The sequence below is a fragment of the Serratia sp. T13T92 genome (assembly GCF_047530105.1).
Taxonomy (GTDB): Bacteria; Pseudomonadota; Gammaproteobacteria; order Enterobacterales; family Enterobacteriaceae; genus Chania; species Chania fonticola.
The window spans coordinates 57672-115342 of the sequence record NZ_JBLJAK010000005.1 but is presented as its reverse complement, the minus strand read 5'-3'; the positions used below and the strand labels follow the sequence as shown (position 1 = coordinate 115342).

Genomic DNA, 57671 nt, shown 5'->3' with positions numbered 1-57671 from the left:
CCTGGCTGGCACTCTCGTCCTGCTTGCGTGCCAATTGCCGGGTACGTTGTGGCGTGCAGCCCAGCATCAGATGCCAAAGGCACAATAAATAGATCCAGGCCATCACGTTCCAACCAACGATCAGCCGTTGCAGCCATGGCAGATGAGCAGGAAGCAGCCCGACACATACAAGCCCAGCACCTACCGAAATCAATAATCTGGGGCGTACTCGCCAATAGTGCTTAAGCGAGGAGGAAATAGCGATCACGATGAACTTTCCTTGTGCCGTAAGGGTGTTTTTATCATAGTTGAAATCGGGTTAACCCGATATTTATTCAGGCTATACCCGTTAAAAGCGGTGGAAAATTTTACCCGTTGTGGTTGGCACTGCGGCAAAATGTTGGTTACCCTTAGCTGTGGTTTGTTTATTGGCCCTGTTTCGCCAGTATATTTTGCTCATTTTCCCCGCACGGGGATGTCAAGTAGGACGTCAGAATGGAAGAACTTAACGTAGTAGAAGGCATTAACAATGCCAGCAGTTGGCTAGTCAATCATCAGGATATGCTGATCCAGTATGCGGTGAATATTGTTGCCGCAATCGTGATTTTCATTATTGGTTCGGTGGTGGCTCGCGTAGTGAGTAATGCGCTCAGCCGTGTGATGAAGCTGCGTGGCATCGATGCCACCGTGGCGGATTTCCTGGCTGCGATGGCACGTTACAGCATCCTGGCGTTTACCTTTATTGCGGTGCTGGGGCGCGTTGGTGTTCAGACTACCTCGGTAATTGCCGTTCTGGGTGCGGCCGGTCTGGCCGTGGGTTTGGCGCTGCAAGGCTCCTTGTCCAACTTTGCGGCTGGCGTGCTGCTGGTGGCCTTCCGTCCGCTGCGGGCCGGGGAGTTTGTCGATCTGGGTGGCGTTTCAGGTACGGTAGATCAGGTGCAGATCTTCTCCACTACGCTGCGTACTTCAGATAACAAAACCATTGTGGTGCCGAACGGTAAAATCATCGCGGGCAATATCATCAACTATTCCCGTGAGCCAAACCGCCGCGTGGATATCGTGGTCGGTGTGGCTTATGACGCTGATATCGATCTGGTGAAGAAAGTGTTGGGTGACGTGATCGCGGCAGATAAGCGCATCATGCACGATAAAGGCGTGACGGTTCGCCTCAATGAGATGGCACCTTCTTCACTGAACTTTGTGACTCGCTCCTGGACCACCAATGCCGAGTACTGGAACGTGTACTTTGATCTGATGGAAAACTTCAAGCGTCAGTTGGATGCCCACCAGATCGGTATTCCATTCCCGCAGATGGACGTGCATGTCCGCCATGTAGCGAAAGCGGCAGAGCAGCCGGAGTAATGATCTGACGTTCCCTCACTTTGTAGTGAGGGAACGGATTTCAATCAAACAAACGGAGCTAACGGATCGGCAGCGGCAAAGGCCGTTTCACGTTCTGCCAGCGGGGGATAGATCAACTCGTTGGTAATGGAGACTTTGATTTTCTTTCCCTCTTCTTTGGTGAATTTCACCACCTGTTCCCAACCTTCGCTGTAGACCGCGCCCCAAGACCCCAGATCCAGACAGGTAACGTAATTCACCTGGCGGTAGGGCAAGGGTTCAATACCGATCAGATCGGCGGCGACGTTATGGCCGACAAAGCGCCCTAACATAATGGCGTGCTGGCAGGTCATCAGGGCGTGATTGCCTTGATCGTCAGTACTGGCAAAGGCGACATCGCCGGTCGCATAAACCGCGTTCTGCCCTATCACTTTTAAGTGCTGATCGACGTGCAGCCTGCCTTGCGGATCGCGCTCACCCGGGATTTGCCGGGTTAACGGGCTGGCCTGTACGCCCACGGTTAAAATCACGGTGCTGGAGGCGATATGTTCGCCGTTTTTCAGCGTCAGCCCGCTCTCGTCAATCGCCTTAATCTCGCTATTCAGCCGCCACTCGACGCCTAGCTCTAGCGAGGCTTGGCTAATCACGTCGCGCAGTTGCTCGCTGTAACGGCCTCCCGCCACCGGGCTGCGATCGACGACAATCACACGAATTGCAGCTGAATCACCGAGGATCGCCCGTAAGCGTGCAGGCATTTCGGTGGCCACCTCAATACCGGTAAAGCCGCCGCCACAAACGATGACGGTATTACGTGCGGCGCTCTCAGGCTGCTCGGCCAACGTAGCAAGATGTCGCTCCAGGCGGGCTGCACTCTCCATTTGATCGACGTCGAAGGCGTGCTGCTGTGCTCCAGGCAAGGCATGAGCGATGTGGCTACCGGTCGCCATGATCAGGCGATCGTAACGTACGGCTGTCAGTTGGTCCTGCTCGTTGTGGTACCAAACCTGCTGGCTGGCGCTATCAATCTCACTGGCAACCCCGGCGATAAATTTTACCCCGGTTACTGCGAATAATGGCAGCAGCGGAGCGGCGTGGTTTTCCACCTCGGACTCATAGAAACGGGGGCGAACACGCAGCTCTGCCTGAGGGGACAGCACGGTGATCTCGATATCGTGACGATCGTGGAGATCGGTTAATCGTGCCGCGCTCAATGCCGCCCACATCCCTGCAAAACCGGCACCCAGGATAAGAATTTGTTGTTTCATGTTGTCACTCCGCTGTTGTTTCAGCTGTAAATTGGCTTAATCGTGTAACTGCGACTATATTGGTCGTAGTTAAGATCATCAAGCCTTTTACCAGTAATCTTGGGGGTGGTTTGTTTAATTGTTTGAATTTTATTGTATTTTAATTTTTCATGGTGTGAATGCATGCTGGCATTGCATCGCTGAAGGGAAGAAATTACTATCTAACTCAGAATTAATCGCGCGGAGATAACATGGCGTTCTACAGTTCCGGGGTGGAGTATGGCATCCATAGCCTGATGTGTATGGTCGATAGCAAAGGCGAAGGGCGTGAGATGAGCGTGCGTGAAATCGCCGAATTGCAGGGCGTGCCTTATGACTACCTGGCCAAGATATTCACCAAGTTTTCCAAGGCTAAGTTGGTTGAAAGCAGCGAGGGTAAGGGCGGTGGCTTTCGGCTGGCCAAACCGGCCGATCAGATCACCGTGCTGGATATCGTGGCGGCTATCGACGGTGAAAAGGCCATCTTCGACTGCAAAGAGATACGCCAACGCTTGGCCGTATTTGATGCACCTGCGCCCGACTGGGCCTGTGAAGGCATCTGCGGCGTGCGCCAGGTGATGAATATTGCCCAGCAACGTATGGAAGAGGCGCTATCGCAACATACCGTGCTGGATCTGGTGCGGCGGATGTTGAGAAAGGCGCCGGATGTCTTCCCGATCCAGATTGAAGAGTGGATCGATCATCGCCGTAATGATTGAGCATTAGTATTACTGATGCCTGATTAGAAATATCCATTTCCCCTAATAATTTTCTCTTCGTATGATGCGCGTGTTGAACAGCACACGCCGCTTTCCCGGCGCTGATATTTCCAGAAGGAACACCATGTTAGCCATCTATCTGCAAGGCTTTGCCTTGAGCGCCGCGATGATCCTGCCGCTTGGCCCACAAAACGTGTTTGTGATGAACCAGGGGATCCGTCGCCATTATCATCTGATGACCGCCTCGCTGTGCGCGTTGAGCGATATCATTCTGATTTGCGCCGGTATTTTTGGCGGTAGCGCCTTGCTCAGCAGTTCACCTATGCTATTGGCGTTGGTGACCTGGGGCGGCGTTGCTTTCCTGCTGTGGTACGGCTGGGGGGCTTTCCGCACCGCGTTTAGTCAACATATGGAACTGGCTACGGCGCAAGAGATGAAGCAAAACCGCTGGCGCATTGTGGTGACCATGTTGGCTGTCACCTGGCTGAACCCGCATGTGTACCTCGATACCTTTGTGGTGCTCGGCAGCCTGGGAGGGCAACTGACGCCAGACATTCGTTCCTGGTTTGCCCTTGGCGCGGTCAGTGCTTCGGTCGTCTGGTTCTTTGCCTTGGCATTGCTGGCCTCATGGCTGGCTCCGTGGCTGAAAACCCTGACGGCACAACGTATTATCAACGTTCTGGTCGGGCTGGTGATGTGGGTCATTGCACTGCAATTGGCCTGGCATGGGCTAACCGCTAATTGGTAAGAATCGGCCATGCCAACCATATTAGTATTTTAATCATATTCTTGATTTTTCTATACGAAAAAGCCCGCTTTACGAGAGCGGGCTTTTTATCACTATGGCTTAACTGCTCAGGCTATTTGCCCTCATCGCTATTGCAAGCTCTAGCAAACTTATCGGTCGTTAAAGCGCAAAAACGTTACCAGCGGAAGGACCTTTGGCACCATTCTCAATAGAGAATTCTACTTTTTGCCCTTCATCTAACGTTTTAAAATCGTTACTTTGGATCGCAGAAAAATGCACGAAGACATCTTTGCTGCCATCAGCAGGAGTAATAAAACCAAAACCTTTACCTGCATCAAACCATTTTACTAAACCAGTCATTTTATCAGACATAGATACTTCCTTTAATATTGAGCCACTCAATGTGGCGAACATGGCCTGTTTTGCAGAGATTTACTTATTGGGCACTTAGGAGGAGGCTCATGAAGAAGGATATCTATGGATAGCTCTTGGACTGAGGACTGCTTTACTAAAACTGCTTTCATAAGGTCTGTGTTCCAAACCGATGAACCATAATAGTCACGTACTGATTAATTTTGCAAGCATTAACTTCACTAACTTTTTTCACACGTGTACAGCGACTTATCTTTTCAATGACTGTACGTACGGAACACGAAACTTGGCTGAACCATGAAAGCTAAAAGCCCTGACCGTTGCAGTCAGGGCTTTTAGGGTACTACAAACTTAAGATTTAACATTAATCAACTTACATAACTTGATACTACTGATTTTGGTACTGCTCTAAATGCACTTGTTTATCACAGATAATATTGGGTGATAAAAGATAGCTATATCATCCTCCCTATACTGACTGATGTTTATAACGCCTGCTAATCCGAAGAAACATCCAAGATTGAGTAGGTTAAACTAGTACATCTCCCCTCGCGATATAAAATAATTGATGCGTAGCCTTACTTTCGTTGCGATAACATTCTTTCAACAACACGCAACATCAAAAAACTATAAATCAAAGCCTTACACCATCGCGTTAACATACATACTTTGCGATTATAGATACTGACTACATGGCCTTAAAACATTATCGCGTGAGCCTGCTACTCTACCCAACTGCGATTATCCCATACAAAAATATTTCGTAGCCTTTATCGCAAAAAACTAAAACCCTATTAAAAGTACATGCTACTTGCTCTTTATATTAACAGCGAGCTGTTTTATGTGCCGCTGTTGATGCCTAATTTACGGATTTTAGATACTGTGTCAATACTGTTTTTAACAACATGTTTTTATTATCAGTAAATCCAAGTTAAAACAGGCTCAGCATGAAGGTGTGACAAACTCTGATGCTGTTAATACCGTGTTAAAAGGTGTGTTTCTCACTTGATTTCCTGATAGGTTCTTCACAATGAAGAACCTCAAGAATTCCGCTCCAACCTTTTTTGGCTGAACTCCGTAATGCTTTTTCATCATGCCAATGACGTTTTAGCTTTTGATGGGGTTATTTATGCAATTTAAGTGAGTTGCGTAATCGGTAGATGGAGGCGTTGCTTCGTCTGTCGCAGATCTTACGCCCCTTTCCTACCAGAAAACGCAATTTCCGTGATGCGATTTTTCAATTTTTTCAGGACAACGCTACCCTTTGTCACTAATCCGAATTCCAAGGGCGGCAGGATGTGTTAGCTTTGAAGGCAAGCATTTCGTCATTCAAGGAGACACTGTGAAGCTTAAAGCATTGGCCATGGCCGCAATGATTGGATTAGGCACGTTACCTCTGGCGCTGCAGGCAGCAGAAGTACCTGAAGGGCCGCATGTGGTCACTTCCGGCACGGCCAGCGTAGACGCCACCCCGGATATTGCCACACTGGCGATCGAAGTCAGCGTCTCTGCCAAAGATGCCGCCCAGGCGAAAAAACAGGTTGATGAACGCGTAGCGCAGTATTTTGACTTCCTGCAGAAAAACGGCATTGAAAAGAAAGATATCAATGCGGCCAACCTGCGTACCCAGCCAGAATATGACTATCTGAAAACCGGTGAATCGCAGCTGAAAGGCTACCAGGCCGTGCGCCAGGTGCAGGTGACCTTGCGCCAGTTGGATAAACTCAACGAGCTGTTGGACGGTGCGCTGAAATCGGGTTTGAACGAAATTCGTGCGGTTGAGCTTGGGGTGGCCAAGCCAGAGGTTTATCGCGAGCAGGCGCGTCAGAAAGCGATTGAAAACGCCACTCAGCAAGCCGCCTCGTTGGCGCAGGGCTTTAAGGCCAAGCTGGGGCCGGTGTACAGCATTCGCTATCACGTAGCCAACTACCAGCCGATGCCGGTCGCGCGCATGTTTAAGGCCGCTTCTGCGGCACCGGAAAGCGATGCCGCTCAGACTTACGAACAGCAAAGTATTCACTTTGACGATCAGGTGGACGTGGTATTCGAGCTGAAAACCAACGCCGCGCAGTAAGCAATCTCTTGCCATGGCGCGGTGTTATGCCGCGCCTTTAATCCTGCCTTAATACCTGATGCCCGTGAGACAGCAGCGCATCGGTGACCTTACGCATCATGCGGCTCTCCGGCGCAAAGCGGTGCCAGAACAGCATACGGCGCTGAAACAGGCCCGGAGTCAGGTCGATCAGTTCTCCGCTAGCCAGCTCTCTCTCAATCTGCAAATGCGGGATCATACAGCAGGTGGTGCCTTGCCGTGCCAACTGAACAAATGCCTCTGACGAGTTAACGATATGGCAGGGAACGCTGCCCGGCGAGAGATCGAAGTTCTGCTGTAAAAACGCCTGATGCATATCATCGAGATGATCGAAAGCCACCGCCGGTGCCTTCAGCAGGGCAGAACGGGTCACGCCATTAGGGAAATAGCGATCGGCAAAGGCTTTCGAGGCGACAAACAGATAGTCCAGCGCGCCCAACCGATCGACCAGGCAGCTCGGCAGCGGCTGCGGCTGGATACTCACCGCACCCACCACTTCCCCCCGGCGCAGACGTTCCTGCGTGCGGGTTTCGTCTTCCACCTGCAAATTCAGACGTACAGGAGAATCGGCCAGCACCGGTTTTAGCGCCGGTAACAGCCAGGTTGCCAGGCTGTCGGCGTTGACCGCCAGTGACAGCAACAGCGGCGTATCGACCCCATTGTCATTCCCTAACCACTCCTCTTCCAGCAGCTCGACCTGATGCAGCAAGGCCAGCAGTTTTTGACCCTGCTCGGTTGGGCGCGGTGGCACGGTGCGTACCAGTAGCGGTTGGCCGAACAGGTTTTCCAACTGTTTGATGCGCTGGGATACCGCCGATTGGGTGATGCAAAGTTTTTGTGCCGCGCGCTCAAAGCCACGCTCACGGATCACCGCGTCCAGCGCTTGCAGCGTTCTATAGTCTGGGCGTTTCATCGGAGAGAAGATCCCTTTTAGTAAATTGATTCAGGCACTATGCCACATTTTTGCACTTTCTCAGGTGAAAAAATCCCGCCGCTCTTTTCAGTGCGGGCGCCGTAGGGAAGGGCAGAAATGTGCGTCAGGTTAAATAAGTGTGTTTTAGCCTAAGTTGCCGTCAGTGATTTACCCTATAATACGCACACGTTTTCGTATATAGGCAATGAGACATCATGACTCAGGATGAACTGAAAAAAGCGGTAGGCTGGGCAGCATTGGAATTCGTGAAGCCTGGCACTATCGTGGGCGTGGGCACCGGCTCTACTGCGGCTCACTTTATCGATGCGTTGGGTTCGATCAAACACCAGATCGAAGGCGCGGTATCCAGCTCAGACGCGTCGACCGCCAAGCTGAAAAGCCTGGGGATCCACGTATTCGATAGCAATGAAGTGGATTCGTTGGATATCTACGTGGACGGTGCCGATGAAATCAACGGCCACATGCAGATGATTAAAGGCGGTGGCGCAGCGTTGACCCGCGAGAAGATCATTGCTGCCATTGCCCGTCAGTTTATCTGCATTGTCGATTCCACCAAGCAGGTTGATTTGCTGGGTAAATTCCCGCTGCCGGTAGAAGTGATCCCGATGGCCCGCTCCTACGTAGCGCGTGAGCTGGTCAAACTGGGCGGCCTGCCGGAATACCGCCAGAACGTGTTAACCGATAACGGCAACGTGATCCTGGACGTGCACAACCTGGAAATCCTTGACGCTATCGCGTTGGAAAATAAGATCAACAGCATCGCTGGTGTGGTTACCGTGGGTCTGTTTGCCAACCGTGGCGCGGACGTTGCACTGGTCGGCACGCCGGATGGCGTAAAAAAAGTGGTCAGATAATCTGGCCGTTAACAGGTTGAGCAATCCCAGCCTGTTCACTAAGTAGGGGCGCTGCATGCTGCGCCCTTTAACCGTGCCCGTCATAATTCTTGTCTTAAAATATCTTTTCTCAAAATCGACGAATTTGGTGACATATGTCACATTCCGTTAATAACCTCCGTTAAGCTTCTGCCTAAATCTTTCCCAATGGCATTTTCCACCAGAAAGCACCGACATCGCTGAGCCTTGTGCTAACGGGCAGGCAATCGTTTGTATTGCCGGGCGCGTTATTTTTGTTATGTTGGAGGGACGTGCTGTTGATTTTGGGTTGCTGCCAGTGTGGTGGCAATTTGAAAGCTATCCCCGTCGTGTGGTTTAAAGGATGGCGGGTATAAAGGGGAAAACAGCCGCTTCTGAAGTCTGATTATAGGGTCGGGTAAATGGCAAAAGTATCATTGGAGAAAGACAGGATTAAGTTCCTGTTGGTAGAAGGGGTTCATCAGAGCACCGTAGATAACCTGCGTGCTGCCGGATATAGCAACATCGAATATCACAAAGGTGCGTTAGACACCGAAGCGCTGAAAGCATCGATCCGCGATGCACACTTCGTAGGTATCCGATCGCGCACACATCTGTCCGAGGAAGTCTTCGCGGCTGCAGAGAAGCTGGTCGCGGTGGGCTGTTTCTGTATCGGCACCAACCAGGTTGATTTGAAAGCGGCGACCAAACGCGGCATTCCGGTGTTTAACGCGCCTTTCTCCAATACTCGATCCGTGGCCGAAATGGTGCTGGGTGAGCTGCTGTTGATGCTGCGTGGGATCCCAACGGCCAATGCCAAGGCACACCGTGGCCAGTGGCAGAAACTGGCCGTGGGCTCGTATGAAGCACGGGGCAAGAAACTGGGGATCATCGGCTACGGCCATATCGGGACTCAGCTCGGCATCCTGGCGGAAGGCCTGGGGATGAAGGTGTTCTTCTACGACATCGAGAACAAGCTGCCGCTGGGTAATGCCCAACAGGTGCGCCATCTGTCCGATCTGCTCAATATGAGCGACGTGGTCACGCTGCACGTGCCGGAAACGCTGTCGACCAAGAACATGATCGGCACCGAAGAGCTGGCGCTGATGAAGCCAGGTGCGATCCTGATCAACGCCTCACGCGGCACCGTGGTGGATATCCCGGCACTGTGTAACGCCTTGGCGAGCGACCATCTGGCCGGTGCGGCAATCGACGTGTTCCCGGAAGAGCCGGCAACCAACAGCGATCCGTTCAATTCTCCACTGTGCGAGTTCGATAACGTGCTGTTGACGCCGCATATCGGCGGTTCAACCCAGGAAGCGCAGGAGAACATCGGTGATGAGGTGGCTGGCAAGCTGGCGAAGTATTCCGATAACGGCTCAACGCTGTCTGCGGTCAACTTCCCAGAGGTGTCGCTGCCAGCTCATGGCCCGAACGCCAGCCGTTTGCTGCATATTCATGAAAACCGCCCAGGTATCCTGACGCAGATTAACCAGATCTTCGCCGAAGAAGGGGTGAACATCGCGGCCCAGTATCTGCAGACCAGCTCGGAAATCGGCTACGTGGTTATCGATATCGAAGCGGAAACCGAACGTGCGGATGCCGCGTTGCAACGTATGAAAGCGATCGAAGGGACTATCCGCGCCCGCCTGTTGCTCTAACTGGCCATACAACGGGCGCAGCATGCGGCGCCCCTACGACGAACCATCTGAGGCCGGAGCAATCCGGCCTTTTGCTATGTGGAGAGCGGCCAGGCCCAGCTTTGTGACGGGGTAATAATTTCTGGCAGAGGGATATCCCATTGCTCCACCGGCAAGGCGCTAACCCGTTGGCAATCGTGCGCAATCCCCATCGGATAGGGGCCTGCGTGCTGCCAGTTTTGTAAGGTGCGATCGTAAAACCCGCCGCCCATCCCCAGACGTTGCCCTGCCGAATCGAAGGCGACCAGCGGCGTCAATACCACATCCAACAGCGACACCGGCAAGACGTGGCGGACATCGAGCGCTGGCTCAAGAATGTTGAAGCGGTTGCTAACCAGTGATGTTTGCGCGGTGTAATGCAGGAACAGCAAGTTACCGGGGCTGAACGGATGCAAAACCGGCAGATAAACCTGTTTACCCAGTTGCCACAGCTGCTCGATCAGCGGGCCAGTATCTAGTTCACCATCAAAAGAGAGAAACGCCGCGATGTACCTGGCTGCCTGAATGCGTGGATGCTGCGCAATATTGCTGGCCATTTGCTGGGCGAAACCATGCTGTTGAGCGGGCGTTAAGGCACGGCGTCGTTGACGTATTTCGTTACGGATGAGTTGGCGTTGCTGAGCGAACTGAGGTTGCAAAGACATAGTGTTAGATTCGCCAGTAGTGGTGAGTTAACACACTGAAAACGCAGGTGAAGGGATCTCCGAGATGCCGTCGCAGGCTGTAACCCTTGAACCCATGGTTCAAGGTGAACGTGCTGTCACAATCTTAAGGCTTCTCGGACGGGCCGAGCATGCACACCGATCGTGGATCATCACATTCTGTTGGTACTAAATATCGGCTCAGGGGACTGGCCCGCTGGCAAACATCTCAGAGAAATTTTTCACTCATTGCCGGAGCCTTCAACTCCAGCAACTTAAGTTATTCGAATTGTGCATCCTGACGTTCAGAGATGCGACCCTGTTCAAGCAGTGCTTGTTCAATGGTCTGTTGCAGCATACGAATTCGTTGTTCCATATTGGCCGCATAGTCACGCGTTTTCAAGCGTTCTTGAGCAAGTTCGTGACAGACGTTCAATGCTGCGATAAATACGAGCTGCTCTGTATTTGTGACTCTAGTGCGAACTTTAAGATCTTGCAACCGTTGGTTAAGATCTTCTGCTGCCATGTTCAACGCATCTTGTTGTTCTGGCGGGCAATTGACTCTTAACGAGCGGCCAAAAATTTGAATATCTACCGGTTGTGCAGACATGCCACCTTCCTGCCTAAATTTCGCGCCAGCACCGGTCAGCCATTGCCGGGCTGCCGAAGCGGGCGTCACTATATATACCTGGGTACCAAGATTCAACACTTTTTCAGTACCTGGTTGTAATCTACCGCGCCTAACATTACCAGACAAAAAACGGTTGCAAAATGCGTATTTACCGTACGTTTGCCCGGACTGCGCTGATTATAACTAGCCACTGAGGTGTTGCCTCAACTGGTATACCAACGGACCTTGGTGGTAGCATAACACGAACTTATCCTGCCAACGATGACGAATGCGCATGTCTATACAGAATACATTTCCAAGTTACCAATCTTTGACCGTGGCTCTTAACCAGCAGGCGGTTGCTTTGACCGCCGCTGAGATGCACGGTTTGATCAGTGGCCTGCTGTGCGGCGGCAACCGTGACGCCAGCTGGCAGACGCTAGTGTTTGATCTGACCAACGAGGGTATTGCCTTCCCGCAGGCGCTGAGCCAACCGTTACAGCAGCTGCATGAAATCACTCGTGATACGCTGGAAGATGACGAATTCATGTTCCAACTGATGATGCCGGAAGGCGAAACCGTCAGCGTGTTTGACCGTGCGGATGCCTTGGCAGGTTGGGTAAACCACTTCCTGTTGGGGCTGGGCATGATGCAGCCGAAGCTGGCGCAGGTGAAAGATGAAGTGGGCGAGGCGATCGACGATCTGCGTAATATCGCTCAACTGGGTTATGACGAAGGCGAAGACCAGGAAGAACTGGAACAGTCGCTGGAAGAAGTGGTGGAGTACGTGCGCGTTGCTGCGCTGCTTTGCCATACTGAATTTACCCGCCAGAAACCGACGGCCCCGGAAAATAAAAGGCCAACGTTGCACTGACCGGCGGATCCCACGTCCGTTGGCCGAGAGCGCTGATAACCCCTACTGACCGCGTTCAGCAGGTGGCATAAACCGATTTCAGGAGATGTGATGACCCAGCAGGAATTTCATAAACGCCGTCAGGCTTTGTTGGCACAGATGGCTCCGGCCAGCGCGGCAGTGATTTTTGCCGCACCGGAAGCGACGCGTAGTGCAGACTCTGAATATCCTTATCGTCAGAACAGTGATTTCTGGTATCTGACCGGTTTCAACGAGCCGGAAGCGGTGCTGATCCTGGTGAAGAGTGATGAAACTCATAACCACAGCGTGCTGTTCAACCGCGTACGCGATCTGACGGCAGAAATCTGGTTTGGCCGCCGTTTGGGGCAAGACGCGGCTCCGGCCAAGCTGGGTGTAGACCGCGCGCTGGCCTTCGACGAAATCAACGATCAACTGCACCTGCTGCTCAACGGCCTGGACGTGGTGTATCACGCGCAGGGGCAATATGCCTATGCCGATGAAATCCTGTTCGGCGCGCTGGATAAACTGCGTAAAGGCTTCCGTCAGAATCTGGAAGCTCCTGCAACCCTGACGGATTACCGTCCTTGGCTGCATGACATGCGCCTGTTCAAATCGGCAGAAGAAGTTGCCGTTATGCGCCGCGCCGGTGAGATCAGCGCAATGGCACATACCCGTGCGATGGAAAAGTGCCGCCCGGGCATGTTCGAATATCAGCTCGAAGGGGAGATCCTGCACGAGTTTAATCGCCTGGGAGCCCGTTTCCCGTCTTACAACACCATCGTCGGCAGCGGAGAGAATGGCTGCATCCTGCATTACACCGAGAACGAGTGTGAAATGCGTGACGGCGATTTGGTGCTGATTGATGCCGGTTGTGAATATCGTGGGTATGCCGGCGATATCACCCGCACCTTCCCGGTTAATGGCAAGTTCAGCAAGCCGCAGCGTGAGGTATATGACATCGTGCTGGCGTCGATCAACAAGGCGCTGGAAATGTTTAAACCGGGGATCAGCATTCGCGAAGTGAACGATCAGGTCGTGCGCATCATGATCGCCGGGTTGGTTGAGCTGGGCGTGATGAAGGGCGACGTGGAACAGCTGTTTGCCGAGCAGGCACACCGCCAGTTCTTTATGCACGGCCTGAGCCATTGGTTGGGGCTGGATGTGCATGACGTGGGCCACTATGGCTCAGCGAGCCGCGATCGCGTGCTGGAGCCTGGCATGGTGTTGACGGTAGAACCTGGCCTGTATATCGCACCGGATGCCGATGTGCCGCAGGAGTATCGCGGTATCGGTATTCGCATCGAAGATGACATCCTGATCACCCAAGACGGCAATGAGAATTTGACCGCCAGCGTGGTGAAGGATGCCGACGCGATTGAAGCCCTGATGGCGGCGGCCAGATAACATGAGCGTAATCATTGTGGGCGGTGGGATGGCTGGCGCTACGTTGGCGCTGGCGATTTCATCACTGACGCAGGGCAAGGTGGCCGTCGATCTGGTGGAGGCCACCCGGCCGGACGATCGTGCGCATCCAGGTTTTGATGCACGGGCTATCGCTCTGGCGCAGGGAACCTGCCAACAGCTGGCTCGTATCGGCGTTTGGGCTGCGTTGCGGGACTGTGCCACGGCAATCACTCACGTCCACGTCAGCGATCGCGGGCATGCCGGTTTTGTGAACCTGCACGCGCAAGACTATCAGGTGGAGGCGTTGGGGCAGGTGATTGAACTGCACGACGCTGGACAGCGGTTGTTTGCTCTGCTGGCGAAGGCTCCTGGGGTCACTCTGCATTGTCCGGCCAAAGTGGTCGACGTGCTGCGCACCGCCGATCGTGCTGAAGTGCAGTTGGATAACGGGCAGCGCCTGACGGGCCAGTTGCTGGTGGCGGCGGACGGTTCACGTTCGGCGCTGGCGCAGGTCTGCAATATCCAGTGGCAGCAGAGTGATTACCCGCAGTTTGCCACCATTGCCAACGTTTCGACGGCTGAGGCTCCGCAAGGTCGGGCGTTCGAACGCTTCACCCGCTACGGGCCGTTGGCGCTGTTGCCGATGTCTGGTGGGCGTAGTTCGTTGGTTTGGTGCCATGCGCGGGAAAATCGTGAACAGGTCGATAGCTGGAGTGATGAGCGTTTTCTCAGTGAGCTGCAACAGGCCTTCGGCTGGCGGCTGGGTAAGATGCTGAAGGCGGGTAAGCGCCACAGTTACCCTCTTAGCCTGCTGAAGGCCAATCAGCACGTTAGCCACCGTCTGGCGCTGGTTGGCAACGCGGCGCAGACGCTGCATCCGATCGCCGGGCAGGGATTCAACCTGGGCTTGCGAGACGTGATGTCGCTGGCGGAAACCTTGGCAGAAGCCGCGCAGGCTGGCACCGATTTGGGTGCCTATGCGTTATTGAGCCAGTATCAGCAACGTCGGCAACAGGATCAGCAGGCGACTATTGGCGTCACCGACGGTTTGATCCGCCTGTTTGCCAATAGCTACGCGCCGCTGGTCGCCGGGCGTAATCTGGGGCTGATGGCAATGGAGCAGCTACCGGCCATGCGCGATGCCTTTGCCAAACGCACGTTAGGTTGGGTTGAACGCTAATTTTTCCCTTAGCTATGTGCTGAAGTCGGTCAGAATGTTGACTGTTGTCACCGTACCAACTCCCTCTCCCTAGTGGGATAGAGTGAGGCCGAAGTTGGGATGAACACTAATTTTTGCCCTACCTGCCTTGCCGAAGTGGGGCAATATTTTGATAAAAGTCGCCAAATCAGCTCCCTCTCCCTGTGGGAGAGGGTTGGGGTGAGGGGCAAATTTAAGGAACTCAAGCAGCATGCAATCATTTGATGTGATTATCGCCGGTGGCGGTATGGTGGGATTGGCACTGGCCTGCGGCTTGCAGGGAAGTGGCCTGCGCGTCGCGGTGCTGGAACAACGGCAGCCGGAACTATCGCCGTTGCCAGAACAACCCGCTTTGCGCGTATCTGCCATTAACGCCGCCAGCGAGCGCTTGCTGCAAAGCATTGGCGTGTGGGATGAGATCCGCAACCTGCGCGCCAGCCCGTATAACGCGATGGAAGTCTGGGATCGTGACAGCTTCGGTAAGATCGCGTTTCGCGGCGACGAATGTGGTTTCAGCCATCTCGGCCATATCATTGAAAACGAGGTGATCCAGCAGGCGCTGTGGCACAAGGCCGCCACCTTGGCCGATGTGACGCTGCTCGCTCCGGCCGCGCTGAAACAGGTGGCATGGGGGGAAAATGACGCCTTCGTCACACTGGAAGATGGCCGCATGTTAACCGCCCGACTGATGATCGGGGCCGACGGAGCCAACTCCTGGCTGCGCCAGCACGCCGATATCCCGTTGACCTTCTGGGACTACCGCCACAGCGCGCTGGTGGCTACCATTCGCACCGAAGATCCCCATTTGGCCACGGCCCGCCAGGTGTTTCATGGCGAAGGGATCCTGGCCTTCCTGCCGTTTAGCGATCCGCATTTGAGTTCGATCGTCTGGTCGGTTGCGCCAGAAGAAGCTGAACGGCTGCAACAGCTGGAACCGGAAGCCTTTAACCGGGAACTGGCAATGACCTTCGATATGCGTTTGGGTAACTGCCAGCTCGAAAGCGAGCGGCTGACCTTCCCGCTTACCGGGCGATACGCCCGCAGCTTTGCCGCCCATCGTCTGGCGCTGGTAGGGGATGCGGCACACACCGTGCATCCGCTGGCCGGGCAGGGCGTAAACCTGGGCTTTATGGACGCCGCCGAGTTGATATCCGAGCTGAAGCGCCTGCAACGTCAGGGCAAGGATATTGGTCAACACCTGTATCTGCGCCGTTATGAGCGCCGCCGCAAGCACGGTGCTGCAGTTATGCTGGCGAGCATGCAAGGGTTCCGCGAACTGTTTGCAGGCCATAACCCGGCGAAGAAACTGCTGCGTGACGTGGGCTTGAGGCTGGCAGACAGCCTGCCGGGCGTGAAGCCGAAACTGGTGCGGCAGGCCATGGGGCTTAACGATCTGCCGGACTGGCTCGCCTAAAACCAGTGTAGTTGTCAAACGGGCGCAGCATGCGGCGCGCCCCCACGGCCGAATATTTCAGCAACCATGGCGTTGCGGCATAAACTTGACCGATTCACTACGTCGTAGGGAGTGCCACATGCCGCGCCCGCTAATCTGCATGTTTACCCGTCATCGATTTCCCTTATACCTCCCTTCGTTTGAGAAATTCTAATTTCAGGCAGAATTTCCCATTACTTTTTCTAATTCCATGGTCGGTTATCAAAAACCGAAATTCTCTATCCCAGCCTCTGTTTGTTATATAACTTCGGATTTTTGCCGCTTTAATTGTTAATTTTGTGCCTCAAAGCGCATTTTTCCAGTGAAAAACTCTGCAAACTAACGCGGCATTTTACCGACCCTGAACCCGGTCGAGCCTATTTTAACTTATGGTTAATAGGGGCGTTCGGTGTTAACGTCAGGGCAAAGGTATCGTTTGCGTCGTTGACCATTGGCGAGGCAATTTGTGTTGAGCAGCCAGCGTGTTTCGCGCAATCAGGCCCGCGAGCTACACCCGCCTTATTGCGTAATAACACCCTGTCTTCGGCTACTTGAGTGGAAAGAGGGAAAAGATGGCAAAGCAAACCCCACTGTACGACCAGCACGTGGCGTGCGGTGCGCGCATGGTTGATTTTCATGGCTGGATGATGCCGCTGCACTATGGCTCCCAGATTGATGAACACCACGCCGTGCGTCAGGATGCCGGCATGTTCGATGTCTCCCATATGACCATCGTGGATCTGCGCGGTGCTCGTACCCGTGAATTCCTGCGTTACCTGTTGGCGAACGATGTCGCCAAACTCACTCAATCTGGTAAAGCGCTGTATACCGGCATGCTGAATGCGTCCGGCGGCGTGATCGACGATCTGATCGTCTATTTCTTTACCGAAGACTATTTCCGCCTGGTGGTGAACTCCGCCACCCGCGAAAAGGATCTGGCCTGGATCGAACAGCATGCGGCTCCGTACAACGTTGAGCTGACGGTGCGTGACGATCTGGCGCTGGTTGCGGTGCAAGGTCCACAGGCCAAAGAGCGCGCCGCCACCTTATTTACCCCAGAACAGAAGCAGGCTGTGGAAGGCATGAAGCCGTTCTTCGGCGTGCAGGCGGGTGACCTGTTTATTGCTACCACCGGCTATACCGGCGAAGCGGGCTATGAAATTGCCCTGCCGAAAGAGCAGGTGGTGGATTTCTGGCAGAAACTGCTGGCCGCTGGGGTCAAACCTGCCGGACTGGGTGCCCGCGACACCCTGCGCCTGGAGGCCGGTATGAACCTCTACGGCCAGGAAATGGACGAAGGCGTTTCACCACTGGCTGCCAATATGGGCTGGACCGTTGCCTGGGAACCGCAGGATCGTCAGTTTATCGGCCGTGAAGCGTTGGAACAGCAGCGCGAAAATGGCACCGAACAACTGGTCGGCTTGATCATGACGGAAAAAGGCGTATTACGTAATGAGCTGCCGGTGCATTTCACCGATGCGAACGGTCAACCCCAGGTTGGGGTGATCACCAGCGGTTCTTTCTCACCAACCTTGGGCTTCAGCATTGCGTTGGCAAGGGTTCCGGCCGGTATCGGTGAGCAGGCTATCGTACAGATCCGTAACCGTGAAATGCCTGTGAAAGTCTGTAAGCCAGGTTTTGTACGTGCCGGTAAGTCACTGATCAATTAGTTTTTATTCTTCGAAGGAGTAGCAGGCCAATGAGCAATGTGCCAACAGAATTGAAATACGCCACCTCCCATGAGTGGGTGCGTGACGCAGGCAACGGTGAATATGTTGTCGGTATCACCGAACACGCGCAGGAACTGCTGGGCGATATGGTCTTTGTCGATCTGCCGGAAGTCGGCACCACGGTTTCCGCGGGCGATGACTGTGCCGTTGCGGAGTCGGTCAAGGCCGCTTCCGATATTTACGCGCCAATCAGCGGTGAGATCATCGCGGTTAACGGCGAACTGGAAAGCTCCCCGGAGCTGGTCAACAGCGAGCCATACGGCGAAGGTTGGCTGTTCCGCATCAAGGCATCCGATGCGGCAGAGCTAGACAAGCTGCTAGATGCTGGTGCTTACCAGGCCTCCATCGACGAATAATCACTATCACGCCCCACCTACCTGTGGGGCGTTTTGCAGTTCAGGCTATATCCCGTACCCCGCAAGCATTCAGGAATTTGTAGCAATGACTCAGACACTCAGCCAACTTGAACACAGCGAAGCGTTCATCGAGCGCCACATCGGCTCTTCCGCAGAGCAACAGCAGCAGATGCTGGAAGCCGTGGGCGCTCGCTCGCTCAGCGCGCTGATCCAACAGATTGTGCCAGCCGATATCCAACTGCCAGGGCCTCCGCCGGTAGGCGATGCGGCCACGGAACATCAGGCGCTGGCCGAACTGAAGGCGATTGCCTCACAGAATCAGCGCTACAAATCCTATATCGGTATGGGCTACAGCGCGGTGCTGACGCCGCCGGTGATCCTGCGCAACATGCTGGAAAACCCAGGCTGGTATACCGCTTATACCCCTTATCAGCCGGAAGTGTCGCAAGGCCGCCTTGAGGCGCTGCTCAACTTCCAGACGCTGACTCTCGATCTGACCGGGCTGGATCTGGCCTCTGCCTCCTTGCTGGATGAAGCTACCGCTGCCGCAGAAGCGATGGCGTTGGCCAAACGTGCCAGCAAACTGAAAGACGCCAACCGCTTCTTTGTGGCTGACGATGTGCACCCACAAACGCTGGACGTGGTACGTACCCGTGCCGAAACCTTTGGCTTTGACGTGATCGTCGACAAACCGGCGAAGGTGTTGGAGCTGCAAGGCGTGTTTGGCGTACTGCTGCAACAGGTTGGCACCACTGGTGAACTGCACGATTACAGCGCCCTGTTGGCAGAGCTGAAAACGCGCAAAATCATCACCAGCGTGGCAGCCGATATCATGGCGCTGGTGCTGTTGACGGCACCGGGCAAGCAAGGGGCCGACGTGGTATTCGGTTCTGCGCAACGCTTTGGCGTACCAATGGGCTACGGTGGCCCACACGCAGCGTTCTTCGCCTGCCGTGACGAATTCAAACGCTCGATGCCTGGCCGTATTATCGGGGTGTCCCGCGATGCTGCCGGCAATACCGCGCTACGCATGGCGATGCAAACCCGTGAGCAACATATCCGCCGCGAAAAGGCCAACTCGAATATCTGTACCTCGCAGGTGCTGCTGGCCAATATCGCCAGCCTGTATGCGGTGTACCATGGTCCACAAGGCCTGCAACGTATCGCCGGGCGTATCCATCGCCTGACCGATATTCTGGCCGCTGGCCTGCAACAAGCGGGCCTGACACTGCGCCATCAAACCTGGTTCGACACGCTGACCGTGGAAGTGAAAGACAAGGCGGCGGTGCTGGAACGTGCGCTGGGCTTTGGCATCAACCTGCGTACCGATATCCACGGGGCAGTCGGCATCACGCTGGATGAAGCGACTTCCCGTGAAGATGTGCAGACGCTGTTTGCCCTGTTGGTCGGCGATAACCACGGTTTGGATATCGATGCGCTGGATGCCGCCGTGAGCAAAAACAGCCAGTCGATCCCGGCGGCAATGCTGCGTAAAGATCCGATCCTCACGCATCCGGTGTTTAACCGCTATCACAGCGAAACCGAGATGATGCGTTATATGCACCGTCTTGAGCGTAAAGATCTGGCGTTGAACCAGGCGATGATCCCGCTGGGCTCCTGCACCATGAAGCTGAACGCCGCTGCGGAAATGATCCCGATCACCTGGCCTGAATTCTCTGAACTTCACCCGTTCTGTCCGCCGGAGCAGGCCGCAGGTTATCAAGTGATGATTGGGCAGCTTTCCCAATGGTTGGTGCAACTGACCGGTTACGATGCGGTGTGCATGCAGCCTAACTCGGGCGCACAGGGCGAATATGCCGGTTTGCTGGCGATCCGCCGCTACCATGAAAGCCGCAATGAGGCAGGGCGTAATATCTGCCTGATCCCAAGCTCGGCGCACGGTACCAACCCTGCTTCTGCCCAGATGGCGGGCATGGGCGTGGTGGTCGTGGCCTGTGACAAGAACGGCAACATCGATCTGCACGATCTGCGGGTGAAAGCCGAGCAGGCCGGGGAGGCCCTGTCGTGCATCATGGTGACCTACCCGTCAACCCACGGCGTGTATGAAGAAACCATCCGCGAAGTGTGCCAGATCGTGCATCAGTTTGGCGGCCAGGTTTACCTGGATGGAGCCAACATGAACGCGCAGGTGGGGATCACCACGCCGGGCTATATCGGCGCGGACGTATCGCACCTCAACCTGCATAAAACCTTCTGTATCCCTCACGGCGGTGGCGGCCCAGGCATGGGACCTATCGGCGTGAAGTCTCATCTGGCACCTTTCGTACCAGGCCACAGCGTGGTGCAGATTGATGGCGTTACCACCCAGCAGGGCGCGGTTTCTGCCGCACCGTTCGGCAGCGCCTCTATCTTGCCGATCAGCTGGATGTATATCCGCATGATGGGCGCGGAAGGGCTGAAGCAGGCCAGCCAGGTGGCAATCCTGAATGCCAACTACATCGCAACCCGCCTGAAAGATGCTTACCCGGTGCTGTATACCGGCCGCGATCACCGCGTGGCGCACGAATGTATTCTGGATATTCGTCCGCTGAAAGAAGAGACCGGCATTAGCGAGATGGATATCGCCAAACGCCTGATCGACTATGGTTTCCATGCGCCAACCATGTCATTCCCGGTGGCAGGCACGCTGATGGTTGAACCGACCGAGTCGGAAAACAAGGTGGAACTGGATCGCTTTATCGATGCGATGCTGGCTATCCGCAGTGAGATTGACCGCGTGCAGCAAGGCGAATGGCCACTGGAAGACAACCCATTGGTTAACGCACCGCACGTGCAGGCGGAACTGGTCAGCGACTGGCAGCATGCTTACAGCCGCGAGCTGGCGGTATTCCCGATAGCTGGCGTACGTGAGAATAAATACTGGCCGAGTGTGAAGCGCCTGGATGATGTCTACGGCGATCGTAATCTGTTCTGCTCTTGCGTACCGATGAGCGACTACGAATAACACCATCTGCCAAAATGATGATCGAGGGACACTGCATGATGCCGTGTCCCTTTTTTATTGCAGCTCCACAGTGATTGCTGTTCACTGAGTAACGGGTCACCCGAACGAACAAGGAAACGGTATGAAAGCGGCAGTCGTTAATACGTTAGGTCAGGCACCACAGTTAGGCGTTTTTGCTGCCCCACAGCCATTAGACGGCGAAGTGGCTATCGAAGTGATGGTTGCCGGTATCAAACAGTTGGATCGCGCCATTGTGGCTGGTAAACACTACTCCAGCCCGAAGGATCTGCCGTTTGTCCCCGGTACCGATGGTGTAGGCAGAACACCAGATGGGCAGCGGGTGTACTTTGCTTCTTTTCGCCAGCCACACGGCGCATTGGCCGAGCGTACCGTTGCTTCATGGACGGTTCCAGTGCCCGATGCGCTGGATGATGCGACCGCCGCAGCGTTGATCAATCCGGCGCTGGCGGCATGGTTGCCGCTGTTCTGGCGTGCCAATATTCAGCCAGGGGAAACCGTCTTGATCATTGGCGCGACTGGTACCTCAGGCAAGCTGGCGGTTGCGGCGGCGCGTCAGGCCGGTGCCGGGCGAATTGTCGCGGCTGGACGGCGGCAGAGCGTACTGGATGCGTTAGCAGTGGATGCCACGGTGGATCTGAGCCTTGAGGGTATTGAACTACAGCAAGCCTTTACCGCCGCTGCCGGGCCGCAAGGCTATGACGTGGTGGTGGATTATATCTGGGGGCCCGCTACGGAGGCACTGCTGGCGACCTTCAATAATCACGATCTTTCCTCTCATGCTGGTGGGCTGGGCATCCGCTTAGTGAACGTAGGCTCCATGGCTGGGCCTACCATTAGTTTGCCTGCGGCGGTGCTGCGCAGTACGCAGTTGCAGATCCTGGGTAGTGGCACGGGCAACTTCCCGCCGATCCCGCAATTAAAAACCATCGTGGCCGATATTCTTGCACTGGCAGCGGAAGGAAAAATCAGTGTCGATACCCAGGAACATGCCTTTGCCGATATTGCCGAGGCGTGGGATATCAACAAGAAAAGCGATACCCGCTCCGTTATCCGCATCCGCGACTAAGCGCAGTTAAGGAACAGAAATGACAAAAGTAGTGTTAGTGACCGGTGCCAGCCGTGGGATAGGCCGCGCGACGGCATTATTATTAGCCCAACAAGGCTATGCGGTGGGCGTCAATTATCTGCGCGATAGTGAGGCGGCTGAGCAGGTGGTGGCGCAAATCCGCCAACAGGGTGGCAAGGCGCAGGCACTGCAAGCCGATATCGCTGAAGAAGCAGAAGTGGTGGCGATGTTTGCTGAATTGGAGGCCACGCTGGGGCCAATCGGCGCTCTGGTCAATAACGCGGGCATTCTGTTCCAACAGGCGAGCATTGAGCAACTCACCGCCGAGCGGATCAATAAGGTGCTGACGACCAACGTCACCGGGTATTTTCTCTGCTGCCGCGAAGCGGTAAAACGTATGGCGCTACGCCATGGTGGGCAGGGCGGAGCGATCGTCAATGTGTCTTCCGCTGCGTCGCGTCTGGGGGCCCCGTGGGAATATATCGACTATGCGGCGTCAAAAGGGGCTGTGGATACGTTGACTACCGGTCTGGCGTTGGAAGTGGCGGCACAGGGGATACGCGTCAACTGTGTAAGGCCAGGTTGTATTTATACCGAGATGCATGCCAGCGGAGGAGAGCCGGGGCGGGTAGATCGGGTGAAGGCGGCGTTGCCAATGCAGCGGGGGGGGCAGCCAGAGGAAGTGGCGCAAGCTGTTGCCTGGCTGCTTTCCGATGCGGCGTCCTACGTCACCGGCACTTTTATCGAAGCCGCTGGCGGTCGTTAAGCACGGCAATTGCGGTATCCCCTCACCCCAACCCTCTCCCACAGGGAGAGGGAGCTAGTACTGAGTCGTAATCAGGTATAGGTGTTAATCTTTAACGGGGCGATTTAGGGGACGAATACAGAAGCTGATATGTAGCACGTTAAGTCCCCTCTCCCTTTGGGAGAGGGTTAGGGTGAGGGGCGTGTTGATTATCAAAATAACTGACAGCACTACCCTCATCGATTACTTCAGCCAGCCTTTACGCTGCGCATCCTGCAAATGCTGCTCCAAATGTTGCCACAGCTCAGGATGGATATCGGCAATCATCGTATTACGGTCCAATACCTGCTGCAGGCTAATATCATTTTCTACCCAGCTCTGACCGCCGTTGTGCAGGTTCATCAGCATTGGCATGCAGCGATCCAGCACCAGCGCAAAACGGGCATCGGCGCTTTCGCCTGCTTCATACTCTTGCCACAGCGCGGTGAAAACCCCGCGTTGAGGTTCAGGTAATATCCCGAACAGCCGTTTTGCCGCCGCCACTTCCTGATCGTGGATCGCCGCCCGTGCCGCCAGATCGTAAACCATAACGTCACCGGCATCGATCTCGACGATATCGTGCAGCAGGGCCATCTGGATCACGCGCTGAATATCCACTTCATCGCTGGCATAAGGGGCCAGGCTCAAAGCCGCAATGGCAAAGTGCCAACTGTGCTCGGCCGAGTTTTCCTGACGTTGGGTGCCCATCACCTTGGTACGGCGTTGCACGCTTTTAAGTTTGTCGATTTCCATCAGAAACTGGATAGTTTGAGTCATGGAGCCAAAGTCTAACGCGGGTACAGCGGATGACATGGTACGAACCTCGAGGTGAATGATGGGATACCCGCCGTCTTCCAGCCGTAACTGAAATCCATAGGGTGCAAAGCATATCGATTGTAGCCCAGCGGGCTGAGGATTTCGATGTTAGCGTGGTGTTACAAGCGTACACAGTTTTATTTTAGCGTACACGTGTACACTGGAATCGTTCTCAGTTAATCTCATTTGCGGTTAATTCGCACAATATGCGTTGTTTTGAGGAGTTGCGCGTTATGGGGAAAAAGGACGAAGTGAAAGTCGGGGCCGACCAGTTGCCCGCCACGGCTTATCCATGGGCAGAGGAAATTGCCAACAGCATTAGCCACGGTATTGGCTTGGTGTTTGGGATTGTCGGCCTGGTGCTGCTGTTGGTTCAGGCGGTAAACGACGGCGCTGGGGTAACGGCCATTACCAGTTATAGCCTGTATGGCGGCAGTATGATCCTGCTGTTCCTGGCTTCCACGCTGTACCATGCTATTCCACATCAGAGAGCCAAACACTGGCTGAAAAAATTTGACCACTGCGCTATCTACCTGCTGATCGCCGGAACCTATACGCCGTTCCTGCTGGTGGGGCTGGACTCACCGTTGGCGCGAGGGCTGATGGTGGTGATCTGGGGGCTGGCGCTGTTCGGCGTGATCTTCAAACTGGCATTTGCGCACCGTTTCGAGGTGCTGTCGCTGGTGACCTATCTGACCATGGGCTGGCTATCGCTGATCGTGATCTACCAGTTGGCAATGCGCCTGGACGTCGGTGGAGTCACTTTACTGGCGGTGGGGGGCGTGGTGTATACGCTAGGGGTGATTTTCTACGCCTCGAAACGCTTCCGCTTTGGCCATGCGATCTGGCACGGTTTTGTGCTCGGCGGCAGTGTGTGCCACTTCATGGCGATCTACCTTTACGTATAATCCGCCCATCTGTTGTCGATATATTGCCAAAGCGTTTCTTTTGGGTTAAAAAGAGGCGCTTGTTTCTTTCGGGTATCCAGCAAGCCTTAGCTTTATTTCTGAGCCCGCCAAACCCCTCGCTTTCAAGTCGCAGGGGGTTGGCTGCGCTTGCTGCTGGCTGACCTGCATCTTGAGATCTATGGGGTATTTGCACCTCCCGGTGCCTTTAATCATTACCCAGGACTCTTCACTATGATCGTTCGTTTATCCAAAGCCCTGCTGGTTTGCGCTATCGCGCTATTTGCCTCACTGGTGGCCTTTGGCAATATCACCGATTACGACACCAACTTCGCTTTCGTACGCCATGTTTTTATGATGGATACGATCTTCCCTAATGCCACTATCACCTATCGTTCCATTCAGTCGCCATGGCTGCATCAGGTGGGGTATATCGGCATTATTGCGTTGGAAACCCTCACCGCTATTTTGTGTTGGATTGGGGGGATCCGCCTGCTGTGCGGCCTGAAATTGCCTGCGGCCAGCTTTAACCGTGCCAAGACCTTTGCCATCGCAGGGTTGACGTTAGGCTTCCTCACCTGGCAGGTGGCCTTTATGTCGGTTGGTGGTGAGTGGTTTGGCATGTGGATGTCAAAACAGTGGAACGGGGTGCCCGATGCCTTCCGCTTCTTTGTCACTATTTTGCTGGTGCTGATTTATCTGGTGCCGCGTGATGGGGAATTGGACGAATAACTCGTCTGGCCGCAGGCGCGATGCCTGCGGCCAAACCATTTACTTTTCTTCTGCCAGTGAGTAAGGCAGAGGCTTGATGGCTAACTGGCTGCTGGCATCATCGCGTACGCGCAGCACGCTGTCCGCCTCCAGGTCGTTATTCATTACCACTTGCACCCACAGTGTCCCGTCAGCTAGCGAGCTTGCTGCCAATACGGTGCCGGTACGGCGCCAGTTTTCACCCAGCTTCAACTCCAGATCGTCACCCGCCTGTGGAACCTGACTGCTTTTACCTTCCAGCCAGTACAGGGCACGTTTGTTGGCTCCCCGGAACTTGGCACGAGCTACCATTTCCTGCCCGGTGTAGCAGCCTTTACTGAAGCTGATCCCGTCCAGCGCCTGTAGATTGGTCGCCTGAGGGATCAACTGCGCACTGTTTGCAGCATCAATCACCGGATAACCGGCCTCGATATCCAGTGCCAGCCATTGGCGGCTGTCGTTCAGTTCAGCCTGACCTTCCAGCTTGGAAGCTAGCAGAGCGGCGGTTTCTGCCGTGGTAATCAGCACAAAACGTTCTGCTGGCAGCGCAAAGTGCAGCAAGGTGGTATCGCCGTCTTGCACCACTTGATGTTCTGCATCCGGCAGGGTGCTAAACACCTTCGCCAATGCGGCCCGCGCCTCAAGGCCAGCTAGGCCCAGCAGCACCGCATCGCTGTCTGCCGCGATGGTGATTTTGGAGAACACCGCGTATTTCTTTATTTCCGCCAGTTGGCTTTCCAGCACGCTGCGGCGCTCAAGATAGGCAAAACCTTCACCGCGGTGGAATAAACGCAGATTGCTCCACATTTTGCCTTTGGCATCGCAATGGCCGCACAGCACGTGTTGATCGGCCGCCAGTTTGTCGATATCAACCGTTACCTGGCCCTGAAGATATTTTACCGTGTCTGGCCCGCTCAACTGCACCATGGCCCAATCTTCCAGTGAGATCAGCGTCAGTGGCAGATGGGAAGAGGCGGAAGGTTGACGGGGTGGAAAAGGAATATTGAACGCCATAATCGGTTCCTGCTGCATGTTTAGCATACCTGTTGGGGTTGCTACCATGGTAAAAGAGGTGGCTGGCTTTGCAAACAGTTATTACCAGGCAGCGCTTTTTTTGACATTTTACGTTTTGTTGGGTGAACGCCCTTCCCGGCGAGTATGTCAAATTGTTACTCTAGGCGCTTACGGCCAACGAGACCCAATTGCACCCAAATCGTTGGCTGACGGAATTAAATTGCGCGCGCGTTGCCATACCAAGTGTCGGTTGCCCAAGAGCATGGCAAGCCATGCCGAAAAGAGGTTAGTCATAACAACATGGATATTAATAATAAAGCACGTATTCACTGGGCCTGCCGCCGCGGCATGCGCGAGTTGGATATCTCGATCATGCCGTTTTTCGAACATGAATACGATACGCTGAGTGATGCAGACAAGGCCGTATTCATCCGCTTGCTCGAATGTGACGACCCCGATTTGTTTAACTGGCTGATGAATCATGGCGCTCCGCACGATCAAGATCTGCAGAGAATGGTGTCCCTGATCCAAACGCGAAATAAAGCCCGTGGCCCAGTGGCGATGTGATGTCCGCGTTTCCTGGCGTACCCAGTTAATCTCGTTGTTGACTCACGGCCTGCTGATTTTGCTGATCCTGATCGCCCCGTGGCCGGAAGGCTATGGCCCGATTTGGTTGGTGCTGTTGACGTTGGTGGTGTTTGAGTGCATTCGCAGCCAAAAGCGCATTGCATCCAGGCAGGGAGAACTGCGGTTGTTGGCTGAACGCCGGATTGAGTGGCATGGCCAGGAATGGCTGATGGTGAACAAGCCCTGGATGCCCGGGTTCGGTATTTTGCTGTCGCTTCAGCAGATCGACGGCAAGAAACGTCATCGGCTGTGGTTGGCTTCGGATTCCATGAGCAAAGCGGATTGGCGCCAACTGCGTCAGCGGTTGTTGTTTGAACAATCCGCTACCGACGAGGACGCATAATGAAACCGCTGCTTTGGCTGGTAGAAGACGAGCCCAGCATTGCGGATACGCTGATTTATACCCTGGAGAGCGAAGGCTTTCAGGTGCGTTGGTTTGAACGTGGCGAGCCTGCTTTGCAGGCTCTGCAACAGGGCTTACCGGCGTTGGTGATCCTCGACGTCGGCCTGCCCGATATCAACGGTTTTGAGCTTTGCCGTCGGCTGCTGGCGCAGGCGGCGGATTTACCGATCCTGTTTCTTACCGCCCGTAGCGGCGAGCTCGATCGCCTGATCGGGCTGGAAATCGGTGCCGATGACTATGTCGCCAAACCCTTTTCCCCGCGTGAGGTTAGCGCTCGTGTACGCACGATCCTGCGGCGTCTACACAAACAGCAGCGCTTGCAGCAGCCGACGCTCTATCATTTTGGTGCCTTCAGCCTGGATGAAGAGGGGGCCACGATCTGCTACCACCAACAACCGCTGCCGCTGACCCGCTATGAATTCCTGTTGTTGAAAACCCTGTTGCAAGCGCCTGGCCGGGTGTTCTCCCGCCAGCAGTTGATGGATATCGTTTGGGCCCAGGCGGAAGAGAGCCTGGATCGTACCGTCGATACCCATATCAAAACGCTGCGGGCCAAACTGCGGGCGATCGACGCCGCAGAACCCCCGATCCATACCCATCGTGGCTTAGGCTATAGCGTGAGCCGCCAGCCATGAGGATTGGCCTGCGCCTGCTGTTGGGCTATTTCCTGATTGTGGCGGTGGCGGGCTATTTCGTACTGAGCATTTTCGTTCAGGAGGTCAAACCTGGCGTACGGCGTGCCACCGAAGGCACTCTGGTGGATACTGCCAACCTGCTGGCGCAGGTGGCGCGGCTGGATATGAGACATGGGGATGCGGCAAAAGGCCAGTTAGCACAGGCTATCGCCCAGCTTAATAAGAGGCCGATCGGGGCCAATATCGCCGGGATCCGCAAAGATCGTAACGAATATCGCGTCTATCTTACCGATGGGCGCGGCAAGGTGATTTTCGATTCATCGGGCCAGGCGCTGGGGCAGGATTACTCCCGCTGGAACGATGTTTATCTGACATTACGTGGCCAATACGGTGCGCGTAGCACCCGAACGATTGCCGAAGATGAGAGCAGTTCGGTGATGTATGTCGCCGCACCGGTGGTAGAGCAAGGGCAGATTATCGGCGTGTTGAGCGTCGGCAAGCCCAACAGCACCATGGCTCCGGTGATCCGCCGCAGCGAACGGCGTATTTTGCTGGCGGGCGCGGTGCTTCTGGGGATTGCGCTGGCGATCGGCCTGGGCTTCGTCTGGTGGATTAACCGCTCGATTAACCGTCTGGTTCGCTATGCCGACGGAGTGGCGCACGGCGAGGCGGTGCCGTTACCACGCATGGGCAGCGTTGAGTTGACCCAACTGGCGCAAGCGCTGGAAAGCATGCGCATGAAGCTGGAGGGCAAGGCCTATATTGAGCAGTATGTGCATACCCTGACTCACGAGTTGAAAAGCCCGCTGGCGGCGATCCGTGGCGCGGCGGAACTCTTGCAGGAATCACCGCCACCGGCGACGGCGAAACGCTTTTTGACCAACATCGAACAGCAGAGCGCCCGCATTCAGCAATTGGTCGATAAGCTGTTGGTGCAGGCGCAGTTAGAAAGCCGGCCCGGTTTGGAACTGGCTGCGGTAGCGCTGGTGCCGTTAGTCCGGCAGATTGTCGCGGGTAAGGAAGCACAGGCCGCGCAGCGTGGTGTCACGATCAAACTGGGAGAGTTAGCGGAAGCCTCACTGACCGGGGATGCCTTTTTACTGGGGCAGGCGCTGAGCAACCTGCTGGATAACGCCCTGGACTTCACCCCTGCTGGTGGCTCGGTCAGTATTGATGGCGAGCGGTTAGATCATCACTACCAGATCACCATTTGCGATACCGGCAGCGGCATACCCGACTATGCGCTGGATAAGGTGTTTGAACGCTTCTATTCCCTGGCGCGGGAAGATAAACCCAAGAGCAGCGGCCTGGGCCTGAACTTTGTGCAGGAAGTGGCGCGCCTGCATCGTGGCACCATCCGTTTGCAAAACCTGCAACCCACCGGCGCGAAGGCTATCCTCACTTTACCTCTCTGATTACAACTTATTGCCCGCACTTCACCTTCTCTTCACATAACCACATTCTGATTTCACTTGCCGACTCTATCGTAGCGACATTACCTACAAGGAGTCTGCCACGATGTTTAAATCGGTACTGTTTTGGAAAATAACCACTCTGCTGGGATTGATGATCCTGATGATGATCCCGGTGGGCATGCTCATGGATGTGGTACAGGAACGCAGCGGCTATCGCCAGAGCGTGGTGGGGCAAGTGAGTGAAAGCACCAGCCGGGCGCAGCGTATTCTTGGGCCAGTGATCGTGATCCCTTACACCTTGCGAGAAGAGAAGAAGAATGAAAAAGGTGAAATCAAGATAGAGACCAGCCGCTATCAACGCTTTGTCTTACCCGAATCCTTGGTGGTGAATGGCAGGCCCAACGTTGAGATCCGCAAGCTGGGTATCTACCAGACTCAGGTGTATCAGGGGCCACTGGATTTCCAGGTGAAATTCGGCCAACCCGATCTGGAGGATTTGCAGCATAGCAACATTACGGTCGGCCAACCCTTCCTGATGGTGTCATTGAGCGATTCTCGCGGTATCAAAAGCATTTCTGCCCTCAACGGCATTCAACAGCAGGCCAAGTTTGAGCCGGGTACTTTGGTCAGCGGGCTTTCTCAGGGGATCCATGCACCACTGGCCCTAGCCTCGTTGCAGAAAGAAGGGCTGACGGCGGATTTCACACTGAACCTGGCAGGGACCAGCAGCTTGTCCCTGGTGCCGGTAGGGCGTAGTTCCGAACTGCTGCTGCAAAGCAACTGGCCGCACCCGAACTTCCTTGGCAACTTCCTGCCGGATGAGCGCAAAGTGACCGATAGAGGCTTCTCTGCCCGCTGGCGCAGCACCTGGTTTGCCAACAACATCAATAGCGCCTTCATGTATGACAACGGCATTATGGAAGAGGAAAAGCTGCCGACCTTCACCACCAGCCTGATCGAACCGGTCGATCACTATCAACTGACCGAGCGGGCGGTGAAGTATGCGGTGCTGTTCCTGGGGCTGACGTTTATGGCGTTCTTCCTGTTCGAAACCCTGACCGGTCTGCGGGTGCACCCAATCCAGTATCTGCTGGTGGGGGCGGCGCTGGTGCTGTTCTACCTTATCCTGCTGGCTTTCTCGGAACATCTGGGATTCGACGTAGCCTACCTGCTGGCAAGCGTGGCCTGTAGTGGACTGATTGCCTTCTACCTCAGCGCCGTGCTGCGCGGGATGCGCCGTGGCATGCTGTTCGCCGCCAGTCTGCTACTGCTGTATGGCATTCTGTATATGCTGTTGCAGTCAGAAGATAACGCGTTGGTATTAGGGTCGGTGCTGCTGTTCGGGGTGCTGGCAGGCATTATGCTGCTGACACGTAAGCTGGACTGGTATCAGGTGGCCGACCCGGCTCGCTTGAAGGGCAACGCTGCCGAGCCAGAAACCGCTGAGACGCCAGCCAGTAATGGCGATAGCCGTTTCAGATTGTGGAAGTAAGATTGTCGGGTCGAACATGTTCGACCCCTACAAATTTAGCTCGGAGTTCGTGATGTAGGGGCGCAGCATGCTGCGCCGGTTGCGTTACAGCAGAGGTTCCATCTCCAGCAGGATCTGTTCACACCACTGTTGCAGGCGTTCTTCGCTCAGGTCGTATTGATTCACTTCATCCAGCGCCAGGCCAACAAAGTGTTTGCCGTCGGCGCTGAGCGGTTTGGGGCTGGTAAATTCAAACCCGTCAATCGGCCAGAAACCGATAAACTGCACGCCCTGTGGGGCAAGCTGGTCGTGCAACATCCCCAGCGCATCCAGGAACCATTCGCCATAACCCAACTGATCGCCCATCCCGTACATGGCGACGATCTTGCCTTTCAGGTCTAGTTCAGTCAGTTGCGGCCAGATCGCTTCCCAATCCTCTTGCAGCTCACCAAAATCCCAGGTTGGAATACCCAGGATCAGGATGGAATAGTCTTCCATCAGCTTGGGGGAAACGTCTTTCAGGTTGTGCAGGTCGACCAGGTCTTCACCCAGAATCTCACGGATTTTTTCTGCCGCCATCTCGGTGTAGCAGGTGCTGGAGCCGTAAAACAGACCAATCTTCATGTTTAAACCATTTATAATGCCGTAGGTAGAATTGCAACGAGTATACCTTAAGGCATAATGCCTGTGGCATAAACGTAACCAAGAGAGGACCGCGTGCAACAGCAAGACAGTGCGCTGATTGAGCAATTCCTGGATGCGTTGTGGATCGAACGCAATCTGGCAGAGAATACGCTGGCCTCTTATCGGCTCGATTTACAGGCGCTGGCCGGTTGGCTGGCCCTCAACAACCGCAGCCTGTTACAGGCCGAAGCGTTGGACTTACAGGCCTTTCTCGCCGAACGGGTGGAGGGGGGATATAAAGCGACCAGTTCAGCCCGGTTGTTAAGCGCGATGCGCCGCCTGTTCCAATATCTCAACCGTGAAAAAATGCGGGCGGATGACCCCACCGCGTTGCTGGCCTCGCCCAAATTACCGCAGCGGTTACCCAAGGATCTGAGCGAAGCCCAGGTTGAGGCTTTGCTACAGGCACCTTGCGTCGATCAACCGTTGGAGCTGCGTGACAAGGCTATGCTCGAGGTGTTGTATGCCACCGGGTTGCGCGTGTCGGAACTGGTGGGGTTGACCATCAGCGATGTCAGCCTGCGCCAGGGCGTGGTGCGGGTGATCGGTAAAGGCAACAAAGAGCGCCTGGTGCCGTTGGGTGAAGAAGCGGTGTACTGGATCGAAAATTATCTGGAACACGGCAGGCCCTGGATGCTGAACGGCCAGACGCTGGATGTGCTGTTCCCCAGCAACCGCAGCCAGCAAATGACCCGCCAGACGTTCTGGCATCGGATTAAACACTATGCGATCCTAGCGGGAATCGACAGCGAACGGCTGTCTCCGCATGTGCTGCGCCACGCTTTCGCCACCCACTTACTGAACCATGGGGCCGATCTTCGTGTCGTACAGATGTTATTGGGGCATAGCGACCTCTCAACCACACAAATTTATACTCATGTAGCCACTGAAAGATTGAAACAGCTACATCAACAGCATCACCCGCGCGCCTGACGCGCAGGGATCGAAAGGATTGGAAGAATGAAAAAAGGTTTAATGCTGCTCTCCCTGCTGGTGGCTTCGGTTACTGGCGCGGCCCATGCTGACGATGCAGCCATTCAGAAAGCACTAGGTAGCCTGGGCATTAAGCAGGCAGACGTGCAACCCTCGCCGGTCGCCGGTTTGAAAACCGTATTGACCGAAGGCGGCACGCTGTATGTGACGGAAGATGGCAAACACGTGTTGCAAGGGCCACTGTATGACGTCAGCGGCGGTGAGCCGGTCAACGTGACTAACCAGCTGTTGATGACCCGTCTGGAAGCGCTGAAAGATCAGATGATCGTCTACAAAGCGCCGAAAGAGAAACACGTGATCACCGTGTTTACCGATATCACCTGTGGCTATTGCCACAAGCTGCACGAGCAGATGAAAGAGTACAACGATCTGGGGATCACCGTGCGCTATCTGGCGTTCCCGCGTCAGGGGCTGGAATCTCAGGCAGAGAAAGATATGCGTTCCATCTGGTGTACCGCAGACCGGGCTAAAGCCTTCGATGCTGCCATGAAGGGCGACGCGGTGTCTCCGGCAACCTGCAAAACCGATATCAGCCAGCATTATGCGCTGGGCGTACAGTTTGGTATCAACGGCACCCCGGCTATCGTGCTGAAAAACGGCATGGTTGTCCCTGGCTACCAAGGGCCGAAAGAGATGGCCGCGATGTTGGATGCGCATGCAGCCTCCGCAGCCACGAAATAAGTCACGGTGAGTATTAAAACCCAATTACGCCGCCGTGAGGCGGCAGATGCCAGCCATTTACCCGCCAGCCTGCCCCCCCTGTTACGTCGTTTATACGCGTTGCGCGGAGTTAAGGGCGAGCAGGAACTGGAGCGTAGCGTCAAGGGCATGTTGCCTTGGCAGCAGTTGAGCGGTATCGATGCTGCGGTAGCGATATTGCAGCAGGCACTGGCCGATGGCCGCCGCATCATGGTGGTGGGTGACTTTGACGCCGACGGCGCCACCAGTACCGCGCTGACGGTGCTGGCCTTGCGCAGCATGGGCTGTAGCTCCATCGAATATCTGGTACCCAACCGTTTTGAAGATGGTTATGGCCTGAGCCCCGAAGTGGTGGAACAGGCGGCGGCTCGGGGTGCTGAGCTGATCGTCACGGTCGATAACGGTATCTCCTCGCATGCGGGCGTTGACGTTGCGCACGGCTTGGGAATACAGGTGCTGGTCACCGATCACCATCTACCCGGGGATACTTTGCCTGCGGCAGAGGCGATCGTTAACCCGAACCTACGTGACTGCGGTTTTCCCTCCAAATCCCTGGCCGGTGTTGGTGTTGCCTTCTATCTGATGCTGGCTTTGCGGGCCAAGCTGCGTGAAAGCGGCTGGTTTGAACAGCGTGCGCTGGCTATGCCTAATCTGGCCGAATTGCTGGATCTGGTGGCGCTGGGCACGGTGGCGGACGTGGTGCCGCTGGATGCCAACAACCGTATTCTGGTGTATCAGGGGCTGAACCGCATCCGGGCTGGCAAGTGTCGGCCAGGTATTCGCGCTCTGCTGGAAGTGGCCAACCGCGATGCGCGGCAATTGGCGGCCAGCGATCTCGGCTTTGCCCTTGGGCCACGGCTGAACGCGGCAGGGCGGCTGGACGATATGTCGATCGGCGTAGCCATGCTGTTGAGCGACGATATTGCCCAGGCGCGTATGCTGGCCAACGATCTCGACGCGCTCAACCAGACCCGGCGTGAGATTGAGCAGGGGATGCAGGTGGAGGCGCTGGAGCTGTGCGATCAACTGGAACGCACTACCACTGAACTGCCTTACGGGTTAGCGATGTATCACCCAGAATGGCATCAGGGCGTGGTGGGTATTCTGGCTTCGCGCATTAAAGAGCGTTTCCATCGCCCGGTGATCGCCTTTGCCCCTGCGGGCGACGGCATTCTGAAAGGCTCTGGCCGCTCGGTGGCCGGGTTGCATATGCGTGATGCGCTGGAGCGGCTCGATACCCTGAATCCTGGGCTGATGATGAAGTTCGGCGGCCATGCGATGGCGGCGGGCTTGTCGCTGGAAGAGGCCAAGTTTGACGAGTTCCGCCAGCGTTTTGGCGAGCTGGTCGGCGAATGGCTCGATCCGGCGATGCTGGAAGGCGTGATCTGGTCGGATGGCGAACTGATGATGCAGGAACTGACCCTGACCACCGCAGAGCTTCTGCGTGAGGGCGGGCCGTGGGGGCAGGCGTTTCCTGAGCCAACCTTTGACGGCAAGTTCCGTATCCTGCAACAGCGGCTGGTGGGCGAGAAACACCTGAAGCTGATGATCGAACCGCTCGGTGGCGGCCCATTGTTGGACGGCATTGCCTTCAACATCGACACCACACAGTGGCCGGACAGCAGCATCAAAGAAGTGGAACTGGCGTACAAACTGGACGTGAATGAGTTCCGTGGCAACCGTAACGTGCAGTTGCTAATCCAACACCTCTGGCCGCGTTAACCTGCTGGCCCCCTCACCTTAACCCTCTCCCAAAGGGAGAGGGGACTTAACGTGCCACATGTTGATTCCTGCATCCGATCGCCGATCCCCCACAAAAACTGACCAACTCGCTATAAACTGGCCGCTGGATCCGCTAGAATTACCGGTTCCAATGGCATTTCGCCATCGACGACATCAACGTAAGAACGCAAAAAATCATGTTTGAAATTAATCCGGTAAAAAACCGCATTCAGGATGTGTCCGAGCGGACAGCCGTTCTCAGGGGGTATCTTTGACTATGATGCCAAGAAAGAACGCTTAGAAGAAGTTAACGCCGAGCTGGAACAGCCGGACGTTTGGAACGAACCTGAACGCGCACAGGCATTAGGCAAAGAGCGCTCGTCGCTGGAAGCCATTGTCGAAACCATCGATCAGTTGGAACAGGGCTGTGAAGACGTCACTGGCCTGCTGGAACTGGCGGTTGAGGCGGAAGACGAAGACACCTTCAACGAGACCGTAGTTGAGCTCGATCAACTGAGCGCCAAGCTGGAACAATTAGAATTCCGTCGTATGTTCTCTGGTGAATACGACAGCGCGGACTGCTATCTGGATATCCAGGCAGGCTCCGGCGGCACCGAAGCGCAGGACTGGGCCAGCATGCTGCTGCGCATGTACCTGCGTTGGGCGGAATCCAAAGGCTTTAAAACGGAAGTGATTGAAGAGTCCGACGGCGACGTCGCGGGCCTGAAATCGGCAACCATCAAGATTATCGGCGACTACGCGTTTGGCTGGTTACGTACTGAAACCGGCGTGCATCGCCTGGTACGCAAGAGCCCATTCGATTCCGGCGGCCGTCGCCATACCTCTTTCAGTTCCGTATTTATCTATCCGGAAGTGGATGACGATATCGATATCGAAATCAACCCGGCCGATCTGCGCATTGACGTTTACCGCGCCTCCGGTGCCGGTGGTCAGCACGTTAACAAAACCGAGTCGGCGGTGCGTATTACCCACTTGCCAACCAACATTGTGGTGCAGTGCCAGAACGATCGCTCTCAGCATAAGAACAAGGATCAGGCATTCAAACAGCTGCGCGCCAAGCTGTATGAATACGAGATGCAAAAGAAAAATGCTGACAAGCAAATGCTGGAAGACAACAAGTCCGATATCGGCTGGGGCAGCCAAATCCGTTCTTACGTGCTGGATGACTCCCGCATCAAGGATTTGCGCACCAACGTCGAAACACGTAATACGCAGGCCGTACTGGATGGCGACCTGGATAAATTCATTGAGGCAAGTTTGAAAGCCGGGTTATGAGGAACAGAAATGTCTGAGCAACAAGCACAAGGCGCCGAACAGGCGTTGGATCTCAACAACGAGCTGCAGTCACGCCGTGAAAAACTGGCCGCGCTGCGCGAGAACGGCATTGCGTTCCCGAACGACTTCCGTCGTGATACCACCTCCGACAAGCTGCATGCCGAATACGGCAGCAAAGAAAACGAAGAGCTGGAATCACTGGGTATCGAAGTGACCGTGGCTGGCCGTATGATGACCCGCCGTATCATGGGTAAAGCCTCCTTCGTGACGCTGCAGGACGTGGGTGGCCGCATTCAGCTCTACGTCGCACGCGACGATCTGCCTGAAGGCGTTTACAACGAGCAGTTCAAGAAATGGGATCTGGGCGATATCCTCGGCGCGCGCGGTAAGCTGTTCAAGACCAAAACTGGCGAACTGTCTATCCACTGCACCGAGCTGCGTCTGCTGACCAAAGCACTGCGTCCGTTGCCAGACAAGTTCCACGGCCTGGCCGATCAGGAAACCCGTTATCGCCAGCGTTATCTGGATCTGATCGCCAACGAAGAATCCCGTAACACCTTCAAGATCCGTTCGCAGGTGATGGCGGCGATCCGTAACTTCATGGTGGGTCGAGGCTTTATGGAAGTCGAAACCCCGATGATGCAGGTGATCCCTGGCGGTGCGTCTGCTCGTCCGTTCGTGACTCACCACAACGCGTTGGACATCGACATGTACCTGCGTATCGCGCCAGAGCTGTATCTGAAGCGCCTGGTGGTAGGTGGCTTCGAGCGCGTGTTCGAGATCAACCGTAACTTCCGTAACGAAGGTGTTTCCCCGCGTCATAACCCAGAGTTCACCATGATGGAACTCTATATGGCGTATGCGGATTACAAAGACCTGATTGAGCTGACCGAGTCGCTGTTCCGTACGCTGGCGCAGGACGTGTTGGGTGACGTCAAGGTGCCTTATGGTGATGAGGTGTTCGACTTCGGCAAGCCGTTTGAAAAGCTGACCATGCGCGAAGCGATCAAGAAATACCGCCCGGAAACCAACCTCGACGATCTGAACGAGATGGCTAGCGCGGTAGCGATTGCCGAATCAATCGGCATCAAGGTAGAGAAGAGCTGGGGTCTGGGTCGCGTGGTTACCGAGATTTTCGAAGAGACCGCAGAAAGCCATCTGATCCAGCCAACCTTCATCACCGAGTACCCGGCAGAGGTTTCTCCGCTGGCACGTCGTAACGACGAGAACCCGGAAATCACCGACCGTTTCGAATTCTTCATCGGCGGGCGTGAAATCGGTAACGGCTTCTCGGAGCTGAACGACGCAGAAGATCAGGCGCAGCGTTTTGCCGATCAGGTTAGCGCGAAAGATGCCGGTGACGACGAAGCGATGTTCTACGACGAAGACTACGTCACCGCGCTGGAACACGGCTTGCCGCCAACTGCAGGCCTGGGCATCGGTATCGACCGTATGGTGATGCTGTTGACCAACAGCCACACCATCCGCGACGTGATCCTGTTCCCGGCCATGCGCCCGAGCAAGTAACGTTTGCTGAGTGATTAAGCCGGTACAGGCGACTGTGCCGGTTTTTTTTCGCCCGAAGAGAACCGGTTGTTGCTAACCGCTTAAAACATCGGCAGTTATGCGTTATCTTCGCTTGCCCGGCGCGCATAACCGGTTATAATGCCAATCGCACACCTAAGCGGGTGTAGTTCAATGGTAGAACGGCAGCTTCCCAAGCTGCATACGAGGGTTCGATTCCCTTCACCCGCTCCAATCTCAAGTCTCCCCGAACTCCACTGAAATCAACTACTCCCTGATTTAACAGCGTTTTTATCCTATTCCATATCAACTTGGTTTAACCCGTGTTTCCCCAATCAACCCACTATCTTCTACAGAAATGTGTGTAGTTGCACCTATGCAGTTTGAAACGACACAAATTGCGTGATTTCAGAGGTGGAAACTATACTCATGCCATCTTGGAAAACCACTTCTGCGTAGATCTGACAAACCGCCTTACAATGATAGGGGATAAGGCATGGTTCGGTTGGTAATGATTTTACTTGGGGTAGATTATTTGCGTAACCGCTGGAGAGGGTTGATGATTGCCGGTTGGTTAGGCGTGTTAGCGGGCTTAATCGTTTTCATCGATGCGTTGGATAACGCGATTTATTTCCCTTTGCATCCCTTCGCTTTCCTGTTGTTGGTTGAGGGGCTAGCAACGTTGATGGTCGCGCATACCGGCATTGGCGGGCAACGTACTTTGCGTTATGTAAAAGGAGGCGCATTTTCACTGGCCGCGGTATTGATATTGAGTGGGCAACACCATGGCCACTTTATTTTATCGATGATTTTTGGCACGTTGTTTTTGGCCGATGGGTTATTGCAAATTGTCTCCGCTGGGGTCGTGCGCTATAAAAACTGGAAGTTGGTAGTGGCTGGCGGTGTATTGGAAGTGATGTTAGCTATTTTCTTCTTTCAGCCCTACCCGACCCATTATGTCGGCACCGTGCCTTATTGTTTAGGTCTGGGGTTGATGTTTGGTGGGTGGAATATGGTTATGCTGGCGATGCGCGTCAAAAAGCTGGAGGTCAACCCCGCGGTTTTGGGTAATAAGGCCGCAGAGGAAGCCAGTAGCGCAGTAACCACGCCTTTGGTGACTGAATGGGAAGGCCCTCCGGCTGATGATGAACCTGCACTGACCATACATGTCTGGACTCCTGTGGGATCCTCGAAGAGTAAAACGGTGCCTCATCCTGTGATTGATCGTTATATTGCTGCGGTGGATAAAAATGGGGTGATTTCCACCGGCCATGCTGCACTTGAATCTCCGGAAGGTATTTATATCAGTTTGTATCCAGCGGTCGATATTGACCGGTCGCCGGATCAATTTACCCGTTTGCTGCGGGCAACCGCAGACAATAATGTTGAAGGGAAATTCCAACCGGATTATGTGACTGAGTCAGGTGCATGGTGTCCTTCAACCCAGCGTGTGCGGATCAGAAACTACGATGCTGAACGTCTGAAACGGTTCTGGGAAGTTTATCGTGAAGACAATACTTATAATCTCACGCATCGTAATTGCTCAAGCAGTGTGGCACGGGGTCTTGAAGCGGCGCTGGAAGGCGTAGTGAGCAAGATATGGGGACAACGTGGCCACTGGTGGGTGTTGAGTAAAATTCTCATGACGCCAGAATTATGGGTGGCAGTACAAATACGTAAACGCGCAAAAACGATGGCTTGGACACCAGGGCTGACGCTTGACTATGCACGTGCATTAAGCATGTTGGCGGATCCACGGCCAGCTGGCTGGATAGCCACCATACGACGTGCTCTGGAGAAAATGTTTTCTTTGCGTAAGCAATGGCGCGATGAAAAAGCGCAGGGCGCGATAGCGTCCGGCGTTCGCAATGAGCCCTCAAATGACAAAGGCAAATAGCGATTATGGCAATGTTTCCCCCTTTATACGCAGGGCTTTATTATTGGCATCAATAGCATGACGAACACTCTGCTGATTGGTATCAAAAATATCGTCAATAAACCACTGCCCATTCTCAGCCACTAAATCAAACTCGGTGGTTGTCGTGAGGTTGCTATCTCTAAAAGCGCGAAAGGTGACTGTGGCATGCGATTTTTTATTATCGTTAGAGAGAATATTGATATCCGTCACCACCAGGTTCTGATAATCCTGACACTGGCAGATCGGGTCGGCGTCAAGATAGCCCATATCGCCCGGTAAGGTTAGCGCCTGATCCTCTTCCAACACCGCGATGAATTGCTTTGAAGCAATCCGCTTCGGGCCTGTTTCGCCGATGAATGCGGCTGTAACCTCATCATGGCCATAGATGGCATAGATCCGTGCTAAAAAGTTACTGGGATTTTCAGTGGCCGATGCGGACTGCGTAAGTGCAGCAAACGAAAGGAGAAAGAAACAGAGCAAAGCAAAAGTGCGCATGGTTACAATTCCTTAATCGTTCTCTATCCCTTAAATCAACGGTCCATACTACGGCGTACTCACGTTGATGGCAACGCTTGGTCGTTCTTCTTCAGCCCTGTACGCAACCAAGGTATACGCTGGAAAACTATTCCTAAAGAAGGGGATGCGCTCAAAGATCACCACGGTGAACGCGATGATTAATACCATAACCAAGAACAAAACCGCCAGAGACAACACAAACCAGAAGCCACTCATTTCAATCGTTGTAAGCCCTATAGATGCACTATACAAAGCCCCGAAAATGAGGATAAGTGATATAGTGATCCCAACGAAATTTGCCAGCCTTCTTCGTCGGCTTTTCTTCTGAAACTCAAACGTCGAGGGGTTAACATTGAAGTCATAGAAAACCTCCTCAGAAATCACCAGTTCGGGCCGTTGTAGAGAGGCAATCTGCATCAGTATTGCACGTGTAATCTCCCAGTGATGCTTGAATTTCTTTATTTCATGCACCGGGATTAAATTTTCTTTCGTTTCACCGGATTGGGTTTGGGTGTAGATAATCAGGTTTTTAGTATTATTTTTATAGCCCGTATTACGAAAGCCAATCGTGGCCTTGGTGCCGTCCTCTAACGAACCTGTGACTTCTGGCCATAGTAGCTGATAATGACTTACACCGCCTGAAAGATCGTTGTATCGCGTATAAAAAACACCTTGAGAGGTGACGTTAAAGTACACCTCTCCATGCTTTAATTTTAAGTTGTCGCTAATTCTTTTAAAGAATAAATAATTCAGGGGGAGAAGGATCAATAAAAATAAAACACCAAGTAGAAAGGTGTCACCCTCGATAGAAAATAGGGTTGGCGTAGCCAGAGATGCAATGAAAACAAGTGTGAAAACGGGAGAAAGCAATAAGTAGAGCGTCTTTGTCGCTATTCTACGCTCATTGGCAGACACATCATCACATCGCTTGGAGGGGCTGGCGAAAAACGCGGTATGTTCGGTAATCATACTTTTATATTCCTATAATCAATTACATAATCCTGAATTAGTGTCTTACTGTACCCTAGCTAGTTAGCCGGAAGGCTTAAAACCCAAGAACTCAAGCCTGGTAGATTACCAGACTCAGGGACTATTTTCTGCTTAAGATACACGGCTCACTGCGAGGGAAATCTCCGCTTCTGGGGATATATGCCCGACAAGATTATTGCAGGATGCCAGGTTTGGCCGCGTTTGTTAGCTATATTAATGCCTCATCGGTATTATCGGAGGGCAGCAGCTTTGGTCAGTTCGTTTTCCTGTTTATGGCGATTAAGCTTTGCATCTCGGGTGTAAGCATAAAAATAATATATATCTATTAATAACCCCGGCGGGTCGCCAGGGTTATTGTCATAATAGGTTACTTAAAGGCTGACTTTCCTGCAAACTGTGCTGACGAGCCCAACTCATCCTCAATTCGCATGAGCTGGTTGTATTTTTCGATACGCTCACCCCGGCACGGGGCACCTGTTTTGAGATGACCTGCACGCATGGCCACTGCCATATCGGCGATAAAGCTGTCGATCGTCTCTCCGCTGCGGTGTGAGATAAAGGCACCCCAGTTGTTGTCATGGCATAGTTGAACCGCATCAAAGGTTTCACTCAGGGAACCAATCTGATTGAGTTTAATCAATGCAGCATTCGCAAGATTTTCATCAATCCCGCGCTGAATATACCTCACATTGGTCACAAACAGATCGTCACCGACCAGTTCAATCTGATCTCCCAATCTATCATGCAGAATTTTCCATCCTGCCCAGTCATCTTCCGCTAGGCCATCTTCAATAAGGACAATCGGGAATCTTTTGACCAGCATCTGGTAGTAGTCTGCCATCTCCTGTGAGGTCAGCTCGGCATTCTCCGTACGCAGATGATATTTTCCGTTTCGGTAAAACTCACTGGAGGCAGGGTCCATACAGATAACGATATCTTCATTAGGGCGGAACCCAGCCCTCTCAATGGCAAGGACAATCAGTTCCAGCGGTTCATGATTTGAAGAAACTGCCGGAGCAAAACCACCTTCATCACCCACACCGGTCGACAGGCCCATTTCAAGAAGAACCTGACGAAGCGACTGATATACTTCGCTACCCCAACGTATGGCTTCCCTGAATGTTGGTGCACCGTAAGGGGCAATCATATATTCCTGAAAGTCAGCCCCCTGACCGCGGGCATGAACGCCCCCATTGATGATATTCATGCAAGGCACCGGCAACAGATTTGCCCCAATCCCTCCAAGATAGCGGTACAAAGGCGTATGAGATAGTTTAGCGGCCAGCCGTGATACGGCCAATGATACGCCCAAAATAGCATTTGCCCCCAAGCGCGCTTTGTTATCCGTCCCATCCAGGGCAATCATAATGTTATCGATGCCGCGCTGATCGCGTACATCATGCCCTTTAAGGCTTTCATGAATCTCAGTATTAACGCTTTCGATCGCGTCAAGAACACCTTTCCCGCCGAAGCGCGCTTTATCACCATCGCGGCGCTCTATAGCCTCTCGCGAACCGGTACTTGCTCCGGAGGGTACGGAGGCTCTTGCAACAGTACCGCATTGGGTTGCGACATCAACTTCTATGGTTGGGTTACCCCGAGAGTCCAGGATCTCACAGGCATGGATTTTTTCAATAATAAAGCTCATATAAACCTCTAATATCAGTTGGTTGCAATATGCTTAATCAACACATCGACGCTAAGATGGTTGACGAATTCAATTGAATGGGAAGAGAGCATCCCGAAAAGTCTGTTTTTATGTCCCATAATGACCAGATCCACACCTGCCTCGGCGACGTAGGTCTCTACGTCCTTAAAGCGGCTGATCGTAACTATCTCTTTTACATCCACGGGAAAATTGACTGACTCCACTAACCGACTAAGCATTGCTTTTGCCGCAATAATTTCAGCAGATTGATAGTCTTTGGTTAAAGAGTCAGAGGTAATGTCTAACTCTCGGTGGTCTGAAGTGAGGTGTCCAAGGGTGATTGCTGTCCCTTGCTCATGAAAACCTCTGGCGATACTCTGAAGCAGGAATTGGCCGTCGGTTTCATTGCAGAGCATTAACAGTGCATGTTTATACATTGGCATTGATTACCTCGAGAAGGTTGAGAGAGTCTCCGTCAGCCACGGCAGTATCTCTTTTTTCCTGCTTATTAAGCCTGGAAGAGACAGACACGTTAGATTGAGTGCATTGTTTTCTGAGAAATATATTGTTGTGTTTTTCTTAAAGATGTCCGTGACAGCCAACATCGCAATGTCAACATCGCTGGACTGGCACTCTTTTGTTAATGCGACAAGTAGGTCAGCGAGTATCGCATTTATTGCTGACATGCCTGCGACTTCGATTTGAGAAAGCAGCACCGACTGGGCGTTAATCTGGTAGCGCTTGGCGTCTTTCTTAAGAAGTGCGTCTGGTGTTTGCCCACCAATATCTGTTTTCGCGATGAGCAGATCTTTCACGAAAGAGTCATAATTGAGTTGGCTTATGGAGGATAATGACTGCACGGCAGCGATGTCATGAACTGTGGTGGTAGGTGATGTGAGCGCAACAGTATCACTCAGTATCGCCCCTAACATCAGGATGGCCTGAGATGAAGAGATCTGCTGAGGATTTTCAAGGGTAAGAATTTGCCAGATCACCGTGGCACAGCACCCGTAGGAACGTATCCAAACATCCGGAGGTTCCTGAGTCATAACCGTGCCCAGTCGGTGATGGTCTATGATGCCGACAATGTTACTGTCGGCTAGTGAGGGAGGGCCCTGCTCCAGATCGGTAAAGTCGACCAGCCATACCTGTTTTCCACTGAGGTCTTCGTCGAGCAAGGGAGGAGGGGCCACGCCGGCCTGCTGCAGAATAAACGACGTTTCAGGTGTAATGTCACCGAGCCTAAAAGGAGTCGCGAGCTTGCCGAGATTTGTCAGCCAATCTGCGGTAATGAGCGCGCTGCAGATGCTGTCGCTGTCGGGATTCTGATGGCCAAAGACGTAGATCATTTCAGCGTCTCCTCTGAGGTATCAGACGCAAAAAAGATCAAAGGTAAAACAGGATTTTTTTTCATAAGTGTACCTGACATACGTGCCTAAGGATAAAAGCAAAAATGTATATCAGGCGTCATCATCCGAACTGGACAGTCCGGCGGTTGGGAAAGGTGGAACACCATCACCTTGAAAAAATCATAGGGCAAAATTATAATCTGTGCAACAAAAATGCCGCCTATTTTGACCGTGATCATTTTTTGGATGTTAGAAAAAATCGTTTAAAGCTTTACTACTTTGAATTCTAGGTGGATTTTATTATTCGGAAATAGGTTGCATGGCTACATTGAAGTATTCTACAACCGGACCCGGCGCCACCTTCATTACAGAGGTATCTGTCCAGAGGTCTTCGAAAAGACCTCACCGTGAGGACGGAAGCTTTCTGTAGAATAGGGGGGCTGTGATGGAATAATGGTTGACTAATCACTAAAAGCTATATCCTATATCGAACGTCCCTATGTTTGCATTGTAATTATGCATTTTCATACGTTGATAAGATAAACCGATATTCCAACGCTGCGCATCACCAAAATAATATTTCCACCCTATGGCGCCATAAAGGCCAAGTCCGTTTTTACTATCAATAGTATTATCTTCATGATAAAGGTTAGTCCCTGCTCGAATAAATAGTGAATGATGCCCCAAAGGCAGTGTAGCTTGCAAGGCGAGCGGGATTGTATGATAGGTTATATTTTCAGGATGCGCGTAACCATCTGAAACAATAAGGGCTGTATCGCCAACTAGACTCGCGTGTCCATAAGCATAGCCAGTATAAATGCCTATATTTTTTGTAAAATTATATTGATATCCTATTTGGATATGACCACCGGCATCATTACCCTCTATATAAGTAACCCCTGAATTTAAAGATAACTCCTGCCCCGCAAGTGCAGATAGTGGAGAAATGAGGAAAAGAAAAGCATAGCATGTTGTTTTAAGTTTCAAAATACACTCCTTAGATATAACTAAAAATTTTTTTGGTGGGAAATGTTTTTTTGTTAATATCACCATTGATGTAAAGCCTAATGATAATATTAACAAAATAAACAATGATTTCGTCTGTTGCTTGATACTCTAAAAGACAATCTACCTAGCCTTTTAATTGCAGTTTTTGTATGGGTAGGATGATGGCTTGACACTCCTCTCATAGAAGCGCTTACCATATTGTTAACTAAAAGAATGGTACCTATTAAAAATAGAGTTTTTAAAAATTTATTCATGATGGCAATTTCCAATATATATGTGTTTTTGTAACATATTGTTTTTTTATTTTATAATGCTTCTTATCGCTAGTTCCTGAGCCTAAGGAATGGCAATAAATACAGGATAAAATAAAGGCAAGAATGGATTTAGATGGTTTATTTTCTAAATTTATCAAGTAATAAAGGGGTTTTATTAATTTTCTCATGGCGATACCTGACAAGTTAGCCTATTTGAATAAGCGATAATATATCAGGCGCCATTATCCACTTTATAACTTCATTATAAGTGGCGGTTCGGAGAAGGTAGAGCACCATTACCTTTGAGCCAATTATCATTCAACAAAACAGGGAAATCAAGAAAAAAATATAAATGGAAATCAAGACATTCAACATTCCAAAGTAATGACAAATGGCGTACCACTAACATATTGTATTATATTTATTTTATTTTTAAAGGTTACACACTGGTATCATTATCATGCACATCTCACTTACTAATTAGCTACATTACTTACTATAGTTTAACTTAGAATCAATGCTGCAACGCCACAAATGCAGTTTAAAATCCATGATGATTGTTTACTTTAAATTAAAAGTGATTTTAATAATTCTTTCTATGTAAATAATTTTGATGAGGGTTTAGTGATTTTCTAGGCATGGTCTAATGTTGGGTAATGTTTAATGGCATATGATTATATGCTATGATTGAGGTTGATTAACTATCAGTGAGAGATTGATTCAATGAAGTTAGATGCAATACTTTGGGATTATGATGGAACACTGGTTAATACCGTTCCCAAAAATATTTCCATCACTAAGGAGATTCTATCCATTGTCGCGCCGCATTTGACAAAAGAAAATTTACCCAAATGCTTACAGAGTGAAGAGTTATACCATATTGCTAATCATAGAGCTAAAAATTGGCAAGAGCTATATGTTGATTACTATGGGTTGTCACATGAAGAAATGTTAATTGCCGGAAGCCTGTGGGCAGAGTTTCAAGATAAAAATAAAACCAAAGTTGTGCTTTTTGATGGTATTAAAGATGTTTTAATTAAATCAAAAGATATCCCTCATGGTATTTGCTCACAAAACTCAAAGGGAAATATCCGTAGAGTGCTTGAAATAAATGGGGTGTCTGAATTTTTTAAAGCTATTGTTGGTTACGATGATGTTCCAAATCATTACCAAAAACCGCATCCATTTGGTGGTGTTAAATGTTTAAATTCAATTTTTGGCCGTACTAAAAATCATTCAATTATGTATATAGGTGACCATGAGTCTGATACGCAATTTGCTCGTAACATACAATCCGAACTTGGAATTAATGTTATCTCAGTAGCTGCAGCATATAGTCTTTCTGAACCTAAACATTGGAAATTTAAACCAGATTATATTGCATATACTACAAAAGAACTTTTATCTATTATTGATATTCACATGTAAATATCAATAATAGGGCTTTAACTCAGGTAATCTTGCAGGCAAGGCGTTGCAATGCCCTGCTCATATCAAACATCAACACCACGTTTAGTTTGTCATACTTTCAGTCCACAGCTACTTATAGCGCCTCCTTATCTAATATGGCATGTACGAGTAGCTTCTTCGAACTGCGCACTCTCGTCTTCAAGTGACTTCAACCGTTTAATTTTGGGCTGTACTAATCTGCGGAGGGCAGACCATACGTTTTATATTTACAGTAATGAGAATTACTATATTAATATAATAGATCCCATTATCACGTCAATAATGATAATTATTATTGACGTCTATTTTTGTGTGTTGGCCTGATTTTTCATGAAAACAATCATTCCGTTTTATGGATATTGATGACTATTTTTGTATAACGTAATTGGTAAGGGGGTATATCAAAGTGTAAATTTAAAAAACATATTCCTGTAAGGTTTTTTTTATTTGTGAAACTAAAGATTTCAATGGGATTTTTAATTTACTATAAATGATAGTTAAAACAAGGGATTATTGTGTTTTATATCTAACTTGCAACATAGATAAAAACGATCGATTCAAGTTTTTTCATTGGTAATAACGTGTTTTATTGCAAGTATTATTGATTTAGTCTTTTGCGAAAATTCTTAATTAATATTTAAGAGGTTGTGATGAAATATCGTTTTTTTAAAGCAAGAAACTTGTGCTTTTTACTCGGTGCGGCCATTTCCGTAGTCGCTAATGCTAGTGTAAATAGCAACTCTATCTCAGGTGAGATTTCAGTTTCCTTGAATGTATTACCCGGTTGCGTTGTTAAATCTGCCCAACAGCCCAGTGATTTATCCACCGTTGCTGATGGTCAGCAATGGATGACATTAGCTTTTCCTGATTCAGGTGCAACGGCAGGTACTCAACTAAACGCACAAGATAAAATGAATGTTCAATGTACGGCGGGAGCACAGCCTTCATTGACACTAGACGCAGGGAAACAGGGTGATAAAGACGTGTATAATATGTTGAATGAAGATAATACAACGAAAATGCCCTATATCATTGCCAGCGATCAAGAAGGTACCAATATTATCAAACCGAATGAGCCAATAAATATTACTAGTTCTGGCGACGTCGCTCTCTATGCTAAGGCTACGGTCCCACAAAATGCTCAAGCAGGTAAGTATACGGATACCATTAAAGCCACAATAAGCTGGTAATTGAAGGTCATGGGCGTCAAATTGTCTTCAACAACCCTGATACTGGTGCTAGGTTTATCCACCATGAATTCCCCTGTACAGGCTACGGTTGGTCAGCAAGTCAGCGCGAAATTTGATGTCACGGCCAATATTAACAACGGTTGCAGATTCATAGGGAGCAATAAACTTTCTGTGGATCTGCCTGATCTATTGATTGGTCAATCCTCAGTTTCCAGCCAAGTCTATTTTAACCTGCAGTGTACACCTGGTGCTAACGCAACCATTGATATTGATGATGGGCAGCACTCCTTAAACGGGGGAAACCGGGCGTTAGCATTAGATGGTGGTAATGACCAACTGATCCCCTATCAGATTTTTGCAGTGAAAGAGGGAAAGAAGATTGAATGGGTAGCTCCCATTATATTCACACCCGATGAGTTAAATAATAAAATTGAAATTGACGTGGAAATAAATCATCCTCCATCTCCACTTATACCCGGTCATTATACAGATACAGCAACTATAAGTGTCTCTTACTAAATACGAAATAAATTATTTGGTGGAATACCGCATGAATAAATTACTTTTTTCATTTGCCATGCTGGCATTTTCTACTCATTGTTTTTCAGCAGCAAATATGGAAATCTGGCCGGTCACGATTTCTTTTACTGGTAGCGCTAAGAACAGCGTTTTTTGGTTAAAAAACGTAGGTAGTGAAAGTGTTAGTCTGCAAGTTAGGATATTGAACTGGCAACAGGTAGATTCGAAGAACTTGTATACGGAACAAAATGAGGTTTATACAGTACCTGCTTTTACCATTATCCCACCGAAAAAAAAGATTCCGATAAGGATATATGGCATCAAGAATAGAGGTGACAAAGAGCATGGCTTAAAGGTTATTATCGACGAGTTACCGACGCCTGATGTGAATCAAAAGAGCACCCAGAACAATATAAAAATCCGCATGCAATATATTCTCCCCCTGTTTGTCTATGGGCAAGAGTTGCAACCCACTATTCTTCCTGGTGCTGACGGTGTACCAAAAGAAAAACATCATTTAATCTGGTCTGTTAAAAAAAATACTTTATGGATAGAGAATCCTGATAAGACGCATGTAAAAATCACCTCCATTGATTTTAAATGTGGAAAAAAAGCCTGCTATCATCAGGATATTCCTGTCAGCTATGTTCTGCCAAATGCCAAAATGGCGTTCGAACTTCCTCATGATCATTTAATCCCAGCTGCTGCTAACGCTTTGGAAACTCATCCATCCAGATAAGTAGCATCAATTTTTCCTGCGCCTGGCTGAGAGCGAGAGCGAAATGATAATGAATAAGATCACGACATGTCTGCTAATCATAATACCGACGACGATGGTTCATGCAGCAACCTACGTTGACACTATTCCCACCCAGAACAACGCAGGGCAGGACCACCTTTTCATGGTTAATATTAGCGAAAACGGCAAACATTTACCCTCTCCTGAGCGGGTCATCATGAATGGCAGTGTGATTGCTCTGTCTACAGAAACTCTGGACAGCCTGCACATTCGTTATGCAGGCTATCAGGTGAAAGATCACTATGTGGACATTAGAAAAATCAGCGGTGTCACCGCCATTTATAATGCCAAAACGCTGGAGTTGGCGATCGGTATTCCTCCAGATTGGATCCCATTACAGCTCGTAAAAATCCAGGATAGCTGGAGTTCTCCCTATTATGCTGAGAATGTTACCCCAGGCTTTGTTTTTGATTACGATATTTATGATGAACACCCTCGTCACAATAGTTATTTTTCTTCCTGGATGAACGGGCGCTACTTTAATCACTTTGGCTACGTGAATCTTTCTGGGCAGTATATCGATCTCCATCAAGGGGGGCACGGTTATTCCCGATTCAAGCGGCTGAATACCAGTTGGGTTTTCAATAACCGCAACAGTGCACAAAAGCTGATACTTGGTGACATTCAAACCGATGCGGGCAATGGGTTCGGCGGTGTCTATATGGGGGGAATACAGTTCCGTCGGGACTACACGCTACGCCCCGATATTGTCACTTATCCCTCTCTGCGTCTGAGAGGCACTGCATCGACGCCCTCTTCGCTAGACTTTTTTGTGAATGGCTATCGTTCGGCCAGTTCTCATGTCGATCCAGGTGCTTATGTTATCAACAACATCCCCTTTATTAACGGTGATGGAACAATGACGGTGGTGACCACCGATGCGAATGGCCGGCAGGTCTCTAGCCGTATTCCTTACAGTATCCAGACTGACATGCTGCGTCCTGGATTAAGCGACTTCAATTTTTCAGTTGGGGCGCTGCGCTACAATTATGGTTGGCAGGATGATCAATACAAGAATATAGCCCTCAGTGGTACCTATCGCTATGGTATGACCGACCATCTCACTGCTCTTTCCCATATTGAGGGGGCGGACGGGTTGAAGATGGTGGGGGGCGGATTCCAGTTCAATATGAATAACTGGGGCCGTCTTGATGCCACGGTTACCATGAGTGATGCGCAGTACTCGCGCCGAGGTGCCAGAGAGTACCTCGGTTATACCAAACAATTCCAGCACGCCAATATTAACATCAGTCACATCCGATCAAGCGGCGGCTACCGGGATTTGGACAGTTTTGATTCTGATTACGGTAGTGCATTAGCCTCGGATCAGATCTTTGCTTCTTATTCACTTGGTGCTTCGGCTGGCGTCCTGGGGGCTGGGCTTATTTATCAGCGCGATGATATTGGCATTACACATAAAATAGCCAATCTGTCTTACAGTACCCTTGTCGCTAACCTTTTCAGTCTGTCGATTTCTTATAGTAAAGCCTTCTCTGAGGACCGAGCGGATAACTTTATGCTAGGGGTCTCACTTCCTTTCGGCAGCAATACCCGAATCGGTGTACAAAATATGCAGAGCAACAGAAACGCCAGTACGAATGTGGTTTCACTGACGCATAACTCCGGTTCAGAGCTAGGGGTTGATTGGGATCTGAATTATAGCCGCGAGAGAAATGCTGACATGGGTTATCGCGATATGTCTGCCACTTGGAAAACGCCAGCGTTCAGCGCTAGTGCTGGGGCATACGGTTACAGGGAGCTGACGCCATGGGTTGGGCTGCAGGGGAGTGTAGTGTTTATGGATCAAAGCGCCTTTTTCACCAAAAAGGTGGGAAATGCGTTTGTCAAAGTCGACACCTATGGCGTAGAGGGGCTCCCGTACTACCTGGATGGAGCCTTGAAAGGCAAAACGAATAGTCAGGGGATTGGTTTTATCAGTGACGTCGTCCCCTATGAAAAAAATCTGGTCACGATCGATCCTTCCTATTTGCCCGAAGATGTGAACATCGCCGACGTGAGGAAGAGTTTCTTTGTGCCGGAAAACTCGGGTTACAGCGCGAAATTTTCCCTACAAAACTTGAATGAACAAGTATTGCTGCGCCTTGTTCCGACACGTGGGGTGACTTTAACATCAGGAAGCGAGATCCAGGATCAACATCACCATACCGTCGCGCTCTTGGGGAATGGTGACTTGGTTTCAATGAAAAGGCCACAGATGACCGAGACTTATACGCTGGTTTCTGACGGACAAAAACGGTGTTCCTTCCAGCTTTCAGCAGAAAATAAACACGGCATTGAGGTGGAAACATGCGCACGATAACCCTGCATTTCCTTTTGCTGGCGCTTAGCCTGACTTTTGTTCCTTCAACTTGGGCTATTACCATAAACTGGTCTAAGATCTGTGATATTAGCTGGACGGATGAAGTAGTCGATTTCACTGCGGGTGGTTCCGTTTCTCCGTTGGATCTGGCCGATACCCCGCAGGATTACAGCCAAGCGGTTCATGTCTGGTGCTATGAAGCTCCCGATGTAACCAGCGGAGATGCTCAGCATATCGGGTTAGTGGTAGAGCAGCAGCATAATAGCGCGACTTCCTTTCTGGCCATGTCGGCAAATCAGGCGAACCAAAGTTTATTGCCCTTTGTCTTTTGCCTTGGTAATCATGGGTCCAATCTGCTTTGCGTCGATACAGTGAATAAGAAAATCACCTACAATTGGGGAACGGATGCATCTGTTCCTGCTCTGATGCCGCAGATTTTTCAGAAAGTCACCGATGGAGAAATGCCTGATGATTGTGCGGCAAAGGGAACGTGTGGTAAAGGTCGTATATGGCCTATCCCCAAAGGGCCATATGATTACGTTGCGCATGTGCATATAACCACCGATCCGAAAAAGATTGCCGTATCGCCTCCTATACCAGGAGCTTACTCTGACAACATTACTCTTCGTCTCAATGGGCAGGTGGCTTCTGGCCGCACCTTGATCCCTGATCTTGACTTGACCGCCGAGAACAACCCGACGGTTACCTTAACGGCGACGCTGAAAGACGACTGCCGCATTATCAATACTCCAGATGTGCATTTTGATGGTGCCTTTTCATCGGAACTGACGCAAACGCAAGATATTACCCTGCGTTGTACTAACACTACGCCCTATACCATTAGCTTTCAGGGGGGGAACGACAGCATTGGTTGGCACCAGATGAAATCGCAGACTTCGGATACTTTTTTACGTTACCAGATATATAAAGATGAATTACATACTCAGATATGGGATGCAAATCAAGCAGCAGGAGAGGGTAATGGCAAAGAGCAAAAATTGAGAGTCTTTTATGCTACCGACCCATCACAACCGAATGTGCCAGCGGGGAGCTATAAAGATACGGTTACGATGACGTTATCCTATTGATTATCCGTGCGTTGAATCTGGAATTCAGGAAAGGTTAATTTGGATGAGCAGAGAGCGTTCACTGCCATCCACCGCTTACGGGGGCATGTGCCTGACAAGTTTATTTCAGGATGAAAGGCGCCAAGAACGGCTCGGTAGATTGCTCTAGCAGAGTGATAAGTTCGGGATCCATATATTGATAGTCATCGGGGATATCGAGAACATGCAGGGGCTTATGTTCCAGCAGGCGGCGATACTCGGCAACCAGACGGTTTTTGTGTTTTTGCTCCATGACAAAAATCATATCCGCCCAGTGCAACAACTCCGGCGTCACCGTTTTTATGGCATTACGGCTGGTCCCGGCCGACCTTGCGGTCAGGCCGGGAGTTCTGTGCCACATGCGCTCTGCGGTTGGGCTGCGCCATTGATTACGGCTGCAGACAAACAGCACATTCATGGTTATTCGATCTCATCGAGTGCGTTACGCCGGGCTACAGCGCGGGATATCTGCGGATACTCTATGCCTAATTGACTCGCTCGCGTTATTTTATGTGAGCGGGTGTAGAGCATTTTCCACCGTTTCTCTTTGGTGAACTTGGGTTGAAAATCCCCCATTTCACTATGTTTGTTGCGCTTGTTATTCACCAGGCGCCAGGCCCGGCCACGTATGTCAGTCATATTAATGCCTCATCGGTTTATCGGGGTTCAGCAGCCGCGATAATACGAGAGGTAGTGCAGCAGCATCTTATGCCGCCCGGTAATGCTAACATTTCGGCTATAAACAATAAATCATCTTGATACGGTGGCCGCTGGCCTGACGAGGTTGCAGCCTCTCTATGGGAAATAAAAGGAATGCATGATGTCAGTGAAGGATAGGTTATTGGCGCTGTTCGTGGTGGTGGCCTGGGGGCTGAACTTTGTGGTGATTAAAGTTGGGCTGTATGGCATGCCACCGTTTCTACTCGCAGGCCTGCGTTTTGCGCTGGTGATGTTCCCGGCCATCCTGTTTGTCAAACCACCGAATATCCCTCTCCGTTGGATGCTGGCGTACGGCATCACCATCAGCTTTGGTCAGTTCGCTTTCCTGTTTATGGCCATCAAGCTTGGCATGCCTGCGGGTTTGGCATCACTGGTGCTGCAGGCTCAGGCTTTCTTTACCATTTTGCTCGGCGCGCTGCTGCTGGCCGAAAAGCTGAAATGGAACCATATTGCCGGGATTATGATTGCCACCGTTGGTATGTTTATGTTGGCTAGTGCGGGCATGGCTGGGCAAACGACGGCGGGCATCACGCTGACCACCATGATGTTGACGCTGGCCGCAGCGTTATCTTGGGGTCTCGGGAATATCACTAATAAGGTGATTATGCGCGATCGCAATGTGCCGATCATGTCACTGGTGGTGTGGAGCACGCCCGTACCGGTGGTGCTGTTCTTCATGTGCTCATGGTTGTTTGAGGGGCAAGCGCTGTTGATTGACAGCCTGGTGCATATTCAAGGTGAAACCATTCTGGCGCTGATCTATCTGGCGTTTGTTGCCACCATTATGGGTTATGGCATCTGGGGTAATCTGTTGAGCCGCTATGAAACCTGGCGCGTTGCGCCGTTGACGCTGCTGGTGCCGGTTATCGGTATTCTCTCTGCCGCATGGCTATTAGGCGAAAGGCTATCATTGCAACAAATGATCGGTGCATTGGTGATCATCGTGGGCTTGCTGGTCAATGTGTTTGGCGGTTTGCTCAAGCCTGCCATCAGAAAATATCAACAGCGCTAGCGGTGAGGGGGAGCAACATGCTGAACTCCCTCATCTTTGCTTTTTATCATGCTGAGTCCGTCAGGTGTTGAAGGCAGCGAGATAAAACATCAGCCAACGCTGCCATCGCAGGCCCAAATTTATTTGTTTCACCCCCACACATTTTGCGACTATTCCGGATCCATCGCGATAGGCATCGGTGGTACAGTGGCGCGATTTTCATTCATTTTGATGTTTTTTTGGCTGTTGAACGCCGAGGTGTGAGTATGAGTAAGTTTATTGCTGCGGGCCTGCTGGCCGTTTTACTGTCCGGGTGTGCTACCGAGTCACCTTGCGTACCGGTCTATGATGACCAAGGCCGTTTGGTACATACCAATACCTGCATGAAAGGCACCACTCAGGATAACTGGGAAACCGCCGGGGCGATTGCAGGTGGGGCGGCAGCGGTAGCTGGCCTGACGTTGGGCATTATCGCGTTAACCAAATAGTGATTTTTTAGTCGGGGCGCAGCATAGGCGCCCCGAACCTCTTACTGCTGCTGAGCCAGTTTTTTGCTGTCACAGCCGGTACTTTTGCATTCCCGCTCTACGCTTTTCAGAAAATCGATACGGCTTTGCATGGTCTTGTTTGAACAGCCAACATTGATCATGGAATCGTCGCTACATTGACTGTCCCGATTTTTCAGCCATTCGATCTGCGACTGCTTCAGCGTCTGCTTTTGTGGTTGAGTCAGCAGTCCCATCACCTTCTTGTATTGCACGTTGATCTCTTGATCCAGTTGCACCATCTCCAATGCCGCGCAGTAGGTCACGTCATAAGGGGTGCGCGGGCTATCACAACCACCGGCCAACGCAGTGGCAGAGATCAACAGCAGCGAACATCCCAAGATTGTTTCTTTAATCACTTTGCACTTCTCCGTGTTTGGTTTTGAACTGGCTACACAGTAAACCAATGCCGCATTTTGCAATAGCCCGATTTATGCAAGAGGCTCTCTTTATTGCGAGGCCGTGTAAACGGGCGCAGCATGCGGCGCCCCTACGTAGAGTGCGATCTCAAGCTTCAGTCGTCACCTTTTGCTTGTCGGAGTTCATACAGCTGTAGATCACCGGCAGCACCAACAGCGTCAACACGGTAGCAAAGCCCAGGCCGAACATGATCACCACCGCCATACTTTGGAAGAAAGCATCGCTAAGCAGTGGGGCCAGGCCGAGTACGGTGGTAAAGGCCGTCAGCAGGATAGGGCGCAAACGTGAGGTAGAGGCGTCGATGATGGCCTCCAGGATCGGTTTTTCCTGCCGCTGCAACCCAATTTCCTCTACCAGCACAATGCCGTTACGGATCAACATGCCGCTTAAACTCAACAGGCCGATCAGCGCCATAAAGCCAAACGGAATACCGGTTAGCAGGAAGCCCACGGTTACCCCAATCAACGCTAGCGGAATGGTCAGCCAGATGGCGACGGCATTTTTCAGCGAGCTGAACATCAGCACGGTGATGATGAACATGATCACAAAGGCCACCGGCAGGCTGGTGAACAACCCGGCCTGGGCTTCCTTGGTACTTTCATAGTCGCCGCCCCAATTCAGTTCATAGCCGCGCGGTAATGGGATGGCATCAATATCCGGTTTGATGCGTTGCAACAGTTCGGCAGAGGTTTCACCGCTCTGGGAGCTTGGATCGGCCTGAACCGTCAGGGTGCGTTTGCGATCCCGGCGCATGATCAGCGGATCTTCCCACTCGGTAGTAAAGCCGTTGACCACGTTGTCGATAGGAATAAACGCCTGCCGTGCCTGGCTCCAGATCATCACGTCGTTCAACCGTTCCGCATTCAGTCGCTCCGAGTCCGGCGTTCTTAACACAATCGGCATTAACCGTGTGCCATCACGATATAGGCCAACGGCGATCCCGCCAAAACTCATGCGTAGCGCACTGTCGATTTCGCGTTTATCCACCCCTAATTCACGGCCAAGATAATCCGAGAACTGCGGGCGAATGACCTTGCTGCGCTGTTGCCAGTCGTGCATGACTCCGTCGGCATTGGGGTCTGCGCTGGCGATGGTTTCTGCCTTGGCCGCCAGCGTTCGCAGCACGTTCGGATCGGGGCCGATAAAGCGCGCTTCGATGGAACTGTTATTCGAAGGCCCGAACATGATGCGTTTGGCCTGGGCGTTCACCTGAGGGAAATTATTGCGTACGTAGCCCTCTATTTGGCCGATCATACCGGGGATCTGGTTGAGCTGTTTGGCTCGCACCATGATCTGTGCATAGTTGGAATATTGCCGCTGTGCGTTGTAGGTGAGCATAAAGCGCATGGCACCCTGGCCGATGGTGACCATGGTATCGCTGACGCCGTCTTGCGCCTGGATATGCTGCTCGATCTCGGCGGCAATCTTTTCGGTGTAGGCGATATCGGTGCCATAGGGCAGCCAGAGATCGACGAAGAAGATCGGCGTATTGGACGGCGGGAAGAAGCTTTGGCGCACGTTGCCAAAACCGATCACCGAGACGACCATCAACGCGGCCAGCACTCCCAGCGTAAGAGTGCGCTGGCGCAGCAGTTTGCCCAACAGATTGCGATAGACGCGGAACAGCCAACCATCATAAGGCGATTTGACCGGCTCATCGGGTTTTGGCTCGGCCATTTTCTGTTTTTCAAACGCCCATTTGGTGAATACCGGTGTCAAGGTCAAGGCGGTGAACCAGCTCAGCATCAGCGAGATCAGCAATACCTGGAACAGTGACTTACAGTATTCGCCGGTGGCATCGTTGGATAAGCCGATCGGCGCAAACGCCAGAATGGCAATCACCGTCGCCCCCAGTAGCGGGAACATGGTGCGTTT

General features: G+C 52.0%; 55 protein-coding genes, 1 tRNA gene, 1 other RNA gene and 1 riboswitch (2 of these 58 cut by a window edge). Of the genes, 37 read left to right on the top strand and 20 right to left on the bottom strand.

What is annotated here, in order from left to right; genetic code table 11:
- A protein-coding gene (locus ACMV5I_RS07860; protein WP_414824119.1) for a DUF1345 domain-containing protein crosses the window boundary here: on the bottom strand, window positions 1-244 show its 5' end (the start). 425 nt of this gene lie to the left of the window's left edge; only the first 244 of its 669 coding nucleotides appear in the window; the start codon lies at window positions 242-244; the stop codon falls past the left edge of the window.
- A gap of 230 nt (window positions 245-474) precedes the next feature.
- Between ACMV5I_RS07860 and mscS the strand changes: the two genes are divergently transcribed.
- Window positions 475-1341, top strand: coding sequence for a small-conductance mechanosensitive channel MscS (gene mscS / locus ACMV5I_RS07855; protein ID WP_024485681.1), 867 nt, complete (start codon window positions 475-477; stop codon window positions 1339-1341).
- Between the two features lie 44 nt (window positions 1342-1385).
- Here mscS and ACMV5I_RS07850 read toward each other — a convergent pair whose 3' ends face one another.
- A complete protein-coding gene (locus ACMV5I_RS07850) occupies window positions 1386-2585 on the bottom strand; it encodes an NAD(P)/FAD-dependent oxidoreductase (protein WP_414824066.1) in 1200 nt (399 codons plus the stop codon).
- 230 nt (window positions 2586-2815) lie between these two features.
- Between ACMV5I_RS07850 and ACMV5I_RS07845 the strand changes: the two genes are divergently transcribed.
- The gene (locus ACMV5I_RS07845; RefSeq protein WP_202727654.1) at window positions 2816-3322 is read left to right on the top strand and encodes an RrF2 family transcriptional regulator; all 507 of its coding nucleotides are present in this window, start codon (window positions 2816-2818) and stop codon (window positions 3320-3322) included.
- A gap of 124 nt (window positions 3323-3446) precedes the next feature.
- Complete coding sequence (argO, locus tag ACMV5I_RS07840) at window positions 3447-4070, top strand: arginine exporter ArgO (protein WP_260515749.1); 624 nt, start codon at window positions 3447-3449, stop codon at window positions 4068-4070.
- A 159-nt stretch (window positions 4071-4229) separates the two neighbouring features.
- On the opposite strand, the gene cspA is transcribed toward argO, so the two are convergent.
- A complete protein-coding gene (gene cspA / locus ACMV5I_RS07835) occupies window positions 4230-4442 on the bottom strand; it encodes an RNA chaperone/antiterminator CspA (protein ID WP_021806212.1) in 213 nt (70 codons plus the stop codon).
- Between the two features lie 1342 nt (window positions 4443-5784).
- Between cspA and ACMV5I_RS07830 the strand changes: the two genes are divergently transcribed.
- A complete protein-coding gene (locus tag ACMV5I_RS07830; protein WP_021806211.1) occupies window positions 5785-6516 on the top strand; it encodes an oxidative stress defense protein in 732 nt (243 codons plus the stop codon).
- Between the two features lie 37 nt (window positions 6517-6553).
- Here ACMV5I_RS07830 and ACMV5I_RS07825 read toward each other — a convergent pair whose 3' ends face one another.
- On the bottom strand, window positions 6554-7447 hold the full coding sequence (locus tag ACMV5I_RS07825) for a LysR family transcriptional regulator ArgP (protein WP_021179788.1): 894 nt from the start codon (window positions 7445-7447) through the stop codon (window positions 6554-6556).
- Between the two features lie 215 nt (window positions 7448-7662).
- Here ACMV5I_RS07825 and rpiA point away from each other — a divergent pair, with 215 nt between their 5' ends.
- Both rpiA and serA read left to right on the top strand, forming a co-directional pair.
- Entirely contained in the window at window positions 7663-8322 is a 660-nt protein-coding gene (gene rpiA / locus ACMV5I_RS07820) for a ribose-5-phosphate isomerase RpiA (RefSeq protein WP_414824065.1), read from the top strand.
- Between the two features lie 419 nt (window positions 8323-8741).
- The gene (serA, locus tag ACMV5I_RS07815) at window positions 8742-9980 is read left to right on the top strand and encodes a phosphoglycerate dehydrogenase (protein ID WP_024486383.1); all 1239 of its coding nucleotides are present in this window, start codon (window positions 8742-8744) and stop codon (window positions 9978-9980) included.
- A gap of 74 nt (window positions 9981-10054) precedes the next feature.
- Here serA and ACMV5I_RS07810 read toward each other — a convergent pair whose 3' ends face one another.
- The 3 genes from ACMV5I_RS07810 to zapA all read right to left on the bottom strand — a co-directional run bounded on the left by ACMV5I_RS07810 (window position 10055) and on the right by zapA (window position 11270).
- Window positions 10055-10663, bottom strand: a complete 609-nt coding sequence (locus ACMV5I_RS07810; RefSeq protein WP_414824064.1) for a 5-formyltetrahydrofolate cyclo-ligase — start codon at window positions 10661-10663, stop codon at window positions 10055-10057.
- Window positions 10664-10715: 52 nt separating this feature from the next.
- Window positions 10716-10899, bottom strand: a non-coding RNA gene (gene ssrS / locus ACMV5I_RS07805) — 6S RNA.
- Between the two features lie 41 nt (window positions 10900-10940).
- On the bottom strand, window positions 10941-11270 hold the full coding sequence (zapA, locus tag ACMV5I_RS07800; RefSeq protein ID WP_021179791.1) for a cell division protein ZapA: 330 nt from the start codon (window positions 11268-11270) through the stop codon (window positions 10941-10943).
- A gap of 295 nt (window positions 11271-11565) precedes the next feature.
- Between zapA and ACMV5I_RS07795 the strand changes: the two genes are divergently transcribed.
- The 9 genes from ACMV5I_RS07795 to ACMV5I_RS07755 all read left to right on the top strand — a co-directional run bounded on the left by ACMV5I_RS07795 (window position 11566) and on the right by ACMV5I_RS07755 (window position 23082).
- Window positions 11566-12144, top strand: coding sequence for a YecA family protein (locus tag ACMV5I_RS07795; protein WP_024486381.1), 579 nt, complete (start codon window positions 11566-11568; stop codon window positions 12142-12144).
- Window positions 12145-12234: 90 nt separating this feature from the next.
- On the top strand, window positions 12235-13548 hold the full coding sequence (gene pepP, locus ACMV5I_RS07790) for a Xaa-Pro aminopeptidase (RefSeq protein WP_021806207.1): 1314 nt from the start codon (window positions 12235-12237) through the stop codon (window positions 13546-13548).
- Window position 13549: 1 nt separating this feature from the next.
- Window positions 13550-14728, top strand: a complete 1179-nt coding sequence (gene ubiH, locus ACMV5I_RS07785; protein WP_414824063.1) for a 2-octaprenyl-6-methoxyphenyl hydroxylase — start codon at window positions 13550-13552, stop codon at window positions 14726-14728.
- Between the two features lie 229 nt (window positions 14729-14957).
- Window positions 14958-16160, top strand: coding sequence for an FAD-dependent 2-octaprenylphenol hydroxylase (gene ubiI, locus ACMV5I_RS07780; RefSeq protein WP_414824062.1), 1203 nt, complete (start codon window positions 14958-14960; stop codon window positions 16158-16160).
- 590 nt (window positions 16161-16750) lie between these two features.
- Entirely contained in the window at window positions 16751-17848 is a 1098-nt protein-coding gene (gene gcvT, locus ACMV5I_RS07775; protein WP_121607754.1) for a glycine cleavage system aminomethyltransferase GcvT, read from the top strand.
- 29 nt (window positions 17849-17877) lie between these two features.
- Window positions 17878-18264 carry a glycine cleavage system protein GcvH gene (gcvH, locus tag ACMV5I_RS07770; RefSeq protein ID WP_021806203.1) on the top strand — a complete coding sequence of 129 codons (387 nt, stop codon included), beginning with the start codon at window positions 17878-17880 and terminating at the stop codon, window positions 18262-18264.
- 85 nt (window positions 18265-18349) lie between these two features.
- The gene (gcvP, locus tag ACMV5I_RS07765) at window positions 18350-21229 is read left to right on the top strand and encodes an aminomethyl-transferring glycine dehydrogenase (protein ID WP_141132896.1); all 2880 of its coding nucleotides are present in this window, start codon (window positions 18350-18352) and stop codon (window positions 21227-21229) included.
- A gap of 121 nt (window positions 21230-21350) precedes the next feature.
- Window positions 21351-22316, top strand: coding sequence for a zinc-binding alcohol dehydrogenase family protein (locus ACMV5I_RS07760; protein ID WP_414824061.1), 966 nt, complete (start codon window positions 21351-21353; stop codon window positions 22314-22316).
- Between the two features lie 19 nt (window positions 22317-22335).
- Window positions 22336-23082 carry an SDR family oxidoreductase gene (locus ACMV5I_RS07755; RefSeq protein ID WP_024486991.1) on the top strand — a complete coding sequence of 249 codons (747 nt, stop codon included), beginning with the start codon at window positions 22336-22338 and terminating at the stop codon, window positions 23080-23082.
- Window positions 23083-23304: 222 nt separating this feature from the next.
- On the opposite strand, the gene ACMV5I_RS07750 is transcribed toward ACMV5I_RS07755, so the two are convergent.
- Window positions 23305-23913 carry an HD domain-containing protein gene (locus ACMV5I_RS07750; RefSeq protein ID WP_094981477.1) on the bottom strand — a complete coding sequence of 203 codons (609 nt, stop codon included), beginning with the start codon at window positions 23911-23913 and terminating at the stop codon, window positions 23305-23307.
- A 236-nt stretch (window positions 23914-24149) separates the two neighbouring features.
- On the opposite strand from ACMV5I_RS07750, the gene trhA reads away from it, so the two are divergent.
- Both trhA and ACMV5I_RS07740 read left to right on the top strand, forming a co-directional pair.
- The gene (gene trhA / locus ACMV5I_RS07745; protein ID WP_261288106.1) at window positions 24150-24824 is read left to right on the top strand and encodes a PAQR family membrane homeostasis protein TrhA; all 675 of its coding nucleotides are present in this window, start codon (window positions 24150-24152) and stop codon (window positions 24822-24824) included.
- Window positions 24825-25055: 231 nt separating this feature from the next.
- Window positions 25056-25553, top strand: coding sequence for a DUF2165 family protein (locus tag ACMV5I_RS07740; RefSeq protein WP_414824060.1), 498 nt, complete (start codon window positions 25056-25058; stop codon window positions 25551-25553).
- Window positions 25554-25592: 39 nt separating this feature from the next.
- On the opposite strand, the gene ygfZ is transcribed toward ACMV5I_RS07740, so the two are convergent.
- Window positions 25593-26585, bottom strand: a complete 993-nt coding sequence (gene ygfZ / locus ACMV5I_RS07735) for a tRNA-modifying protein YgfZ (protein ID WP_414824118.1) — start codon at window positions 26583-26585, stop codon at window positions 25593-25595.
- 300 nt (window positions 26586-26885) lie between these two features.
- Between ygfZ and sdhE the strand changes: the two genes are divergently transcribed.
- The 5 genes from sdhE (at window position 26886) to creD (ending at window position 31157) form a co-directional block, all read left to right on the top strand.
- A complete protein-coding gene (sdhE, locus tag ACMV5I_RS07730) occupies window positions 26886-27152 on the top strand; it encodes an FAD assembly factor SdhE (protein ID WP_024486357.1) in 267 nt (88 codons plus the stop codon).
- Complete coding sequence (locus ACMV5I_RS07725; RefSeq protein WP_260516051.1) at window positions 27133-27555, top strand: protein YgfX; 423 nt, start codon at window positions 27133-27135, stop codon at window positions 27553-27555. Before sdhE ends, ACMV5I_RS07725 begins: the two co-directional genes overlap by 20 nt.
- Window positions 27555-28250 (top strand): two-component system response regulator CreB, encoded by a 696-nt coding sequence (gene creB, locus ACMV5I_RS07720; protein ID WP_024486355.1) that lies wholly within the window; start codon window positions 27555-27557, stop codon window positions 28248-28250. Before ACMV5I_RS07725 ends, creB begins: the two co-directional genes overlap by 1 nt.
- A complete protein-coding gene (creC, locus tag ACMV5I_RS07715) occupies window positions 28247-29665 on the top strand; it encodes a two-component system sensor histidine kinase CreC (RefSeq protein WP_414824059.1) in 1419 nt (472 codons plus the stop codon). Before creB ends, creC begins: the two co-directional genes overlap by 4 nt.
- A gap of 103 nt (window positions 29666-29768) precedes the next feature.
- Window positions 29769-31157: a cell envelope integrity protein CreD gene (gene creD / locus ACMV5I_RS07710; protein ID WP_024486353.1), complete on the top strand. Its 1389-nt coding sequence runs from the start codon at window positions 29769-29771 to the stop codon at window positions 31155-31157.
- An 84-nt stretch (window positions 31158-31241) separates the two neighbouring features.
- Here the strand turns inward: creD and fldB are convergent, their stop codons facing one another.
- The gene (fldB, locus tag ACMV5I_RS07705) at window positions 31242-31760 is read right to left on the bottom strand and encodes a flavodoxin FldB (RefSeq protein ID WP_021179810.1); all 519 of its coding nucleotides are present in this window, start codon (window positions 31758-31760) and stop codon (window positions 31242-31244) included.
- Between the two features lie 93 nt (window positions 31761-31853).
- On the opposite strand from fldB, the gene xerD reads away from it, so the two are divergent.
- The 7 genes from xerD to ACMV5I_RS07670 all read left to right on the top strand — a co-directional run bounded on the left by xerD (window position 31854) and on the right by ACMV5I_RS07670 (window position 39951).
- Complete coding sequence (xerD, locus tag ACMV5I_RS07700) at window positions 31854-32753, top strand: site-specific tyrosine recombinase XerD (RefSeq protein ID WP_021179811.1); 900 nt, start codon at window positions 31854-31856, stop codon at window positions 32751-32753.
- A 27-nt stretch (window positions 32754-32780) separates the two neighbouring features.
- The gene (gene dsbC, locus ACMV5I_RS07695; RefSeq protein ID WP_021179812.1) at window positions 32781-33494 is read left to right on the top strand and encodes a bifunctional protein-disulfide isomerase/oxidoreductase DsbC; all 714 of its coding nucleotides are present in this window, start codon (window positions 32781-32783) and stop codon (window positions 33492-33494) included.
- 6 nt (window positions 33495-33500) lie between these two features.
- A complete protein-coding gene (gene recJ, locus ACMV5I_RS07690; RefSeq protein WP_414824058.1) occupies window positions 33501-35234 on the top strand; it encodes a single-stranded-DNA-specific exonuclease RecJ in 1734 nt (577 codons plus the stop codon).
- A gap of 197 nt (window positions 35235-35431) precedes the next feature.
- Window positions 35432-36530 (top strand): peptide chain release factor 2 gene (prfB, locus tag ACMV5I_RS07685; RefSeq protein WP_098929871.1). Its coding sequence is split into 2 segments (ribosomal slippage): window positions 35432-35506 and window positions 35508-36530, totalling 1098 coding nucleotides; the frame shifts between segments, so codons are not numbered across the junction.
- A gap of 9 nt (window positions 36531-36539) precedes the next feature.
- Window positions 36540-38057: a lysine--tRNA ligase gene (gene lysS / locus ACMV5I_RS07680; RefSeq protein ID WP_021806189.1), complete on the top strand. Its 1518-nt coding sequence runs from the start codon at window positions 36540-36542 to the stop codon at window positions 38055-38057.
- Between the two features lie 157 nt (window positions 38058-38214).
- Window positions 38215-38288: transfer RNA gene (locus tag ACMV5I_RS07675), tRNA-Gly, on the top strand.
- 325 nt (window positions 38289-38613) lie between these two features.
- Window positions 38614-39951: an HdeD family acid-resistance protein gene (locus tag ACMV5I_RS07670; RefSeq protein ID WP_414824057.1), complete on the top strand. Its 1338-nt coding sequence runs from the start codon at window positions 38614-38616 to the stop codon at window positions 39949-39951.
- Between the two features lie 3 nt (window positions 39952-39954).
- Here the strand turns inward: ACMV5I_RS07670 and ACMV5I_RS07665 are convergent, their stop codons facing one another.
- From ACMV5I_RS07665 to ACMV5I_RS07640, 6 genes are all read right to left on the bottom strand, one after another.
- Window positions 39955-40467 carry a DUF3828 domain-containing protein gene (locus tag ACMV5I_RS07665; RefSeq protein WP_414824056.1) on the bottom strand — a complete coding sequence of 171 codons (513 nt, stop codon included), beginning with the start codon at window positions 40465-40467 and terminating at the stop codon, window positions 39955-39957.
- Window positions 40468-40515: 48 nt separating this feature from the next.
- Window positions 40516-41457, bottom strand: coding sequence for a hypothetical protein (locus ACMV5I_RS07660; RefSeq protein ID WP_414824055.1), 942 nt, complete (start codon window positions 41455-41457; stop codon window positions 40516-40518).
- A gap of 388 nt (window positions 41458-41845) precedes the next feature.
- Window positions 41846-43126 (bottom strand): phosphopyruvate hydratase, encoded by a 1281-nt coding sequence (eno, locus tag ACMV5I_RS07655; protein WP_414824054.1) that lies wholly within the window; start codon window positions 43124-43126, stop codon window positions 41846-41848.
- 14 nt (window positions 43127-43140) lie between these two features.
- The gene (locus tag ACMV5I_RS07650) at window positions 43141-43569 is read right to left on the bottom strand and encodes a universal stress protein (RefSeq protein ID WP_414824053.1); all 429 of its coding nucleotides are present in this window, start codon (window positions 43567-43569) and stop codon (window positions 43141-43143) included.
- A 3-nt stretch (window positions 43570-43572) separates the two neighbouring features.
- Window positions 43573-44475: a manganese-dependent inorganic pyrophosphatase gene (locus ACMV5I_RS07645; RefSeq protein WP_414824052.1), complete on the bottom strand. Its 903-nt coding sequence runs from the start codon at window positions 44473-44475 to the stop codon at window positions 43573-43575.
- Between the two features lie 105 nt (window positions 44476-44580).
- Window positions 44581-44655: riboswitch (Fluoride riboswitch) on the bottom strand.
- Window positions 44656-44943: 288 nt separating this feature from the next.
- Window positions 44944-45462 (bottom strand): outer membrane beta-barrel protein, encoded by a 519-nt coding sequence (locus tag ACMV5I_RS07640; RefSeq protein ID WP_414824051.1) that lies wholly within the window; start codon window positions 45460-45462, stop codon window positions 44944-44946.
- A 998-nt stretch (window positions 45463-46460) separates the two neighbouring features.
- On the opposite strand from ACMV5I_RS07640, the gene ACMV5I_RS07635 reads away from it, so the two are divergent.
- From ACMV5I_RS07635 to ACMV5I_RS07610, 6 genes are all read left to right on the top strand, one after another.
- Window positions 46461-47165 (top strand): HAD family hydrolase, encoded by a 705-nt coding sequence (locus tag ACMV5I_RS07635; RefSeq protein ID WP_414824050.1) that lies wholly within the window; start codon window positions 46461-46463, stop codon window positions 47163-47165.
- Between the two features lie 671 nt (window positions 47166-47836).
- Window positions 47837-48376, top strand: a complete 540-nt coding sequence (locus tag ACMV5I_RS07630) for a spore coat U domain-containing protein (protein WP_414824049.1) — start codon at window positions 47837-47839, stop codon at window positions 48374-48376.
- A gap of 9 nt (window positions 48377-48385) precedes the next feature.
- Window positions 48386-48895 carry a spore coat protein U domain-containing protein gene (locus tag ACMV5I_RS07625; protein WP_414824048.1) on the top strand — a complete coding sequence of 170 codons (510 nt, stop codon included), beginning with the start codon at window positions 48386-48388 and terminating at the stop codon, window positions 48893-48895.
- A gap of 31 nt (window positions 48896-48926) precedes the next feature.
- On the top strand, window positions 48927-49634 hold the full coding sequence (locus tag ACMV5I_RS07620; RefSeq protein ID WP_414824047.1) for a molecular chaperone: 708 nt from the start codon (window positions 48927-48929) through the stop codon (window positions 49632-49634).
- A gap of 49 nt (window positions 49635-49683) precedes the next feature.
- Window positions 49684-52014, top strand: a complete 2331-nt coding sequence (locus ACMV5I_RS07615; protein WP_414824046.1) for a fimbria/pilus outer membrane usher protein — start codon at window positions 49684-49686, stop codon at window positions 52012-52014.
- Complete coding sequence (locus tag ACMV5I_RS07610) at window positions 52002-53102, top strand: spore coat U domain-containing protein (RefSeq protein WP_209522735.1); 1101 nt, start codon at window positions 52002-52004, stop codon at window positions 53100-53102. Before ACMV5I_RS07615 ends, ACMV5I_RS07610 begins: the two co-directional genes overlap by 13 nt.
- 100 nt (window positions 53103-53202) lie before the next feature.
- On the opposite strand, the gene ACMV5I_RS07605 is transcribed toward ACMV5I_RS07610, so the two are convergent.
- Window positions 53203-53538, bottom strand: a complete 336-nt coding sequence (locus tag ACMV5I_RS07605) for a low molecular weight protein tyrosine phosphatase family protein (protein WP_414824045.1) — start codon at window positions 53536-53538, stop codon at window positions 53203-53205.
- A 2-nt stretch (window positions 53539-53540) separates the two neighbouring features.
- Window positions 53541-53759, bottom strand: a complete 219-nt coding sequence (locus ACMV5I_RS07600) for a hypothetical protein (RefSeq protein ID WP_202727666.1) — start codon at window positions 53757-53759, stop codon at window positions 53541-53543.
- Window positions 53760-53940: 181 nt separating this feature from the next.
- Between ACMV5I_RS07600 and ACMV5I_RS07595 the strand changes: the two genes are divergently transcribed.
- Together ACMV5I_RS07595 and ACMV5I_RS07590 are read left to right on the top strand one after the other, a co-directional pair.
- A complete protein-coding gene (locus ACMV5I_RS07595; RefSeq protein WP_024484987.1) occupies window positions 53941-54852 on the top strand; it encodes an EamA family transporter in 912 nt (303 codons plus the stop codon).
- Between the two features lie 245 nt (window positions 54853-55097).
- Window positions 55098-55319: a hypothetical protein gene (locus tag ACMV5I_RS07590; RefSeq protein ID WP_021179822.1), complete on the top strand. Its 222-nt coding sequence runs from the start codon at window positions 55098-55100 to the stop codon at window positions 55317-55319.
- 41 nt (window positions 55320-55360) lie between these two features.
- Here ACMV5I_RS07590 and ACMV5I_RS07585 read toward each other — a convergent pair whose 3' ends face one another.
- Both ACMV5I_RS07585 and ACMV5I_RS07580 read right to left on the bottom strand, forming a co-directional pair.
- Window positions 55361-55735: a lysozyme inhibitor LprI family protein gene (locus tag ACMV5I_RS07585; RefSeq protein WP_414824044.1), complete on the bottom strand. Its 375-nt coding sequence runs from the start codon at window positions 55733-55735 to the stop codon at window positions 55361-55363.
- Between the two features lie 148 nt (window positions 55736-55883).
- On the bottom strand, window positions 55884-57671 hold the 3' portion of the coding sequence (locus ACMV5I_RS07580) for an efflux RND transporter permease subunit (protein WP_414824043.1). Its footprint extends 1287 nt past the window's final position; 1788 of the gene's 3075 nt are visible here — the last part of the coding sequence; the start codon falls outside the window, past its right edge; the stop codon is at window positions 55884-55886.

Coding starts and splice junctions, on each gene's coding strand:
- mscS (WP_024485681.1), top strand. CDS start 475: ATGGAAGAACTTAACGTAGTAGAAGGCATTAACAATGCCAGCAGTTGG.
- ACMV5I_RS07850 (WP_414824066.1), bottom strand. CDS start 2,585: ATGAAACAACAAATTCTTATCCTGGGTGCCGGTTTTGCAGGGATGTGG.
- ACMV5I_RS07845 (WP_202727654.1), top strand. CDS start 2,816: ATGGCGTTCTACAGTTCCGGGGTGGAGTATGGCATCCATAGCCTGATG.
- argO (WP_260515749.1), top strand. CDS start 3,447: ATGTTAGCCATCTATCTGCAAGGCTTTGCCTTGAGCGCCGCGATGATC.
- cspA (WP_021806212.1), bottom strand. CDS start 4,442: ATGTCTGATAAAATGACTGGTTTAGTAAAATGGTTTGATGCAGGTAAA.
- ACMV5I_RS07825 (WP_021179788.1), bottom strand. CDS start 7,447: ATGAAACGCCCAGACTATAGAACGCTGCAAGCGCTGGACGCGGTGATC.
- rpiA (WP_414824065.1), top strand. CDS start 7,663: ATGACTCAGGATGAACTGAAAAAAGCGGTAGGCTGGGCAGCATTGGAA.
- serA (WP_024486383.1), top strand. CDS start 8,742: ATGGCAAAAGTATCATTGGAGAAAGACAGGATTAAGTTCCTGTTGGTA.
- ACMV5I_RS07810 (WP_414824064.1), bottom strand. CDS start 10,663: ATGTCTTTGCAACCTCAGTTCGCTCAGCAACGCCAACTCATCCGTAAC.
- zapA (WP_021179791.1), bottom strand. CDS start 11,270: ATGTCTGCACAACCGGTAGATATTCAAATTTTTGGCCGCTCGTTAAGA.
- ACMV5I_RS07795 (WP_024486381.1), top strand. CDS start 11,566: ATGTCTATACAGAATACATTTCCAAGTTACCAATCTTTGACCGTGGCT.
- pepP (WP_021806207.1), top strand. CDS start 12,235: ATGACCCAGCAGGAATTTCATAAACGCCGTCAGGCTTTGTTGGCACAG.
- ubiH (WP_414824063.1), top strand. CDS start 13,550: ATGAGCGTAATCATTGTGGGCGGTGGGATGGCTGGCGCTACGTTGGCG.
- ubiI (WP_414824062.1), top strand. CDS start 14,958: ATGCAATCATTTGATGTGATTATCGCCGGTGGCGGTATGGTGGGATTG.
- gcvT (WP_121607754.1), top strand. CDS start 16,751: ATGGCAAAGCAAACCCCACTGTACGACCAGCACGTGGCGTGCGGTGCG.
- gcvH (WP_021806203.1), top strand. CDS start 17,878: ATGAGCAATGTGCCAACAGAATTGAAATACGCCACCTCCCATGAGTGG.
- gcvP (WP_141132896.1), top strand. CDS start 18,350: ATGACTCAGACACTCAGCCAACTTGAACACAGCGAAGCGTTCATCGAG.
- ACMV5I_RS07760 (WP_414824061.1), top strand. CDS start 21,351: ATGAAAGCGGCAGTCGTTAATACGTTAGGTCAGGCACCACAGTTAGGC.
- ACMV5I_RS07755 (WP_024486991.1), top strand. CDS start 22,336: ATGACAAAAGTAGTGTTAGTGACCGGTGCCAGCCGTGGGATAGGCCGC.
- ACMV5I_RS07750 (WP_094981477.1), bottom strand. CDS start 23,913: ATGTCATCCGCTGTACCCGCGTTAGACTTTGGCTCCATGACTCAAACT.
- trhA (WP_261288106.1), top strand. CDS start 24,150: ATGGGGAAAAAGGACGAAGTGAAAGTCGGGGCCGACCAGTTGCCCGCC.
- ACMV5I_RS07740 (WP_414824060.1), top strand. CDS start 25,056: ATGATCGTTCGTTTATCCAAAGCCCTGCTGGTTTGCGCTATCGCGCTA.
- ygfZ (WP_414824118.1), bottom strand. CDS start 26,585: ATGGCGTTCAATATTCCTTTTCCACCCCGTCAACCTTCCGCCTCTTCC.
- sdhE (WP_024486357.1), top strand. CDS start 26,886: ATGGATATTAATAATAAAGCACGTATTCACTGGGCCTGCCGCCGCGGC.
- creB (WP_024486355.1), top strand. CDS start 27,555: ATGAAACCGCTGCTTTGGCTGGTAGAAGACGAGCCCAGCATTGCGGAT.
- creC (WP_414824059.1), top strand. CDS start 28,247: ATGAGGATTGGCCTGCGCCTGCTGTTGGGCTATTTCCTGATTGTGGCG.
- creD (WP_024486353.1), top strand. CDS start 29,769: ATGTTTAAATCGGTACTGTTTTGGAAAATAACCACTCTGCTGGGATTG.
- fldB (WP_021179810.1), bottom strand. CDS start 31,760: ATGAAGATTGGTCTGTTTTACGGCTCCAGCACCTGCTACACCGAGATG.
- dsbC (WP_021179812.1), top strand. CDS start 32,781: ATGAAAAAAGGTTTAATGCTGCTCTCCCTGCTGGTGGCTTCGGTTACT.
- lysS (WP_021806189.1), top strand. CDS start 36,540: ATGTCTGAGCAACAAGCACAAGGCGCCGAACAGGCGTTGGATCTCAAC.
- ACMV5I_RS07670 (WP_414824057.1), top strand. CDS start 38,614: ATGATTGCCGGTTGGTTAGGCGTGTTAGCGGGCTTAATCGTTTTCATC.
- ACMV5I_RS07665 (WP_414824056.1), bottom strand. CDS start 40,467: ATGCGCACTTTTGCTTTGCTCTGTTTCTTTCTCCTTTCGTTTGCTGCA.
- ACMV5I_RS07660 (WP_414824055.1), bottom strand. CDS start 41,457: ATGATTACCGAACATACCGCGTTTTTCGCCAGCCCCTCCAAGCGATGT.
- eno (WP_414824054.1), bottom strand. CDS start 43,126: ATGAGCTTTATTATTGAAAAAATCCATGCCTGTGAGATCCTGGACTCT.
- ACMV5I_RS07650 (WP_414824053.1), bottom strand. CDS start 43,569: ATGCCAATGTATAAACATGCACTGTTAATGCTCTGCAATGAAACCGAC.
- ACMV5I_RS07645 (WP_414824052.1), bottom strand. CDS start 44,475: ATGATCTACGTCTTTGGCCATCAGAATCCCGACAGCGACAGCATCTGC.
- ACMV5I_RS07635 (WP_414824050.1), top strand. CDS start 46,461: ATGAAGTTAGATGCAATACTTTGGGATTATGATGGAACACTGGTTAAT.
- ACMV5I_RS07630 (WP_414824049.1), top strand. CDS start 47,837: ATGAAATATCGTTTTTTTAAAGCAAGAAACTTGTGCTTTTTACTCGGT.
- ACMV5I_RS07625 (WP_414824048.1), top strand. CDS start 48,386: ATGGGCGTCAAATTGTCTTCAACAACCCTGATACTGGTGCTAGGTTTA.
- ACMV5I_RS07620 (WP_414824047.1), top strand. CDS start 48,927: ATGAATAAATTACTTTTTTCATTTGCCATGCTGGCATTTTCTACTCAT.
- ACMV5I_RS07615 (WP_414824046.1), top strand. CDS start 49,684: ATGAATAAGATCACGACATGTCTGCTAATCATAATACCGACGACGATG.
- ACMV5I_RS07610 (WP_209522735.1), top strand. CDS start 52,002: ATGCGCACGATAACCCTGCATTTCCTTTTGCTGGCGCTTAGCCTGACT.
- ACMV5I_RS07605 (WP_414824045.1), bottom strand. CDS start 53,538: ATGAATGTGCTGTTTGTCTGCAGCCGTAATCAATGGCGCAGCCCAACC.
- ACMV5I_RS07600 (WP_202727666.1), bottom strand. CDS start 53,759: ATGACTGACATACGTGGCCGGGCCTGGCGCCTGGTGAATAACAAGCGC.
- ACMV5I_RS07595 (WP_024484987.1), top strand. CDS start 53,941: ATGTCAGTGAAGGATAGGTTATTGGCGCTGTTCGTGGTGGTGGCCTGG.
- ACMV5I_RS07590 (WP_021179822.1), top strand. CDS start 55,098: ATGAGTAAGTTTATTGCTGCGGGCCTGCTGGCCGTTTTACTGTCCGGG.